Here is a 55,059-nt window from a genome sequence, read left to right on the forward strand (position 1 = left end):
CATGAAAATTAAAAGATTTACTGGACGCCTTATCATCAGCCTGATTGTCGCCTCACCGGTGCTTTACTGGTGTGGGAATATCGTTGATGAAACATCGCGCATCGATGTGTTTTTTATGGCACTGATGGTTGTGCTTTTCGTGGTGGGAGTTCTGCTGGCGTGGCTGTTAAACCCGCTTTTTAAACGATAACCGACCTGCTTCGGGATAAGGAAGGTTCCAGTGAAAAAGAGAATGACAGCGTTAGCGCTGCTGCTTCTTGGCTGCGTTTTTTCCGCCACAGGAAAAGATGCAGGCTGGCAGTGGTACAACGAATCGCACAGAACGCCGGAGGATGACAAATTCTCTTCAGCACAGCCTCAGCAGTCCTCGCCGGACATCATGGAGAAGCTTGCCACGCTCCAGCAGGCCACGAAGCGGGCCATGTACGAGGCCATTCTGTATCCGGGCGTGGAGAACTTTACCCGCTACTTCCGCCTGCAGAACTACTGGACGCAGCAGGCCGGGCTGTTCTCGATGAGCGCCAAAAAAGCCATGCTCGAGCACCCCGAACTGGACTACAACCTGCAGCACAGCCACTACAACGGTACCGTGCGCAACCAGCTGGCGGCGGACTTTGCCGACCAGCGCCGCGCCATTGAAACGCTGGCTCAGCACTATGGCGTGATGTTCTTCTACCGTGGACAGGACCCGATCGACGGCCAGCTGGTTCAGGTCATTAAAAACTTCCGCGAGACGTATCACCTCAGCGTCATTCCGGTCTCCGTGGACGGTATCGTGAATCCACTCCTGCCGGATACCCGAATGGACGGTGGACAGGCCAGCCGGCTGGGTATTCGTTACTTCCCGGCGCTGATGCTGGCCGATCCTAAAAGCGGGACGGTCAAACCCGTCTCGTATGGCTTTATCAGCCAGGATGACCTGGCGAAGCAGTTCCTCAACGTTTCCACAGATTTTGCCCCCAACTTTTAATACAGGGAGAGTTCGCATGCGCAAATTCCGTTTTCGCCTGCCTGAGTTCGACGTGCCCGGATTATGGGTGCTGAGCCTCGGGATATGGTTTCACATTGTTTCCCGCCTGGTCCGGCGCGAGCCGGAGATGGCCATTCTTCTGGCGCAGATAATCGGCGTCTCGATGGCGCTCTGGGGGGGATACCGCATCATCAACCGCTGGATAGATGCCGCCCGTGAGGCCGAAAAGGCCCGTGATGCCGGAGGATGCCGACATGAACCTTAGACATACCGTGTTTACCGTGGCGCTCATGACCCTCAGTCTGGCCACACAGGCTTCCACGATGGACGAGATCAAATCATTATGGCATCTACAGGGGGCGCGAGCGTCGGGATCTCTGCCAACATCCCCGGAAGACCCTGAAGCTAAGCCACTTCCGGCGAAGCAGCCGGTCTGGTACCGCCTCAGCAACGGGCGCCAGGTCAATCTGGCCGACTGGAAGGTCGTGCTGTTTATGCAGGGACACTGCCCGTACTGCCACCAGTTTGATCCGGTCCTGAAGTCGCTGTCGGCACGGGTGGGGTTTGGGGTGATGGCCTACACCATCGACGGCCTGGGGGATGCGTCCTTTCCCGATGCGCTGCCCGCGCCGCCGGAGGTAATGAAAACCTTTTTCCCCAACCTGCCCGTGGCCACGCCAACCACCTTTCTCGTCAACGTAAACACCCTTGAAGCCCTGCCCCTGCTGCAGGGCGCGACTGACGAACAGGGCTTTATGGCCCGCATGGATACGGTCCTTCAGATGCGCGGAGTGGGTAACAATGGCTGATCAGAACAATGCAGAGAAACACGACATGATGACTTCCAGAATGCTTCAGAGAGCTACGACGCCAGAGTTAATCGCGCTCAGGGCACGGAAAGATGACGCACGGTTCGGCGTTTATGCTGAGTGGGCGGGCATATTGCTCATTGCCGGCGTGCTGTCGCGCGTCTTTATGACATACGTTTTCAATGCCTGCGTCGGCGACTGGATCAGGGACGGTCACCTGCAGCTGAAAGATTTGTGGAACGTGTTGATGTACGCCATTCCACTGATATTTATCGCGCTGAGCGGCGGGCTTGCCGTTGCAGGTGGCGTTTATGCAATCCTGAACTCGCTTTATACTAAAGGGCAGATGTTCATACTAAAACGAAACATGGGAAAACTCGCCCTGCAGGCGAGCCGGGAGGGTGCCGATGTTCGTCCGTAAACCTCTCTCCATACTGTGTGGCCTCCTTCTTGCGTGTTCAGCGAGCGTGAGTGCCGACGTGAACAGTGACATGAACACCTTCTTTAATAAGCTGGGCTTTGCGTCCAACACCAGCCAGCCACAGGTCTGGCAGGGGCAGGCCGCGGGCTACGCCACGGGCGGCTCACTCTACGCGCGCACGCAGGTGAAAACCGTCCAGCTTATCTCCATGACGCTGCCCGACATCAACGCCGGCTGCGGCGGCATCGATGCCTATCTGGGCTCCTTCAGCTTTATTAACAGCGATCAGCTGCAGCGTTTCGCCAAGCAGATTATGTCCAATGCGGCCGGATACTTCTTCGATCTGGCGCTGCAGACCACGGTACCGGAAATCAAGACCGCAAAAGACTTCCTGCAGAAGATGGCCAGCGACATTAACAGCATGAACCTCAGCTCCTGCCAGGCGGCGCAGGGGATTGTCGGCGGTCTGTTTCCGCGCACCCAGGTCTCCCAGCAGAAGGTCTGCCAGGACATTGCCGGCGAGAGCAATATGTTTGCAGACTGGGCGGCATCCCGGCAGGGCTGCACCGTGGGCGGCAGCCTCGACAAGGTGCGCGACAAGGCCGGTACCGCCGATAAAGAGCGCATCACTAAAAACATCAATATCATCTGGAATGCGCTCGGCAAGAACGGCATGTTCAGCGGGAATAAAGAACTCAGGGAGTTCATCATGACGCTCACCGGCACCCTGATTTTTGACGAGAAGGGTAACATCACGCCGCTGCCTGCCCGCACCACGGATCGTGACATTATTAAGGCCGTGATGGAGGGCGGCACGGCGAAAATTTACCACTGCAACGACAGCGAGAAGTGCCTGAAGGTGGTGGCCGACGCGACCGTCACCATAACCGAAAAGAACGCGCTGAAGAATCAGATCAAGGACATTCTCTCCAGCATCCAGAACAAGGCTGCAACCGACACAAAGCTGACCGAGAAGGAGAAGGGCTTTATCTCCGGCACCACCATCCCGGTGTTCAAGTACCTGGTGGACCCGATGATGCTGGGCGTCTCGGACAGCCTCGTCTACCAGCTGACGGACTACATCGGCTACGACATTCTGCTCCAGTACATCCAGGAGATGGTGCAGCAGGCGCGCGCCCTGATGGCAACGGGCAACTATGACCAGGCCGTTATCGACAGCATCAATAACAACCTCAACGAGGCCACGCGACAGATAGCCTCATTCCAGGCGCAGGTGCAGGTACAGCAGGATGCGCTGCTGGTTGTTGACCGCCAGATGAGCTACATGCGCCAGCAGGTTTCGGCGCGGATGTTGCAGCGCTATCAGAACAACTATCACTTCGGGGGAGTGCGCTGATGCAGGCGATTTACGTTATCGCGGGCGGCGACTGGCTGAGCCAGACGCTGAACGCCATTGTGGCCTTTATGAACACGGACAACTGGGTCATTATCCGCCGGATCGTGACCGCGCTGTCTGTGCTCGTCGTGGCCATCACCTGGATACGCCGTCACAACGTGATGGATATGCTGGGCTGGATAGGTACCATCGTCCTGATGTCCCTTCTGGTGAGCGTGCGCACGCCGGTACAGATTATTGACAACAGCGATCTGACGAAGGTTTATCAGGTGGACAACGTGCCCGTCGGGCTGGCGTTGCCGGCGTCGCTGACGACCACCATCGGGCACGCGCTGGTGCAGGGCTATGAGATGGTCTTTTCTCAGCCGGACAGCGTGACCTACAGCAAGACCGGGATGCTGTTCGGCGCGAATCTGGTCGCGCGCAGCACCGACTTTTTGTCAAAAAATCCTGAAATCACCACGCTTTTTGCGGACTATGTGCAGAACTGCGTGATGGGTGACATCTTCCTCAACGGGAAGTACACCCTGGACGAACTGATGAACAGCACCGACCCCTACACCATTATCTTCTCTAAACCCAGTCCGCTGCGTCAGGTGCAGAACTATAAGAAGTTTACGACCAGCGGTGATAACGGACAAACGGAGATAAAGGCGTTTTTATCCTGCGAAGAAGCCGCAGTGATCCTCAAACAGAAGCTGGGCCTTGATACCCAGACCGGAGGAAAAAGCTGGAGCTACTACGCACGCTGGCTGTTTGGCGGACGTCCGAATCCCGACCTGCTCCTGAGCCAGATGCTCGGCGAAAGCTATAACTATTTTTATAACTCCGGGCAGAGCGCCTCGCAAATTATCCGCCAGAACGTGACGATGAATGCCCTGCGCGACGGTATCATGGGCTATGCGGCCCGCAACGGCGATACCTCGAGCCTGCTCAACATCGCCACCACGTCCTCAATGGAGAAGCAGCGGCTCGCGCACGCAACGGTCGGGCAGGTGGCCCTGCGCTCGTTGCCCATGTCCCAGACGCTGATAGTCGGTCTGATTATCGGGATATTCCCCCTGATGGTGCTGGGCGGGATGTTTAACGCCGTCACCCTTAACGTGCTGAAGGGGTACGTGCTGGCCATCATGTGGGTGCAGAGCTGGCCGCTGCTTTACGCCATCCTCAACAGCTGCATGACCTTCTATGCCAAAGCCAACGGCTCGCCGGTGGTACTCTCTGAGCTGTCGCAGGTGCAACTTAAATACTCGGATCTGGCTACCACGGCGGGCTATCTGTCGATGCTTATCCCCCCACTGGCATGGGGAATGCTGAAAGGTCTGGGCTCCAGCTTCTCGAATCTCTACAGCCACCTGGCGTCCTCGGCCATCAGTCCGGCTGCAACGGCGGCGGCAGGGTCAATCGACGGGAACTACTCCTACGCCAACATGCAGACCGAGAACGTGAGCGGCAACAGCTGGAATACCAACAGTTCGACCATGTTTGGCCAGATGAGTCAGCAGCTGGGCAACGGAGCGACATCCACACAGATGCGCGATGGCAGTACCGTGACTGACTCCACCCAGGCCGCGAGTAAGCTGCCCGTGAGTATTAATTTTGCCCGTCAACTGGCCTCAGCGCAGCAGGAGATGGCGCGCGAGGCCCAGACGCAGTCCCAGAGTGCGATGCAGAGCTTTAGTAGCAGCATGTCAAGCACGTGGCAGACTCTCAGCCAGTTTGGCACCAACCGGGGGAGCAGCGATTCGATGACGCAGGGCGCCGACAGTACCATGAGCGCGCAGGACTCCATGATGGCCAGCAAGATGCGCAGCGCGGTGGAAAGCTATGCGAAGGCGCATAACATCAGTAATGATCGGGCGACTCAGGAATTGGCGACCAGAAGCACACGTGATTCACTTGGGTTTTACGGTGATGCTCATGTTAAGGGAAGCATGGGGGTTAGTGTTCTGGGTACTGGTGTTCAGGTCGGAGGACAGTCCGGAGTTAAAGCAGGGCGAGATTTCGAAGATAATGATTCTCATAACGCATCAAATGGTTCTCGAGTTAGTCAGGATGCCCGTCATGATGTAGACGCCAAAGCCTCTCAGGACTTTAAAGAAGCCAGTGATTACTTTACCAGCCGCAAAGTCAGTGAGTCCGGCAGCCATACGGATAACAATGCAGCTTCACGCGCGGACCAGTTGTCCGCATCGCTGAGTTCTGCAAAACAAAGCCTTGAACAGTACTCGACCAGCCAGGCACGCAGCAAGGAATTTGCGGAAATGGCGTCCCGTACTGAAAGCATGAGCGGCCAAATTAATGAAGACCTGAACCAGCAGTTTGCTCAGTATGTTCGTAAACAGGCCCCACATGATGCCGACACACTGCTGACAAATACGTCTTCACCTGAAGTGGCTAATAAGCGCAGAGAGCTTGCCTGGTCGTTCGTTCAGGAGCAGGTTCAACCAAGTATTGATGCGGCCTATTCGTCAGGGCGCTCGGAAATTGGGGCTTCGATGGAGGGTATTTCCTCGGGCGGAAAAAAAGAGGCTGTTATGGCTGACCACCAGTCCCATAAAAATATTATCGACCAAAGAACGCAGGACAATAATATCCGTGATGATGTGAAAGATCAGGTTGAAGATACCATCTCGGGGTATCGTTCAGAAATTAATACGACGGGTAGAAATATTCGTGACGAGGAGCAAGACATAAAACAGCAGTATAGTGGGTTACAGAATCATCATAAAGAGGAAGAGTTATCCCAAAATCGTAAGTATCATGAAGAAAAAACTGCCCAAGAGCGACTGCCGGGGGCTGACACCCCGGATGAGCTTCTTAACAAGGCCAGAGAGTATCAGGATAAAAATAGCTGAATTATATATCCTCCAGTAGAACAGCATCACCAGTAGCTATTAGATAACTCGTAACAAAGGCATGTCCGTTTCTCTGATATGAACCAGAAATATACTGTAGATTAATGATTGCATTAGCCCCTAATTTTGTTGCTTCGGTAAAAAGAGCAGAAAGCAGTTCATCATCTTCATTACGGTATTTGGCGGTTATTTCTGATGTGGTGGCTTTTACAAGGCCAAAATTTTTCAAGATTTTAATTTGCGGTGGGACCGAAGTGAAAATCTGAAAATGAGTGGTGGTGCTGACATCTAGTTTTCTATCAAATAATCCCATAAATACCCTGCGCATTTTATTATGGTGAACAAAACTCATTATTTATTATACAACATTTCAAAAGTATATATAAACGACAACAAGGAAATTTTTATGAAAATGAAAAAATTAATGGTGATTGCTCTGGTCAGTTCCACTCTGGCTCTTTCAGGTTGTGGCGCGATGAGCACAGCAATCAAGAAGCGTAACCTTGAGGTTAAAACTCAGATGAGCGAAACCATCTGGCTGGAGCCTTCCACGGAACGCACCGTTTATCTGCAGATCAAAAATACCTCCGACAAGGATATGAGCGGGCTACAGGGTAAAATTGCCGAAGCGGTAAAAGCCAAAGGCTATCAGGTCGTCTCCTCTCCGGATAAAGCCTACTACTGGATTCAGGCCAACGTGCTCAAAGCCGATAAAATGGACCTGCGAGACGCCCAGAGCTGGCTGAGTCGTGGTTACGAAGGGGCAGCAGCAGGGGCTGCGCTCGGCGCGGGCATTACGGCATACAACTCCAGCTCAGCGGGCGCGACACTGGGCGTGGGCCTTGCTGCCGGGCTGGCTGGTATGGCGGCGGACGCGATGGTTGAGGATGTTAACTACACCATGATAACCGACGTGCAGATCGCCGAACGCACCAAAGCAGTTGTCACCACAGATAACGTTGCGGCCCTGCGCCAGGGTACCTCCGGCTCTAAAATCCAGACCAGCTCAGAGCTGGGAGATCAGCATAAGTACCAGACCCGTATCGTATCTAACGCGAACAAGGTTAACCTGAAGTTCCCGGAAGCACAGCCGGTCCTGGAAGATCAGCTGGCCAAATCCGTCGCCAATATTCTCTAACAGGTATCAGCAGGGCGGACCCACCGCCCTGTATTTCTGAGCACAACCTCTCGTTTTTCAACGCTAACGCTTTATGGCTGAGTAAATTCTTTGTGCGGTCATAAAGGGTTGCCGGCAACGCCGGAATAGTTTGCTTTTGCCGTCTGTGACGGCACACTCCATCGGACCTACATTATGAGTTTCAATGCTAAAGATATGACCCAGGGCGGTCAGATCGCGAGCATGCGCATCCGTATGTTCAGTCAGATCGCCAATATCATCGTGTACTGTCTCGTCATTCTCTTCGGCGTCATTGTCGCGATTACGCTGTCAGTTAAACTGACCTGGCAGACGTTCGTGAACGGCATGGTTTATTACTGGTGTCAGACGCTGGCCCCCATGCGCGATATTTTCAAATCCCAGCCTGTCTATACCATCCGTTATTACGGCCATGAGCTGAAGTATAACGCGCAGCAAATAATGCAGGACAAATATATCCAGTGGTGCGCAGACCAGGTCTGGACGGCCTTTATTCTTGCCGCCATCATCGCGGCCGTGGTGTGCGTTATTACCTTCTTTGTCACCACCTGGATTCTGGGCCATCAGGGTAAACAGCAGAGTGAGGACGAGATAACGGGGGGGCGCCAGCTGACTGACGACCCGAAAGCGGTGGCGAAAATGCTCAGGCGCGACGGTCTCGCATCCGAGATAAAAATCGGTGAGCTGCCGCTTATCAAGGACTCGGAGATCCAGAACTTCTGTCTGCACGGCACAGTCGGGGCCGGTAAATCAGAAGTTATCCGCCGCCTGATGAACTATGCCCGCCAGCGTGGCGACATGGTCATCGTGTATGACCGTTCCTGTGAGTTCGTCAAAAGCTACTATGATCCGGCCACGGATAAAATCCTTAACCCGCTGGATGCGCGCTGCGCTGCATGGGACCTGTGGCGGGAGTGCCTGACGCAGCCTGACTTCGACAACGTGTCCAACACGCTTATTCCTATGGGCACGAAGGAAGACCCTTTCTGGCAGGGGTCGGGACGTACCATCTTTGCCGAAGCCGCTTATCTGATGCGCAACGACAAGGACCGCAGCTACAGCAAGCTGGTCGACACGCTGCTTTCCATCAAGATTGAGAAGCTGCGCTCGTACCTGAAAAACTCCCCGGCGGCGAACCTGGTGGAAGAGAAAATCGAGAAAACGGCCATCTCCATCCGCGCCGTGCTGACCAACTACGTCAAGGCCATCCGCTACCTGCAGGGCATCGAAAATAACGGCGAGTCATTCACCATACGCGACTGGATGCGCGGCGTGCGTGAGGACGGTAAAAACGGCTGGCTGTTTATCTCCTCCAATGCTGACACCCACGCTTCCCTCAAGCCGGTTATCTCCATGTGGTTGTCCATCGCCATTCGCGGGCTGCTGGCGATGGGTGAAAACCGTAACCGCCGCGTGTGGATCTTCGCCGACGAGCTGCCGACCCTGCACAAGCTGCCGGACCTGGTTGAGATCCTGCCGGAGGCGCGTAAGTTTGGCGGCTGCTACGTCATTGGCATTCAGTCCTACGCCCAGCTGGAAGATATTTATGGGCAGAAGCCTGCGGAAACGCTGTTCGACGTGCTGAACACCCGTGCCTTCTTCCGCTCGCCGTCGCGCAATATCGCTGAGTTCGCCGCAGGTGAAATCGGTGAAAAAGAAATCCTCAAGGCGTCCGAGCAGTATTCCTACGGCGTGGACCCGGTACGCGACGGTACTTCGGTCGGCAAGGACATGGAGCGCGTCACCCTGGTGAGTTACTCCGACGTCCAGACGTTGCCGGATCTCTCCTGCTACGTCACGCTTCCCGGACCGTATCCTGCCGTGAAGATGGCGCTGAAGTATCAGCAGCGTCCAAAGGTGGCACCGGAATTCATTCCGCGCACCATCGACGGGAAAGCGGAGGAACGCCTGAATGCCGCGCTGGCTGCACGTGAGCATGAATCCCGCAGCATCGCCATGCTCTTTGAGCCGGATGCAGACGTTATCGCGCCAGAGGGCGGTGCGGAGAATGCTGGCCAGCCACAGCAGCCACAGCAGCCACAGCAGCCACAGCAGCCACAGCAGCCACAGCAGCCACAGCAGCTGGCGCCTGCGCCCCGTGCTGCAGACACGGCATCCGCTTCGGCATCTGTGGCGGGTGCCGCCGGCACCGGCGGCGTGGAGCCTGAGCTGAAGACAAAGGCGGAGGAGGCTGAGCAGCTGCCGCCCGGCATCAGTGAAAGCGGTGAGGTGGTGGATATGGCGGCATGGGAAGCGTGGCAGGCGGAGCAGGACGAACTGTCTCCTCAGGAGAGGCAGCGTCGTGAAGAAGTGAACATCAACGTTCACCGGGCGCCTGAAAAGGATCTTGAGCCGGGAGGATACATCTGATGATGAGCATCGGATCGGTAAAATCCGCCGGCAGCGCGGGCAATTATTACACCGACAAGGACAACTACTACGTTATCGGCAGTATGGGCGAGCGCTGGGCCGGAAAAGGGGCTGAAGCGCTGGGGCTCAGCGGCGGGGTGGACCAGAAGGTCTTTACGAAGGTTCTGGAGGGACGCCTGCCGGACGGCAGCGACCTCAGCCGGACTCAGGACGGGGCGAACAAACACCGTCCGGGCTACGACTTCACCTTCTCTGCGCCCAAAAGTGTCTCCGTGATGGCCATGCTCGGTGGCGACAAGCGTCTTATTGAGGCCCACAACCGCGCGGTGGAGACCGCCATTAAGCAGTTAGAGGCGATGGCCTCCACGCGGGTTATGACGGAGGGCAGGAGCGAGACGCAGCTGACCGGCAACCTGGTGATGGCGCTGTTTAACCACGATACCAGCCGCGACCAGGAGCCGCAGCTGCACACCCACGCGGTGGTGGCCAATGCCACTCAGCATGGCGATGAGTGGCGAACGCTCAGCAGCGACAAAGTGGGTAAAACCGGGTTTATTGAGAATATCTACGCCAACCAGATTGCCTTTGGCCGCCTGTATCGTGCCGCGCTGAAGGATGACGTCGCGGCGATGGGCTATGAGACTGAGACGGTCGGCAAACACGGCATGTGGGAGCTGAAGGGCGTACCGACGGAGCCGTATTCCAGCCGCAGCAGGACCATCAGCGAGGCGGTCGGGGATGACGCGTCCCTGAAGTCCCGCGACGTGGCGGCGCTCGACACCCGCCAGTCGAAGCAGAAGGTTGACCCCGAACAGCGCATGGCCGAGTGGATGCAGACCCTGAAAGAGACGGGGTTTGACATTAAAGCCTACCGCGAGGCGGCAGACCTGCGGGTTGTGCAGGGGAATATTCCCGCAACGGCGCCTGAAGCCATTGATATTAACAGCAGCGTCGGACAGTCCATTGCGATGCTGAGCGACCGGCGGGCGCGGTTCACGTATTCCGAACTGCTGGCCACCACCCTCGGGCAGCTGCCCGCGCGGTCGGGCATGGTGGAGATGGCGCGTGACGGCATCGATGCGGCGATAAAAAATGAGCAGCTCATCCCGCTGGATAAAGAGAAGGGGCTGTTTACCTCGAACATCCACGTGCTGGACGAGCTGTCGGTGTCGGCGATGACCCGCGATTTACAGCGGACGGGGCAGGCCGACATTTTTCCGGATAAAAGCGTGCCCCGCAGCCGGTCATACAGCGATGCCGTAAGCGTTCTGGCCCAGGACCGTCCGCCGGTGGCCATCATTTCGGGTCAGGGCGGGGCGGCCGGTCAGCGGGAGCGCGTGGCGGAGCTGACGATGATGGCGCGCGAACAGGGGCGTGACGTGCAGATTATCGCCGCCGACAGGCGCTCACGCAGCGCCCTTATGCAGGATGAGCGCCTCAGCGGCGAGCATATCACCGACAGGCGGGGGCTGACGGAGGGCATGACCTTTACGCCCGGCAGCACGCTGATTGTGGACCAGGGGGAGAAGCTGACCCTGAAAGAAACGCTCACGCTGCTCGACGGCGCGCTGCGCCATAACGTCCAGCTGCTGATAGCCGACAGCGGCCAGCGCACCGGGACCGGCAGCGCCCTCACCGTCATGAAGGAGGCGGGAGTGAGCACGCTCGCGTGGCAGGGCGGTGAGAAGACGCAGGTCTCGGTTATCAGCGAGCCTGACCGGCGGCAGCGGTATGACCGCCTGGCCGCTGACTTTGCCCGAAGCGTCCGCGCAGGTGAACACAGCGTGGCGCAGGTCTCCGGCCCGCGCGAGCAGGCGGTGCTGGCAGGCGTTGTCCGCGAGGCGCTTAAGGCGGAAAAGGTGCTGGGCGAGCGGGAGGTCAGTATCACTACGCTGGAGCCGGTCTGGCTCGACAGCCGCCATCAGCAGGTGCGCGACCACTACCGGGAGGGGATGGTCATGGAGCGCTGGAATGCCGAAGCACGCAGCCGGGAGCGCTTTGTCATTGACCGCGTGACGGGCCGCAACAACAGCCTGACGCTGCGCAACGCCCAGGGTGAGACGCGGGTGACCCGCCTGTCTGAACTCAACAGCAGCTGGTCGCTGTACCGCACCGGCACGCTGCAGGTGGCCGAAGGCGACCGCCTGGCGGTGCTGGGTCAGGCACAGGGGACGCGGCTCAAGGGAGGCGATACGGTGACCGTTAAGGCGCTCGGGGAGGCGGGGCTCGTCGTCAGCCGGCCGGGGCGTAAGGCGGACGTGGTCCTGCCCGCCGGCGACAGCCCGTTTACCGCCGCGAAGGTGGGTCAGGGCTGGGTGGAGTCGCCGGGCCACTCGGTGAGCGACAGCGCCACGGTCTTTGCCTCGCTGTCGCAGCGCGAGCTGGATAACACCACGCTGAACAAACTGGCGCTCAGCGGCAGGGCGGTGCAGCTCTATTCCGCACAGACGGCGCAGAAAACGACGGAGAAGCTGTCGCGTCAGTCTGCCTGGAGCGTCGTGTCTGAACAGATTAAGGATGCGGCGGGGCACGACAGGCTCGATGATGCCCTGGCGCACCAGAAAGCCGGGCTGCACACGCCGGAGCAGCAGGCTATCCATCTGGCCATTCCGGTGCTGGAGGGGAACGGCCTGGCGTTCACGAAGCCGCAGCTGATGGCCGCCGCGAAAGAATTTGAGCAGGACAGCCTCAGCCTGCAGTCCATCGAAAAGGAGGCGGACCGGCAGATACGCAGCGGCGCCCTGCTGTCGGTGCCGGTATCGCCGGGAAACGGCCTGCAGCTGCTGGTCTCACGTCAGTCGTACAATGCGGAGAAAAGTGTCCTCCGCCACGTTCTGGAGGGAAAGGAGGCCGTCACCCCGCTGATGGATAAGGTTCCGGACGCGCAGCTGGCGGGGCTGACGGACGGGCAGCGGAACGCCACGCGCATGATACTGGAGTCCCCCGACCGCTTTACCCTGGTGCAGGGCTACGCCGGGGTGGGTAAAACCACCCAGTTCCGGGCAGTCATGTCGGCCATCGGCACGCTGCCGGAGCGGGAGCAGCCGCGCGTTATCGGCGTGGCCCCCACCCACCGGGCAGTGAGCGAGATGCGCGACGCGGGCGTGCCCGAAACGCAGACGCTGGCGGCCTTTATTCACGACACGCAGCAGCAGCTGCGCGGCGGCGAACGACCGGACTTCAGCAACGTGCTGTTTCTCGTGGATGAAAGCTCAATGGTCGGTAACGCCGACATGGCGAAGGCGTACAGCCTGATTGCCGGGGGCGGGGGACGCGCGGTCTCCAGCGGTGATACCGACCAGCTGCAGTCCATTGCCCCGGGCCAGCCCTTCCGCCTGCTGCAGAAGCGCAGCGCCATTGACGTGGCTGTGATGCAGGAGATTGTCCGCCAGACGCCGGAACTAAAACCTGCCGTCTACAGCCTGATTAACCGCGATATCGGCAGCGCCCTGACGACCATTGAGAGTGTGGCGCCGGCACAGGTGCCGCGCAGGGCGGATGCCTGGCAGCCGGACAGCTCGGTCATGGAGTTCAGCCGCGAACGGGAGGAGGCCATTGCGAAAGCCGTGGCGGCCGGCGACCTGATGCCCGGCGGGCAGCCCGCGACGCTGCTGGAGGCCATCGTGAAGGACTACACGGGGCGCACGCCAGAGGCGCAGGCGCAGACCATCGTTATCACCGCCCTGAACGCCGACCGCCGCCAGGTGAATGCCATGATTCATGACGCCCGTCAGGGTGCCGGCGAGGTGGGCGAAAAAGAGGTCACGCTGCCGGTTCTCACGCCTGCCAATATCCGCGACGGGGAGCTGCGGCGCATGGCAACGTGGGAGGCATCCCGCGACAGCCTGGTTCTGCTGGACAGCACCTATTACAGCATTGAGGCGCTGGACGGGGAGGCGCACCTGGTGATGCTGAAGGATGCGCAGGGCAACACCCGCAGCCTGTCGCCCGCGCAGGCGGCGACAGAGGGCGTCACGCTCTACCGTCAGGACACCATCACCGTGTCGGAAGGCGACCGGATGCGCTTTTCGAAAAGCGACAACGAGCGGGGCTTCGTGGCCAACAGCGTCTGGTCGGTCAGTGAGATAAAAGGTGACAGCGTCACGCTGTCGGATGGAAAACAGATACGAACGCTCACGCCGTCAGCGGAGCAGGCAGAGCAGCACATCGACCTGGCCTATGCCGTTACCGTTGAAGGCTCACAGGGTGCGAGCGAACCCTTCTCCATCTCCCTGCAGGGCACGGACGGTGGACGTAAGCGGATGGTGAGCTTCGAGTCAGCCTACGTGGCGCTGAGCCGCATGAAGCAGCACGCGCAGGTCTATACCGACAACCGGGATAAATGGGTGGCCGCGATGGAAAAATCGCAGGCGAAAAGTACGGCGCATGACATTCTGGAGCCGCGCGGCGACCGCGCCGTCGCGAATGCCGCCCGCCTGACGGCGACGGCAAAAGCGCTGGGTGAGGTGCCTGCCGGTCGCGCCGCGCTGCGCCAGGCCGGGCTGCAGCCTGAGGGCTCAATGGCGAAATTTATCTCGCCGGGGCGGAAATACCCGCAGCCGCACGTGGCGCTCCCGGCCTTCGACCGCAACGGCAGGCAGGCGGGCGTCTGGCTGAGTGCCCTGACGTCCGGAGACGGGCAGCTTAAGGGGCTCGGCGGTGAAGGCCGGGTGATGGGCAGCGGGGACGCGGCGTTTGCGGGCCTGCAGGCCAGCCGTAACGGCGAGTCGCTGCTGGCGCGGGATATGGAAGAGGGCGTGCGGCTCGCGCGGGAGAATCCGCAGAGCGGCGTGGTGGTGCGGCTCGAAGGCGAGGCGCGACCGTGGAACCCCGGCGCCATTACCGGCGGTCGGGTCTGGGCCGACAGCCTGCCCGACAGCACCGGTACGCAGCCCGCAGAAACGGTGCCGCCGGAGGTGCTGGCACAGCAGGCCCGGGAGGCTGAGGTGCAGCGGGAGCTGGATAAGCGTGCTGAAGAGGCGGTCCGCGAGATGGCCCGCAGCGGCGACAGGCCGGCCGGAGGGGCTGACGTCGCCGTCCGGGATGTGGTGCGGGATATGGCGCGGATAAAAGAAACGCCGGTATCTCCCCTCACGCTGCCGGATGCGCCGGAAGAACGCCGCCGGGATGAGGCGGTGTCTCAGGTGGTGCGCGAGAACGTGCAGCGGGACCGCCTGCAGCAGATGGAGCGCGAAACGGTGCGCGACCTTGAGCGTGAAAAGACCCTGGGAGGGGACTGATATGCGCGCTGAAAACCATCCGCTGTTCCCTCTTGTGGTGGTGGCCGACTGCTGGCTGCAGCGGCTGCTTGTGTGGACGCCGGGCCAGACTGACCTTATCAAAACCGTGGCGCTGCTCCTGATGGTGGCCGACCACATCATCATGCTGTGCGGACTGGATAATGACTGGCTGCGTCTTGCCGGTCGGGGAGCGTTTCCGCTCTTTGGCCTGGTCTGGGCCATGAACCTCGCCCGCCATCCGCAGATTCAGCAGCGCGCCCTGAACCGGCTCTGGATATGGGCCGGGGTGGCGCAGGGCGGCTGGATACTGGCCGGGCTGCGCCCGGACCTGGGCAATATCCTGTTTGCCTTTGCGGTCAGCGGACAGGCGCTGGCGCTGATGCAGCGGCACGGGCCGCGCGCGTGGCCGCTCTCCCTGATGCTGGTTCTGGCCTGGCTGCCGTTTTCAGAGGGAAGCTATGGGCTGGCGGGGGTAGTGATGCTGATGCTGGCCTGCGGCGTCTGTATGACGGGCCGGCGCACCACGCGCACGGGACTGGCGCTGTGTCTGGCACTGGCGATACTCGCGCTGAATGCCGCGGACAGCGCCGCCTTTGCCATCGCGGGTCTGGTAATACCCGGCATAACCCTGACGGTACTGAGCCGGACCTGTTGCAGTGTGCCGAGGTTCTGGCCGCGCGAATTTTTCCCGCTGTTCTACGCGGTGCACCTGGCCGTCATCGGACTGATGGTGATGTGATATCTGCCGTGTCAGAATAGGGTCAGTCAGGGGAATACACGTGAAACAGATTTATCCGGAGGCAGGATGAAAGAGCAGGGGCGCCCCACGCTGACGCTGCGCCGTAAGACAGAGCCAGAAGGTCAGCGTGCCGTAAACAACAGTGAACCGGACGGTGCGGGACCGGGCCGGGTCACGCGTAAAAAGACCGTGGTGGTGAACACTACGCCTGCCTGGAAGGTCAGGAAGCAGGCGGTGGATGAGAGCGCGAAAAAGGCGCAGGCAGATGAGAAGGCCGCCCGAAAAGCAGAGAAAGCCCGGCTGTGGGCAGAGCGACAGGCGCAGGAGCGGGAGGCCATGCGGGCGGCCAGGCGCAAGCCTGCCCCGGAGCCGGTGTACCGGAAGGTCATGCCGCTTGCGGACGCGCTCGCGCTCCTGAAGCGTTGCTGGCCGGCCCTGGTGACGGACGGTCAGCCGCAGCTCCTGGCGGTCAACATCCGGGAGGCGATGGTTAATGACATTCGTCAGCGCGGGCTGGAGATTTCAGTGAAGACGCTGAAACGCTGCCTTGCCGCAGTGACCCGCTCGGATGCGTATCTGGGTGCCATGACGGCGGGCGCGTGGCGTAAAAACCTTGCCGGACAACCGGTCGCAGCGGTGAGTCCAGAGGAGGCGGCGTATGCCGTGGAGCGCAGGGCCCAGGAGCATGCTAAACGACAGCGCAGGGCGGCCAGGGAAGCACCCGCGCCCGCACACGATACGAACTGATAACAACAGAGAAGAGAAAAACACAGGATGAACATGAATAAAACCCTTTCAGTCATGCTTGCCGCTGGCCTTCTGGTCTCCGGCGTGGCGGGGGCAGCAGAGAAACCTGCCGCTGCCTTTACCCCGGAGAAGGAAGCCCGCATTGGTGAAATCGCGAAAGACTACCTGCTGGCTCATCCGGAAGTGCTGGTTGAGGTCAGCCAGAAGCTGCAGGCTCAACAGCAGGAGAAACAGCAGCAGGCGATGACGGCCGCCGTGGTTCAGAATCAGGCAGCGCTGCTGAACGATAAAGGCACACCATCATATGGTCCTGCTGATGCGAAAGTGACGGTCGTTGAATTCTTTGATTACCAGTGCATCTACTGTGCCCGCCTGGCGCCGGAACTGGAGAAGGTAATAAAAGCTAACCCGGACGTGCGCTTTGTGTTCAAGGAATTCCCGATATTTGGCCAGCGCTGGCCGGCGTCGCTCACTGCGGCGAAAACCGGGCTTCAGATCTGGAAGCAGAAGGGGGCCGATGCTTACCTTAACTATCACAACGCGATTTACGCCACCGGCCACAACGAGGGTAAGCTGACCGATGCTGATATCAGCGCGGCCGCAAAAGCCGTGAAGTTCGATGCGAAAACAGCCCCTGAACGTCAGGGGACCCTGGATGGCATAAACACACTTGCGCAGCAGCTGGGCTTCAGCGGTACCCCGGCCCTGGTGGTTCTCCCGTCAGCCGGCGCCAGCGCTGATAACGTGACGGTTATTCCGGGATACACCAGCGCGGAGGCCCTGCAGCAGGCCATCAGTCATGCTGCCGGTGATACCAAAAAATAATCAGGCGTCCGCCACCTGATACCGCTAAAAGAGACTGACGCCTTCGCCGTGCTCAGTTGTCCAACCCCGGAGAAGAGTAAAAGCAAGTTTTCCCCGTCTCCGGCGTTTCTGGTTAACACATCCGAACAGTATTTCTGAGGTTATTTAATGCGTAAGTTCACCTTTCGCCAGCTGGCCGTGTCCGGTCTGGTATGTCTTTCGCTGAGCTGTATTCAGCCCGCAGCAGCGGCATCCTCCGTTCAGGTCGGCTTTTCACCTGAAGGCAGCGCGTTGCAGCTGGTCCTTAAGACGATTGAGTCAGCACAGCAGGAAATTCGGCTGATGGGTTACTCATTTACGTCTCCGGAGGTGGTTAGTGCGCTTGTCAGGGCAAAACGTCGTGGTGTGGATGTGAAGATAGTGCTTGATGAAAAGGGCAACCGGAGCAAAGCCAGCCAGGCGGCGATGAACGTCGTGGTGAACGCGGGAATTCCGCTGCGCACCAACGGTCGCTACGCCATCATGCATGACAAAGTCATTATTGTTGATAATCATACAGTTGAGGCTGGTAGCTTTAACTACACTCGCTCTGCTGCATCGAGGAATAGCGAGAATGTGCTGGTTATTAATGAGGTGCCGGAAGTGGCACAAACCTACCTTCAGCACTGGCAGTCGCGCTGGGACGGAGGAACGGACTGGCATTCTTCATACTAAGTCGCATCGTCATTTGATCCGCAATCTACATCCATCCAGGTGAGTCATGCGCCAACATGGCTCACACTTACGCGTAAAGTTAAGTCGCTGATTTCAGATATCTGTAGTATCCTCTGCGAAACGATCCTTGCTTGATCCTTGAGGAGGCAAATATGTCGCAGGTCGGAAATGCAGTAACTTCCTCATCGAAACGCGCTTACAGAAAGGGTAATCCCCTTAGTGAAGCTGAGCGACAGAAAATTGCTTCGGCTAAAAAAAGGGCTACGCATAAAGAACTGAAAGTATTTATTAAGCCCGAAATCAAAGAGTATCTTTCTAACCTTTGTGAAGAAGATGGTGTTACTCAAGCTGAAGTGTTAGAAAAGTTGATTGAAAGGGAAGCTTTTAGTCGAAAAGCATCGTGATGGACTCACTTTCTTGATACTTAAGATTTTGAGTGCTAGATTACTGATCGTTTGAAGAATTTTGGCTGGCCACGCCGTAAGGTGGCAGGGAACTGGTTCTGATGAGGTGTCTACCCGGGACCAGAAAAGACAAAACCCCGATAATCTTCACAAGGTTTGGCGACTCAGAGAAGACTAACGGGGCTTACCTAAACTGTATAGAAGCTGTTGCTCTATGCAGGGAGTATAGTTTTATGCTCAGAAAAGTTCAATACCTGTTTCTGTGCCATTTGCTCCTTCCGTGCAACATAAGTGCGGGAAGGTGTGACTGACGCTCAGACCCTGTTCTCCCATTATCGTCAGGTCAAAAACCCGAATCCGATATTCACGCCGCGAGAAGGGAAAAAGACCCTGCCGTTCTGTCGTAAGCTGATGGCGAAAGCTGAGGGCTTCACGTCCCGTTTTGACTTTTCCGTCTATGTGGCGTTTGTACGCTCGCTGGGTAAACGTCACCGGATGCCGCCTCTGCTGCGTCGTCGTGCCATTGATGCACTGCTCCAGGGGTTGTGCTTCCACTATGACCCGCTGGCCAATCGTGTACAGCGCTCCATCACCAATCTGGCCATCGAGTGCGGTCTGGCCACCGAGTCAAAAAGTGGCAATCTGTCCATCACCCGTGCCACGCGGGCGCTGAAGTTCATAGCGGAGCTGGGGCTGATTACCTACCAGACCGAGTATGACCCGCAGATTGGCTGCAACATCCCGACCGATATCACCTTCACGCCGGCACTGTTCTCCGCGCTTGACGTCTCTGACGTTGCTGTTGTGGCCGCGAGGCGCAGCCGCGTTGAATGGGAAAATCAGCAGCGTAAGAAGCAGAACCTGAAGCCGCTGGAGATGGACGAGCTGATAGCTAAAGCTTGGCGGTTTGTGCGCGAACGGTTCCGCAGCTATCAGTCCGAACGTAAACAGCATGGCCTGAAACGCGCCCGTGCACGTCGTGACTCGGACAGAACCCGTAAGGACATTGTGACCCTGGTGAAGCAACAGCTGACGCGGGAATACGCCAGCGGGCGATTCACCGGCGGTCTTGATGCCATGAAGCGGGAGCTGGAGCGCCGCGTGAAAGAGCGCATGCTGATGTCGCGCGGCAACAACTACACGCGGCTGGCCACAGTCCCCATATAACCCTTCCTGTGTGAAAAATCCGGCTGGCGCCGGAGGGTTTCGCACGTCAGCTACTCCCGGCTGACGGTTTTCTGCACGAAAGGACGGCCGTCCTTCCTGACATTCACTCTATTCCGCCATCAGAATGGCCAGAAATTGCCTCGCCAGCATCATGTCCGGTCGCTAAATTCAGTTACCCACAAATAACTGCAAGGGAACTTTCCATAAAGTTACAACCGTTATGCTTGCAGAGCGCCAAGCGGCCTGATTTCAAAGTGCGTGGTTTCCTTTAAAAACCAGCTCTGTACTTCTTTTAAATAAATAATCTTTCTCTCTTATAAATAAATAACCTATTCGTCGCCTAACCTGTGGACAGGCTCCCGAGAATGCCCGCCCTTGCAGCGGACTCTCGTCCGCGCCGGTTCGGCAACTACCTGAAGTAGCTCCCATCGCTACGCGACGGGCCCCAGGTACATTTATAGTTACAACATACGAAATAATTCTCCAAAAGCAGGAGCAGTGCCTACCTGAACCCTCACAGCCCCTCCCCACCACTGAAAAGCGAGGCCGCCCGGGCCAAAGGCCCGGAACACCGTCGCTTTTAATGATGGATGTTGTAACTAGAATTCTGAGTGGCTGTAAGTAGTGTCGCTGGAAGTTTTGAGTACACGCCCGTAAGCGGCCCTCACGGCCCGCTAACGCGGAGATACGCCCCGACTACGGCTTCGCCTTGTCGTGACCACTCCGACGTCGCAGAGATACTTCTGCACCGCGTTTAGCAGGTTATGGCTTTGCAGAGAAGGGGGGTTGATAGCGATCCTCTATAGATCAGCCGGCTGCGCCGGGCTACGGCGCCACTAACCATCAAAGCCACATTCAGCTCTAGCTGGCGCCTTTATGCCGCGATGCGGCATCAGTAAGTTCTGCTGGACAGCGTACCCATTTTTTGTTGTCAAAAATCGTTTCGGGAATATGCTTTCAGAAAAAGATAAACGAGGCGATAAAATGGACACGTTGCTTTTACCCGGCCAGAATCCCCGAGCCTGGGCGGAAACCATGATCAACCTGGAGGCCAGGAAACTGGTTGATACGGCCAACACGGTAGCGGCTATGCATCTTCAGGATGGTTTTACCCGAATTCAGTTTGTGGATGAGATCAGGGCATTCATCATGGCCCAGTTTGAGGCCGCGCGTCGGGCAAAAACGGATGATGACTGTTTGGCCTGCCTGCAGGCATTACGCGCAGAGAACACCAGTCTGCTCGAACAGTCCCGTTCGCTCAAAACCGGCTATGCAAAACTTTATGCCGAGGTGAAGGTTGTCCGGGACGAGAACAAAATTGTGGGTTACATCATTTCAGCGGTCGACGTCGTGGTGGCCGGAGCGGCCATCTTTGGTGGGATCGTCATGATGTCCTCGATGACGCCGGTGGGTGTTGTGGCCGGCGCGGTGATTGTCGTAAATGGCTTCAACACGATTTCACGGGAAGCCGCGCGCAATCTCCTTGGTGATAAACAAACGGAGGGGATATTTGCTGACGGATCGATGGAGTTCGCTGAATTTATGGGCTTCAGCCGGCAGCAGGGTCTGGGGACCTTCAAGGCTGTCACTCTCTTCAGCGAAGTCTACGGCGCTTATGGCCTGAGGCTTAAACCAGAAGCACAACGGCTGTGGTACTGGACCAGGCCCGATTTCTTCAGGAAAGTATCCGGCACACCTCGTCCCGCGATGGCGCTGAAAATTGCGGGATGGGGGGTTAAAGCCAAAGTGGCGCTTGATTTACTGACTATCGAGCCTTCCGGGACATAGTCTTCTGCAGGCGGAATGCTTTCCAGCCAAGCGCAGGTGGAAAGGTCACCCAGGCAATGATCAGGACTACAAGGGAACTCATGCCCCCGGAAAGAATGTGTGTCCGGCTGCCGGCAATGAGGGTGACCAGCATAACCAGAACCAGCGCGACAGTGATCCATATCGACACCCGGAAGCGCCGTGAAAGCGCATCAATGAGGTCTTGTATGGTGCCTCCGCCTGCTGAAAGTCGACCCTGTAAATTGTCCACTTCACTCTTGCTGAAACCTGCCTCAAGCAGGTCTTTCTCACTGATAACCATACGTCCTCCCTAATCAGGCGAAAGTATACTGCATCAGAACACTAATCCCCATGCGGGCAGCATAAGCATAATAAAAGAAATTATGCTGCATAAAACACATGCGGTCTGGTTCACTTCGCTTCATAAGGCTGAAGCCGTAATGCTTTTTTCGTTATCGCTTCGCTGCGGGGTTCTCCGGCGCTTAGCGCCTCCCATAAGCCTGTGGCGCATTTCCACGAGACTGGCCAATGCACCAAACGTTTATGTACTTCCCTGGAAAACCAGGTTATGAATAATAATCACTCAAATTTGATAAGGATATTGATATAAAATGAACAACCCATCAATAATCGACTCGATGGTTGACAGCATGCTGAGCATAGAGCGCAAAGACATGCTGATAGATACATGTCGTAAACTTTTCATTGAAAAGGATTTTTCATGCATGCAAACATCCGTTCAGAAGGAATTAAAAGCCATCTTCGATGAAGATAATATCCCTGTTTCTGAATCACCTCGATTAGCATTAGGAATGAGTGCTCTGCTTCTGGCAAAAGAATCAAACAATGACGCACTGGAACTATTAGCAACTCAAATTATGAATATATCCGATAAAGCAACGTTGCAGAAAGCATTCGAAATGGTCAGACAACAACTGCAAGATCCTCGCTAAGGGAGAGGTCTCCGGCGTACTGCGCATCTGTGTACAGTACGCATATCAGAAAATATCTGTGACCATCAAATGGTCGTAGTATTAAAGGATGGAAATCACATGGGTAAAGAATACGTCGAATTTTTTAAAATGCTGTCTCCGTTTATTATACTTGCTATATCAGTGATATTGATTCCCTGGATTAAAAGGATCTACTCTTCTTATATGTCTTTCTTCTCTTTACCTACAAGTAGAAAAATAGAAACATTGGAATATGTTAATGGGTACAAAAAAAGCAGCAACACCTTAAAAAAATAAAGCATAAAATAATAATGAGCGATTACAAATTACATGAAGATACAGAGCTTTCAAAATGTATTATTAGTTTTTACTATGAAGATTTAAGTGATAATGGATACTTCTCTAAGAGCTTGCTACGCATCAAAGGCATGTACCTCTTTGAAAAAAATAGAATTTATGTGAACGTGAAAAATGTTCTTTTTGCTCTGGCTTTTTGGCTGTTTACATTTTTAACTTACTACCTTTCTTATGATTTCTCGACGGACTGGAATAGTGGACTGCCTAATGCTGTTTTTTCCATTTCACTTATTGCAGCAGCAGTATTTTATACATGTATTATGATGATTGTTTCCACAAGATTTATATCTATCCTTAAGAATGAAAAACGTTTTAATAGATATCTTAGTAGTAAATTATAAATAAGTTAGTTATGCTTGTTTAAAGTTCTAATGTTATTTAATTTAAGGGGGGGGAATTGAATAGAAAACAGTTTATACAGAGTCAGGGAGCAACCTGTAAGAACTGGAACTGGAGCTGGTCTTTTATCAGCCACGACCGCCAGATAGTTATCTTTGGTGCCTGGGATACTGAGCGCGAACAGGATCGCGCTGTTATCCTGCGCGAAGAATGGGAGTTCAGTGCTAAAAATAAGAGGCTGCCGGGTTATACGCAGGCTATTGAACATCTCGGCTACCTGAACGAAGGATATGAGCTCTACACCTTCAACATGTTGCACTCTCCGAAGCCTGATAATCCTGACGTGGCGGCGATCAAAGGTTTCGAGCATCACATTGAAAAACGTTATCTCCGGAAGGAAGGTAGCGTCTGGTATGCCGATACTATCGGTCATGCTTATCCTGAAGAAATCAGCATGCCAGAGCAGTACACTGAAGGTGCCCGAAAGGTCATAACCGTCAATGCCTACGAAAGAAGTGCTGAAGCCAGAAAAGCCTGTATCAGGCATCATGGCACCGTCTGTAAGGGCTGCGGATTCGATTTCGAAAAAACCTACGGAGAACTGGGCAAGGACTTCATCCACGTCCACCACATCATCCCCCTTAAAACTATTGGCGAGAGCTATAAAATAAACCCGGTCAGGGATATGGTTCCGCTGTGCCCGAACTGCCACGCAATGGTGCACAGATCGAATGAATCCAGACCATTGTCCGTTGATGAGTTGCACAGCATAATCGATGAAGCCAAAAAACAGGCCAGTGCTATCGGCTAGTTATCGTTACACATTTGTCAGGGATGCTTAAGAATTGATAAACAGGGATAAGACCAGTCATCTGGCATGGTGCGCACTTGTCGCGCTGCAGCTGGCCCGCCAGGACGGGCTAATTAGCTCAGAGTCGCAGGAAAATCTTTTCATTACGCGCTGGTTTGCTCTGGCTAAAAAGCAGCGTCGTTTCTCGCGTGACCTGGCCACTGATATTGACTGGATACTGAATCAGGGACGGTCACTGGGTATACGCGCCCGCCTCAAGCATAAGCTTGATTACATCTGGCGCAGCTGCACCGGCGAACTGCTGGAGCAGAATGATATGTTCCGGCTGACCTATGCCATGGAACTGGCAACTCAGTATGACTGGATCTACCACGTACTTAGCGACAGAGACTGGAGTGGTCGGAACCGAATTCAGCTCTCAGCATCAGTAAACAGCATCTGCCTTCTGAAAAGCGCCCTGGACATCGCTTTCAGTGAAGACGGGAAACAAATATTACCGGTGCCAGCCAGAATTAGCGGGCAGGTTGAAGCGCTCAATGGATTGCTTAAAAGCTGTGGCTGGATAGCCCTTTCTGACGGAGATGTCTCCCTGCCCAACCAGTATTTGCTAATGGCCGGACAGGAAGTGCCAGGCAAGGGGGATTAGTGTCGGATCTGCGCCAGGTCGTCTTCAGTCAGAGCTGTCATTTTCATGACAGTATTGCGGTCAATGCCGTTCTGCAGCATTGTACGGGCTATTTTCAGAGTGGCCTGACGCTCACCTTCTGAACGGCCTTTTTCAATACCGCGCTGTTCACCGAGCTGTAGGCCTTCAGCCCTGCCCTTCTCGATACCTTTCTGTTCAAGCTGTTGTGCGATGGTCATAAGTGCGTCTCCGTGTTGCGGCACACGCTGTGCCAGTTCGCGTACAAAGGCTTCGGCGTCGGACGTTTCGCCTGCCTGCACTATATAGTGTACCAGCGATATTACCTGTGATGAAGACAGATATCCGGCCAGCAAGATGGGTGCCAGCCGGTCAACGAGTTCTGCAAGGTCCCGCTGATGAATATGTTTCTGTAGTAAGGTCAGGGCAGCCATGCTCCGATGACCTGCGATTTCATCATCCGGAATGACCGTAACGTCTACCAGCGGGAGAGCGCAGCTGTAGAGTTTGCCTGCCAGCGCCGGATCGTCAAATTCATCCAGCCAGCGGGTAGAGTACGGATACGGGCTGCGCTTACCCGTATAGAACAGCACCGGTATTACCAGTGGCAATTTTTTATGCCCTGCCTCCAGGTGGCGCTGCATGGCGGCCACCGCATAGCGTATCAGGCGGAAAGCCATATGTTTGTCCGGCGTTGACTGGTGTTCCACGAGGACATGAATATATCCGTCGCCGGTTGTGGTTTTCAGGCTGTAAAGGACGTCGCTGAAATACTGGCGGAGATCATCCTCGACGAACGAGCCGGATTCCAGCTTCAGCGTGCTGAGATCGCAGACTGCCCGCAACTCTGCGGGCAGGTGGATTTCCATAAAATCCCGCGCAACATCTGGTTGCGTCAGGAACTGCCTGAACGTGGCATCGTGGGGTGTGGGTGTGCTGCTTTTCTTCTTCATCAGCCCTGGCTCTGAAAACTAATCCTAAGATGCTATCACAGCCCGGAAAAAGCTAACATTGGCGTTGAACGGAATTTCCATTCCTTCGGGAGACTTTGCCGGGGTGGTTCGGTCCCCTTCTTATTGTTTATTTTTAAACTATTACGTGGCAAAGAGTTTGGTTTGAAGTGTTCACCTAACAATTCTACCCGAGGATTTACTCAATATGCAGCAGCTAAAGGGCGGAAGGGGAATCCATCGCGAAGAGTGGAAGAAGCGAAAGGCCCGCTTTGAGCGAGGAGCGGACGTTCGCGGTAGCGCAACAAAGATGAATATTTGAATCAGATAGTTCATATTAAACGGAAATAGGTTACTTCCTCTAAACGTATCAGAGTAACAAAGGCTGAAAATGGCAAAGCTTGAAGAATTAAAAAACATTTATCCCGGTGCACTGGCATGGAAATTTGGCGACAGCCCAGAACTTGCTAACGAACTCGTACAACTGGTTTTGAGTGGGAGTAAAACAGCGACATGCTCTTCGATAGCATCTTTTCACCATGAACATGAACGAGGCGAAGCTCCCTGCGTTGGAAGTTATAATATCATTCTTAACGGAGCCGGGCAGCCAATGTGCGTGATCAGAACTCTCAGGATGCAAGTTATCCGCTTCAATGAAATGACGAGTGAACTTGCCAGTAAGGAAGGTGAAGGTGATTTAAGTCTGGAGTATTGGAATGAAGGTCATAAGCGTTATTTTGAGCGTGAAGGCACTTATTCTGAAGAAATGGAACTTATATTTGAGGAATTTGAACTTACAGAGATTTTGTAACTGTCAGCTACTGGCACTAAGCGGACTTTTCAACATCAGGACATTTCTAACGAGCCAGTGATTAGACATTTTCACTGAGCTTTGACATGTACTGTAACTCCAATATTCTGATGTCACTTTTAACCCATTTAGTGATGTCACTTTTTCTGGCATAAAGGATCAAGCCTTTGTGTCATGGAGACATCTGGATTTTTGATGGGGGTTCCAGGTGTTGGGGTTTGAAGACCAAGGAACAAAAAGTACGTTAAGGAGATAATTAATTGTTTATATTAAGGTTTAATGCTCAGTTTCCCCTTAAGAATATCCTCCAGAATGCGCTTACGTTCAGCCTCTGCTAGGGCTACAAGGATCTGGATAATCCAGGCCTTCTGTACTGAACCCGTGACCAGGGAACCGGATACCGGTGCATCTCAAAGCTACGGGATTCACGATTTTTATAAGCTAGATTCCAGCTCCCTGCCCGTCATCTGGAAACCTCTGATTGATTTCATGTGATTGCGATCAAATTCTGAAAGTCTCCGATTGACAATATTTCCACTGAAAAATAACGTAGCAGCATTCTGATATCGATTTCATACATTATGACTGCAACCATTAAAGATGTGGCAGAGCACGCCGGACTGTCGGTAACCACTGTCTCGCGATTCCTGAACAATCATCCTTACATCTCCGAAGATAAGAAAGTGCGTATCCTCGCGGCGATGAAGGCGCTGGACTATGAGCCAAGCACCGCCGCCCAGCAGATGCGCGGGGTGAAGTCGCACCGCATCGGTATTCTGGTATCGCGGATCACCAACCCCTTCTTCGCCAATCTGGTGGATGCGCTGGAAGTCACGGCGCGTAAAAACGGCTATTCGGTGCTGATCGTGCAGAACCACGACAGCGTTGGGGAAGAAGCCAACTGCCTCGATCTGCTCAAGAAAAAGATTATTGATGGCCTGATCCTCTGCTCGGTGGAGAGCGATAAAGCGGTGCTGGAAAAATATCAGCAGCACGGCCCTATTCTGCTGTGCAACACCCGCGTCGACGGCGCGGATCTGCCGGTGGTACGGGTGGATGATGAAGAGGCAACGTTTAACGCGATGGGCTATCTGCTGGAACAGGGTTACCAGAAAATCGCCTACTGCACCGGCGGAGACTTCCTGCAAAAAGGCCATGGCGAGCGCCGTAACCGGGGTTTCCTGAGGGCGATGACAGCCGCTGGCAGAACCGTTGATAACGAGCTGATTTTCCGCAGACTGCACACCTACAAAGACGGCATCCGCCTGGCGGAACAGCTGGCGGAGCTGCCCTCTTCCGCACGGCCTGACGTGGTGTTTACCGGCAGTGACGATGTGGCCTGCGGCCTGGTCACTTGGCTGACCAACCATGACATTCGGGTGCCGCAGGATATCGCGGTCGTCGGCTTCGATAACCTGCCGGTTTCCGAAATGGTCAGCGTGCCGATTACCACGGTGAACCAGCCGGTGGACAAGCTGGGTCAGTTCTCAGTGGAATATTTGATTGCCCTTATCACCGGTAAACCCTACCGCTACAACAGTGACGATCTGAAAGCGGAACTGGTGCTCAGAAAGTCGGCGTAAATTTTTTTATCACAATGTGGTATCGATACCACACCCCGGAGGTGGACATGTTAAAGCAGCAAGCAGGCCAGGATAACGCCTGGTGGAAAGAATCCGTGATTTACCAAATCTATCCAAGGAGCTTTAAAGACAGTAATAACGACGGGATTGGCGATCTGCCGGGGATTATCGAAAAACTGCCCTACCTGCAGTCGCTGGGCGTGACTATGTTGTGGATTTCGCCGTTTTATCTGTCGCCGATGGCCGATAACGGCTATGACATCGCCGATTACTACGCGGTAAACCCGGAGTTCGGCGAGATGCGCGATGTGGATACGCTGATCGATAAAGCCGCAGCGCTGGGGATTAAAATAATGATCGATCTGGTGGTGAATCACACCAGCGATGAGCATCAGTGGTTCCAGCAGGCGCTGGCCGATGCGGATTCCCCCTATCGCGATTATTATCTGTTCCGCCCGGCGGTCAACGGCCTGCCGCCGAATAACTGGCGCTCGATTTTTGGCGGCAGCGCGTGGGAAAAAGTGCCGGGGGAAGATACGTATTACCTGCACGTATTCCATAAAAAGCAGCCTGACCTGAACTGGGAAAATCCGCAGATGCGCGAGGCGATTTACCGGATGATTAACTGGTGGCTGGAGAAAGGCGTGGCCGGATTCCGCGTGGATGCGATTACCTTTATCAAGAAAGATGCCGACTACGCCTCCGTGCCGGTCGACGGCGTTGACGGGCTGGGGTCGATCAAAAGCAAGGCGCGCAACCGCCCCGGCATTGACGTGTTTCTGAACGAGCTGAAGGAAAACACCTTTGATAAATATGCCTGCGTCACCGTCGGTGAAGCGCCGGGCGTTCCCTATACAGAGTACGGCCAGTTTATCGGGGAGAACGGCTACTTCGATATGATTTTTGACTTCCACGCGGCGGATATTGATGTGGAAAACGGCTCGGAGTGGTTCCGCCGCCGTGATTGGACGGTGGCCGAGTTCCGCGAGGCGCTGTTCGACAGCCAGAACGCCTTTGCACAGTGCGGCTGGGGTACCAGCTTTATTGAGAATCACGACCAGCCGCGAGCGCTGTCGAAACTGGTTCACCCGGATTACCAGAATGCGACTGGTGCCAAGTGCCTGGCGGCAATGTACTTTTTCCTGCGCGGCACGCCGTACATCTATCAGGGACAGGAACTGGGCATGACGAACTTCTGCCGCAGCAATATCAGCGAATTCGACGATATTTCCAGCATTGATAACTACCATCGCGCGCTGGCGGAAGGCTTCTCCGAGCGGCAGTCGCTGGCGTTCGTCAATCACCGCTCGCGTGACAACTCGCGCACGCCGTTCCCGTGGGACAACACGGTGAACAGCGGATTTAATCAGGGGGCGAAACCCTGGCTGGCGCTGTCGGCAGAGGACGCGTTGATTAACGCCGCCGCACAGCAGCAGGATGCGGATTCAGTGTTTGCCTTCTACCAGCAGCTGATTCGCCTACGCAAAAAATATTCCGATGCGCTGATCTGGGGCGATTTTATCCCGCTGGAAACCGCCTCGCCGGAAATCATCAGCTATCAGCGCCGCACGGCGAGTGAATGCTTTACGTCTGTCACTAACCTCAGTCACCACGCAGTTGATTATAAAATACCGGAGGGCGATATTATCGTTAATAACTATCCGCAGCTCAGTTCATCATTAAAGCCTTATCAAAGCATTCTTATCAAGGGAACAACCCAACATGAATAAATATAAAAACATTGCCGTTGAGCTGGTGAATATCATTGGCCGGGAAAATATTATTTCCGCCACCCACTGTGCCACCCGCCTGCGATTACAGGTAAAAGATCGCGGCCTCATAGACGATGAGAAAATAAGAAACGTCGATGAAGTGAAAGGCGTATTTTTTAACTCAGGACAGTATCAGGTGATTCTCGGCACCGGGATTGTGAATAAGGTTTACTCCGAGTTTATGCAGGCGTTTAATATCAGCGAAGTCAGCAAGGATGAAATGAGCCGCCAGGGCAGCAGCTCGCTGCAGGCGGGAATCCGCCATCTCTCGGATGTGTTTGTGCCGATCGTGCCAGTGCTGGGTGCAACGGGCCTGTTCCTTGGGCTGAAGGGCGTGCTGTTTAACGATACGGTGCTAGCGTGGTTTGGCGCCAGCACCCTCGCCCTGCCGGCGTCGGTGACTACCCTGATGACTGTGCTTTGCGATACGGCCTTTGCTTTTCTGGCGGCGTTTATCTGCTGGTCGGCGTTTAAGAAGTTTGGCGGCACGCCGATTATCGGTTTTCTGATCGGGTTGATGCTGGTTTCCCCCGCCCTGCCTAACGCCTATTCGGTGGCTTACGGCAATGCGCAGCCGATCTATCTCTTCGGTTTTATTCCACTGGTCGGCTATCAGGGATCGATACTGACCGCGCTTATCACCGGCATTATCGGTGCGAAGCTGGAGAAGGTTTTCCGTCGGATTATGCCTAACTCGATGGATCTGATCTTCACCCCGTTCCTGGTGATCCTCTGCGCCGTGGCAATTGCGCTGCTGGTGCTCGGCCCGCTGGTTCACGGCTTTGAGCACTATGCGGTGATGGCTATCCAGCAGTTCCTCGCGCTGCCTGCCGGTATCGGCGGCCTGCTGATCGGCTTTATCTATCCAATTGCGGTGATGACCGGGATGCATCATATGTTCATTATGATTGAGACCTCGCTGATCGCCGGTACCGGCTTCAACCCTCTGATTACCGTCTGCGCGATGTACGGTTTCGCCAATGCTGCCGTGTGCCTGGCGATCTCCCTGAAGTCGAAAAACGTGGCGTTTAAGACCGCCGGGATCTCGGCAACCATTACCCAGCTGCTGGGCGTTTCGGAACCTGCACTGTTCGGTATCGTCATGCAGTCCGGTATGCGGGCAATTGCCGTGATGCTGTGCAGCTCGGCGCTGGGAGGCATGGTGCTAGCCCTGCTGTCGATTAAGGCCAACTCCTACGGGCTGGCGGTGCTGCTGTCACCGCTGATGTATCTGTACGATCGCTATCAGTTTATTGCCTATATCACCGTCGGCGTGGCCGTGGCCGTCATCGCCTTTATCTGCACCCTTCTGTTGGTCAGGGTGGATAATAATAAACGATAAATATATCACAGACTGATGTTGTAAAAGCATTCTTCACCTTATTAATAGCAGCCCGTATGCCCTGAATATGTCTGTTCAGAGCAGGGGCACTCTCAGGTATTAATGATGAAAATAGCATTTCTAACTTTCTGTATCCTGGTCTGTACTTTACCTGCGCATGCAGCGGAATTAACACTGGAAGAAATTAACGCCAGGCTGGAAAAGGTGGAGGCGGAACTTAAGATTTCACAAAATAAATTAAAATTGGCCGAAAATAAAATTGCCGTAGCGGAGAAAAGAGCCAGCGATGCAGAATTAAAAAATAAAAACAGCAAGAGCGATATTATTAATGACGATACCGAAATTAAATTTGGCGGCTACGCCCGCACCGGCATCCTGAGCGGAAAAAAGGGCACCACCACCACCGTGGGTCCATCACTGACGCCGGCGGGCAGCACTGGCGGGAGCGTTGGTCGCCTGGGCAACGAGGCCGACACCTACGTCACCGCCGACTTCGACTATAAACACCATTACGCCAACGACTCGAGCTTCCGCTACTACATGAAAATTGCCGAGTGGGACAAAACCTATAACACCGACAGCGCGTTTAACGGCCAGATGAATCTGCGCCAGGCGTTTGTGGAAATGAGCGATCTGCCCACCTTCACCGGGGCGTTCAGCGGGTCAACGCTGTGGGCGGGCAAGCGTGAGGACCGGGATAACTTCGATATCCACTGGCTGGACTCGGATATGATGAACCTGGTAGGTACCGGTGCGGGGATTTACGATGTGAATTTCTTCGGCGATGTCAAAACCAACCTGGCTGTATATGGGCGTAATTTCAACGATATAGATGCAATGGAGAATGTTGAATACAACAACATAACCGGCGCGGAGAATACTTTTATCCAGAGCTACACCTTCTCGCTGAACAACCGCGTCGGTAACTTGCAGTGGATGCTGAACGGCCTCTACTCCAGAGAAAATGATAAGCGGATCAACGACGGTCTGGCACAGGATAACGCCGCCTCGCACGGATTCAATACCATGCTGGCGTGGCACGGCGACAGTTTCTACGGCCTCAATGAAGGTACGACCAAAACCGTGCTGCTGTACGGTAAAGCGCTTGGGGCAGAAGTGCGGGGGCCGGGATCGGATGGCTATCTGATCGACAATGCCTGGACAGTGAAGTTCGCCAGCTACGGCATGACCCGGTTGAGAGACAGGCTGAGTATTGCCCCTCTACTGGTAGCGCAAAGCAGCAACAGCCGCTACATCGAATCCGACCACTATGACTGGGTGACACTCAACTCACGGCTGATCCAGGAGATTAATCAGAACTTTGCCCTACAGTACGAGGCCAGCTATCAGTATATGGACATCGATCCGAAGGGCTTTAACGGCAATAAGCCGGTATCCGGCAGCTTCTACAAGCTGACCTTTGCGCCGACCTTTAAAATGCAGAACGTCACCGACTTCTTCGAACGCCCGGAGATCCGCTTCTTCGTCACTTGGATGAGCTGGGACAAAAATCTGGATAACTATTCATCGACCGATACCTTCGGCAGTACAGGCTATCACAGCAGCGGTTCGCTGATGTTCGGTACACAACTGGAAACCTGGTTCTGAGTTTAACAGGCTAGGCGATCAACAGGGCTGATGAACTGATATCAGCCCTGTTGATCGTGGCAATAATGTCCGCTTCTGGCACAAAGCGGACATTAGAACGGCCTCAATGTTAAATGGCTGAACGGGTAGCTAATGGGTGCCGCTTCGTCGTTAACACGCCGTAAAGATGTCTTGTTCATTAAGGGCAATAATCAACGCTTTCTGCTTACTAAAAGACAATTATCCATTCAGCGCAACAATCCTCAAATTTTTTTGTTAATAGGACAACAATCTCTCCCTTACTCTCTTGAGATCCGAAAAGGTTGTTCCGGTTCTGCCCTCTGGCCTGACCGGAAGAATGCAAGATTGAGATTTTTAAAGAAATACTCTGCTCACAGGACGTATGATGAAGAGGTTGACCACTCACCTATCAGGAAAGCTATGTCGGGAAAATTCCTCACACTCCTTTCAGCGAAAGTACGAGCCGAACTCAAACAAAACCTGAAGAACAATGCGGTTTATAAACGACATCGCTGGAGCCTGCCTGAGAGGGTACAGGTCTACTGCTCAACGCATTATATGAGGGCAATGTTGTTTCTCTGGACTGCGGCCGCTGGCGCAGTCATTGCTGCAGAATATTTTCGTCCCGTATTTCATTCTTTTGCCGTTACCTATCTGAAAGGCGTCACGGTACTACCGGCATGGATGTCAAACCTGCTGGGCGCGCAGTTGACGATTATCGGGATCGTTTTTCCACTGGTTGTGGGTCTTATCAGCGTACTCTTTCAGAAAAAATCGTCCCGGATACATATTCAGTCAGTTTATCAGCTGCATTCAGGTTACATGTTTGCGGGGCTCAGCGGACTGTCACTGGCCGCATTTATCGTGATTGGCGGATTGTTTTCATCAGCAGGCGATAAATACCGGACGACCGCCTTTGCCATTACGGCCCTCGTCTGGATGCTGTTCAATCTCGGGCTGTCTATATGGTTTTTTATATCAAGCCTGAACATTCTGGACGATAAAAAGCGCGATCGCCTTATGCTGAAGTACTTTCAGTCAGAGATTGTGGAAAATTTTATTTTACGTTCGCTGATTAATGCATGGCTCCGGCATCCGGGCAACTATCTTGATAGAAATCACATTAAAGGCATTGAGATCCTGCGCTGGTATGTTTCAGGTGAAGAAAAGATGCAGTTACTGCCTTACTATGTCGGTGAAGGAAAGGACATAACGGATGTCCGGCTGCGACCACTGAGTTTTCTTTTGCGATTTCTCCGGCCTGTTAAAAACAGTAATGGTGAACTTATTTTACTTCCTTCGCTTGGCCGTAAGCAGGATACCATAACGCTGATTGCATCTTCTGATGTCATTTTCCCCCGGGGCTGGCCATTCCTTTTGAGAAGGTGCTTTATCAGAGGCCGAAATAAAAACTGGAAAGAATACCGGTATATTACCCGCGATTTTTACGGTGAGGCCTACGATGCCCTTGAAGACGCAAATATCAGTTCTTTCATCAGCGCCGCAGACAGGCTGGTTGATACTTATACAACGCTGAAAAAAAGTTTCCGGTATGCAGACGGTAATTATCTTGATGAATGCGGTGACACGGGATTTATGCCGACATTCAGCCAGTCTTTCCACCGGGATTTTTATGCTTTCAGCCACACTACGGTAAAGTCGCTGGAAACCACGGGTGAATATTTTCGTCATGTAATGACCATCCCGTTCTCAGTATACCGGGACTCTGACAGCCGGCAGTTGAGTGATTTTGAGCAATATATTTCGTCTCTTTTCCACGTGTGGCATGCGCTGACAGACTGGAAAACAGGTTATGGTGATAATCTGACTGTCGCTCAGGAGCTGCGTCACCGCGAGCTTGTTAAGGTCTTCATCGGGGAATGGGAAAGCTGGTACATGTGGCGGCGTCTTCAGAACCGGGCCGGAGAACAATCTGACAGCGATCGTAACTGCCTTCTGGCTCATCTTTTTCATACCGCTCAGACTGTCATAACAGCAGTCATGAAAGATGATCGTTTTGCCTCTGAGCACAGCTCAGATATGCTGTTGCTCTGGTACGGACGGAACAACTTTGAAGAGCATTTTGAGTATTACCGGTGGCACAGTTTTTTATTCACGCCAGCTTTATTATCGCTGAAGCCTGACGGTTCTGACTGGCAGGGTGTATTACGGGGTCATGAATATTCAGCCAGCAAAACGCTGGCGACGGTATTTTATAACGCTCACGCTGACGTGCGTCTGCTGACCGCCGGTTATATTCTTTCGCATATCAGCCAGAAAAAGAATGTACCCCTGAAAGACATTGTCAGGCGACTTCTGAATTCAGACCTTGTCTATCCCACTGGCGCACACGATCGCCTGACGTTTTCGTTCAAGTCAGCCACGGATATTATTGACAGCATCATCAGGCTGGAACACCGTAATAACGGGCGTGAAGACGGCTGGTACGGAATGCTGACCGGACTCATAAGAAAATTTTCATCATTCAGTGATACCGAAACCATTTCCGGTCGTATTTATATGGGAACCTATGAAGATGTCAGGAATATTTACGGCAGTTACGCAGATATTGCTTTTTATCTTTCCGCTGGGCCTCTGACCGTCAGCAGGCGTGTACAGGATGCGCTGGATGATAATATCTTCACGTATTATACAAAGCAGCAAATTATCAATCAGCTCAATGGAATGAAGCGTCGTGAAGATGCCCCCTCTGACGGCTATTTAATGCCTGAGAAAGATTTCAAGGCGAAGATAACGGCTTTCAATACAACGCTTGATGCCTATATTCAGGCGTTCAGTCAGAGCATGCATGATGAACTTATTCATGCTGAAGTCGATACAGAACGCCTCAGAAAGACCGATCTGACTCTCACTCACGGGTTGCCCGATATGCTTGCTCAGGATGCCCTGCTTTCCCGTTTTTCCTTCATCACCATAGAGACCGTGGAAAAGGCATGGGAGGCCAGGTCAGTTTGCGGAACCATGCCCAAAAATATCATTGCCCGGGGAATTAACAGCAATGTTTACGGCGAACTGACACCTCTCTCAGAAGTGAAAAATTATCTGCTTCATGACGTTTACCGCATCCTGAGCTATCTGCCGCCGCAGCGGACCGAAACCGTCCGCAACGTGGACGAACTGCTGCAGCATGTCAGGGAGATGACCGCCGACAAGGACGGCTTTACGCTTATTTTCTTCGGAACCCGCCTGGGGAGCGAGCTGCGTAAACTGACCCACCACGCTGACAGGCATGCAGAGCTGGGGATCACAGTGGACCTGACGTCACCCCGCGACGGCCTGATGCCGGTCAGAATCAACGGCTGTGTTGTCTACCAGGTGTGGGGCTATGAAGGATGCTATTCCCTGCTCGTCAGGAACAGTATCTTCGGTAACCTCCATCTGCGAAGAGATCCTGAAGGTCTGCTGTTCAGTTCATCGTGGCAGACGGAAGGTAAAGATCCCCTGACCGGTTCGGTAACCACCACCTGGCATCAGATGCTGGAAATCAACGGTGCTGTGGTGGCCCGGTTCGAACATCTCTGATAAATCTGTCTGGGCGGGACACGTAATTCCCGCTCAGACAATATTATTGCTAATTTATTACACTTAACTCTCTATAATTGATTTAATGGCAATAATCCGATCATCGCAATAATCCTCAACTTTTTGTGTTATTAAGGCAATAATCCTTCTTCTCCGCCCCTGAGATCCGATTTCTGTTGAAACCGGATCTGGTGGTGCCTCCCTTTCGAAACATCTGTTTTAGATGACAGACTTATCGCCTGAATTAAGGTAATGTACCTGAGATTAGTCCGACTATTAAGATACGAAGGAACCGGTCAGAATGGCTGCCAGGCAAAACATTCCAGCACAATTACGCTTGAAGCAAATACAGATTCAGAGCTTGAAAGGGATATCGAACTGTACCATAAACTTTCCTGCTGATAAGAAAGTTACGGCTATCATGGGGATGAATGGTTCCGGGAAGTCGACAATCATCCATGCCCTTGCCTGCTGCTATAAACCCCTTACTGCTACTTCGAAAGAAAATAACCGATTCTCCGATTTTTTTACTCCGCATGATGATAACAACTGGCGCGACAGTGGTTTTACTGCCCATTTTTATGCAGGCTCCCTGAATAACCAGGGAAACAGAATCATATTTGTGCCCACGCCGGCACCGGATGACACCTTTACCCAGCTCTATTCTAAAGTCGCCCGCTGGCAGCCAGTATATGCACGTCGCCCGGTCAAGGAATCCATATACCTCGGACTTCAGACTCTCGGGACTTTATCTGATGATCTTGCTGCATCCCGTCATGCAAAGTATGTCAGCCATGTTTTCGGGCCTGCACACCTCAAACAAAAAATACTTGATTCAATGTGTAGGGTTCTTGAGGCTCATTACTCCGATTTGATGGTCTGTACTACCCAGAAGGGCTACACCTTCTATAAGTTTACCAAAAATGGTATCTCCTATACTGAGCACACCATGGGAGCTGGTGAGAAACGTGTATTTGAAGTGCTTAAAGCTGCACATGACCCCTCCATTATGCCAAATGGATTGCTCCTTATTGACGAACTTGATGTTCTCCTCCATGAGAAAGCCTTCAAAAAGCTGGTTACTGAGCTGATCGAAATAGCAGATGAATCTCTGCTGGAAATTGTTTTTTCAACCCACAGAGAATCTATCGTTCAGTTCAAGCGAGCAATCAATATCGTCAGTATATTTAACATGGGTACAGGGATCCGCGCATTTCCAGGTGTATCAGCTGATGCGCTACGCCAGTTGACTGATGTTCAGCCAGAAATGGTCAGTGTTTTCGTTGAAGATGAGCTGGCGCGTACGGCTATCAATGTACTTCTGGAGCGAGAGGCTCTGACCGATAAGGTGAATGTTGAGTTGTTCGGTGCGGCAGAAAACTCGGCGGTCGTTCTGGCAGGGTTGATGCTTGCCGGCAAGGATATTAAAAAGGTTATGTGTGTTCTTGACGGCGACGTTCATCGAACAGTCCCGGAGAGGCATAAAATAGTAAACAAGTGCCTGACTGGGACAGATAAAAGAGAACAACGTCGTGCGGTTATGACCCGGATTTTTGAGTTTAGTCTTGCTGCTTTCCCTCAAAAAGGTGCTCCGGAATATAATCATAAACGCTGGTTTGAAGCGATAGATCCTGCCACTATTTCGGCAGAAGAGTCTGCTGAATATATCAAGCTTAGAGGTTTTTCTATGTCAATTAACGGACTGGCAGACTGGCATGAATATTATGAAAGACTGAATCTTTTTGCCAGAAAATCCAATATAGAACATACCGTCCTGAGCTATATCAGCAAATACTCTCCGGAGTGGGATAATTATATTTCAGCGGTCCGTCAGGAAATTATCGTAAGAGCTGCTGAACTGGAATAAAAATCATCAGGGCAGCATTTTTGCTGCCCTACTTATCTGCCAATCAGTTTACTCTTCCTCTGGATCGCAGTTACTGCAATGTTCTTCCATCCTGAATCCACCGCATTCGCACGGCTCCATTGGAACAAATCCTCCCTCCTTGCTGTAATAACAAGTATGGCAAAGACATACTCCTGCCCTGTGTTCGGGTACGTATATTACTGAATACCAGCCACACTCCGGACACTCCTGAAAATCCCACACTTTCAGGTCGGTCAGGCTGAAATTACAGCAGATACAGTGAGAGCTTACGGGATAACTCTCACCGCCATAGACAATAAAATGCGACCAGCTCCTGCAGACCGGGCATAGCGCCAGCACATATTCTTCGGGTGTGGTTATCTCCATAAACCGGGATTCCAGCTCAATAAATTGTCTGCGCGCGGCTGAGTCCCAGGAATTATGCTCTTCATCGGCCTGTAGCAGGATGAACGCCGGCCGAAAAATCAATCTGTACAATTCAGACAGCTGCATCGCCAGACTTTGCGGACTGACGTCCAGCGCAAAATGCTGAAGGTTATTTCTCATCTGTGCTACAGAGCTCATCAGCTGTAACCCATGATCCGAAAATTCAGTCCGGTGATGTGTTTTTATCAGTTCACACAATTCGCTAATCTTCACAGACTGGCACCGGTGTAGCTCATCTTCTGTGGGGCATGCAGGATCCCTGCAATGCTTTACCAGGGATTTTTGCGTGAAAATCTTACCGGCATCCTCACGTGAAACGACAGCCTTCAGCAACAATTCTGCTGCCTGGAAGAGATTCAGCAGGCATTGTTTGTAATCACGTCGGCTCTGGCTTTCCCGGGATTTTCTGAAATATTCCAGTCCGATCTCAACAGAGTCCAGTGCATTTTCCAGTAAAGTAAAACGCACCATATCAGACATCTCCGTACAGGCAGCGCAGCCCGGTCAGGGCCTCCGCCAGCGGGCCTTCCGCGCATCGCGTGGTGAGCTCCCGGACCAGTGTCTCAAAGGCCTCTGCCGGGAGAAATATCCGCAGCCCGTCGATACCGTAGAATCCCTCTTTCGAGACGTGCCCGGGCGGGGAGAACATCACGCGCTCCCCCTGGTGACCGTGCGCCAGGGCTTCCGGATGACGGGCATACAGTGTGAACAGGCCCAGCAGTTCGGAGAAGGTTTCCCAGCCGTACGGCACCACGAAGTCCTGACCGGTGATCAGCAGGTGCAGACGGGGCGTGGTGTACCAGGCCCCCGGGCGTTCTCCGGGGTGCTGGCCGTCAATCCGGATCTCCAGGCGCAGCGTGCCGGCCTCGATGGTTTCCGTTACGGCCGGGATCACCGGGCGCAGCTCCTGAGCCAGATCTCTGGCCCTCTCCCCGCTCCAGTCCAGCCCGCGCAGCATCAGCGGGAAAACGGCTTTCAGACGCGACAGGGTAAAAATCCCGGCGAGCGCACTGTCGGGAATATCGGCGAGGTTAAAGCAGTCGCTCTCCAGCGGACGCAAAAGGTGTTCGGCATACACCTGATCCACGACCGGGCGCAGCTCTGCCCGGAAGGCGTCAAACTCCTGCGTCCAGTTTTCCCCGGCCAGGCGGAAGATCCCCTTCAGGTAGTGGCTATCCACCGGACGGTCATGCGCCACCTGCCAGGCCAGCAGGTTGCGGGTGATATCGAGCAGCGTGTCCAGGGCCGGGAGCGTGGCCAGCCTGCTCTGACCGCAAAGAAAGGCCTCCCGGGCATAGGCCAGGATGAAGCGCAGCTCATCCCGGGAAACCGGGGTTGTGCCGAAGGTCTGGCCGAGAATGATATGCCGGTAAAGCTGCCGGACCGTGCCATCCGGATCCGCGACCAGCTGAAAATACCCGTCGCCGGGCGCGACCGTTTTCAGTCCGTCATCGAGGAAGCGTTCGGCCAGGGCGTTGACCGAAGTATTTTCCCGACCGGCACGCACTTTCAGCGCCTCGATCAGCTTTTTATGAAAACGCAGGTTAAGCTGGCTGAGCATCATCATTCCTTTCATATTTGTTTTGTTCATTATGCTAACCTAGCATTTTATTATTAGCTATTAATCAGTTTACTTTGATGAAGAAAGTTGTGATGCATTATTAATTAGTGAAAGTGATGATTGTAGTGCTACAGCAACGCCTGCACTCTCTCATTTCTCTTCAGATCCGAAAACCCTGAGTTCCGGATCTTCTTTCAGTACACCTGCATGCAGCGGCGAAGAAACACAACATGTGCTACTCCTTAAGCTGAGTCTTAGTACATATGTTGTGTTTATCCCCTGCCCCGTGACCGCCCGCCCAACATCTTAAATGGGCGCTTTTCTTATTTTCCCTCCGTGGTATACTTCCGGAAAGTTGTAAATAAGCAAAAACTCGGATCACCATGAAACGGGCTTCCGATAATTTAGTGGCGTGGTTATATGTCTGCTACTTATCAGATCGGTGAAATTCACGACAAATAATATAAGCAAAAGAATATTAAGCTGAGTAACTAATTCGGCATTGTACGCAGTTTGTTGTGCTGCACGTCATAATTATCCAGAGTTACTATTTTTCAAGAAGGAATAACGCATGGGCTATGCGGAACTAGTGGATACCCTCATTGCTGATGCCCACAAAACAATATCGCTCGTTTCAAATAAGTGCAGTGCCTTACCGGTGATGAAGGAGTCATCATTGAGGAATTTCTCGTTCTTGATGCAGGCGGAGATATCGTTGCCAGAAAGATACGTATACTGGAAGGTTACGGCTGCGCAATGGTCGACTGGCCTGGGTATCGGCCGGCGATGAAGCTCAAGTTGTGTTCGGAGGGAAGAACTGAATGACGCAGATACGGCAAAAGGGTATTTCTTTCTGATGGACTATGGCTGACTGGTTTTACGATGATCGCTACGGGCTGACTCTTGATTCACCCCAAGAAGAATAAAGGAGGTAATATTGACGGGATTAACTTTGTATAGTGGCTTATCTGCACAGCCACAACTGCCTGTATCCATTGATTATCCTTCCGCTTTGGCCCTGCGTCAGATGGCTCTCGTTCAGGACGAATTGCCGAAATACCTGCTGGCGCCAGAAGTCAGCGCCCTGCTCCATTACATCCCCGATCTTCAACGCAAGATGCTTCTTGCCACACTCTGGAACACAGGCGCACGCATTAACGAAGCCCTGGCCCTGACCAGGAGTGATTTTTCCCTGGTGCCACCCTACCCGTTCGTACAGCTGGCCACACTTAAACAGCGAACGGAGAGAGCGGCCAGGACGTCCGGTCGTGTGCCTGTCGGCAGCCAGACACATCGCCTTGTTCCACTTTCAGATCCGAACTATGTTAACCAGCTGGAGATGATGGTGGCTACCCTGAAAATCCCCCTGGAGCGACGTAGTAAACGCACAGGCAGAACAGAGAAGGCACGAATCTGGGAGATTACCGACCGTACTGTCCGGAGCTGGCTGAACGAAGCTGTGGATGCTGCGGCCGCCGACGGGGTGAGGTTCTCCGTGTCGGTGACACCACACACTTTCCGCCATTCCTACGCTATGCACATGCTGTACGCCGGCATTCCGCTGAAGGTGCTTCAGAGCCTGATGGGGCACAAGTCCGTCAGTTCGACTGAGATTTACACGAAAGTGTTTGCACTCGATGTAGCTGCACGGCACAGGGTTCAGTTCACCATGCCTGAAGCTGAAGCTGCAGCGCTCCTGAGGAAACTTTCACGGGGTTAACTGAATCGCCACGGATAATCTAGACACTTCCGAGCCGTTGATAATACTGGTTTTCATATTCTGTCGGTGACATCTGATCGCTAGAACCATGCCGACGCTTACTGTTATAAAACATTTCGATGTAATCAAAAATATCGCTGCGGGCTTCCTCCCGCGTTCCGTAGATCTTTTTCTTTATCCGTTCTCGTTTCAACAACTGGAAAAAGCTTTCTGCAACCGCATTATCGTGGCAGTTACCGCGACGGCTCATGCTGCCCTCTAGGCCGTGTGATTTCAGGAACGACTGCCACTCATGGCTTGTGTACTGACTGCCCTGATCCGAATGAACCAGCACCTTTTTTTGGGGATTACGCCGCCATACAGCCATCAGCAGTGCGTTCAGGAGAATGTCTTTTGTCATCCGGGATTGCATGGGCCAGCCGACTATGTTAAGGGCGAAAAGATCAATGCCCACCGCCAGATACGGCCAGCCCTGCCAGGTGCGGATATAGGTATTGTTGGTCCCAAACCTGATTGGCCTGGACAATGGTAAACTGCCACTGTACACGATTTGGACAACAACGTAAGCCCTGCCGGCGATACGGCGTGGCGCTTAATAGCAGCGCACCGCTTTGAGTCGGTTCAGTTGAACAATACGGCACACCCGATTTTACTGCAGGTTAACCTGATTTCATTTAGATCGCCATGGGCCCGACGATAGTCATATATACCTCCGATCAGTGAATAGGAGCCACGGATGAGCGTCGGCAGACGCTGGTTATCTTTATCCTGGGCCGAGACCGAGTTATACAGCCACACAAAGAAGCTGGCACGGGCGACGCACTATACCCGTTACATCGTCATGACACCCCATACAACGGTTGCTCATTGACAAAGCGGTACCTCAGTTGGGCTGAGCTTAACGACCGGCCAATAGATTACGGGCATACTGTTCACTGTTATCGGGTTTAATATCCCGTAAACACTTACAGAGACTGTGTCATGAAACGCCCAGTCGGTTAGAAACTTCGGCGACGTAATAACCGCGTTACGTTATCTGACCGACTGTTTTTCCTTAAATTCAGGTGTAAATCGTAGTGTGCCCATACGCTTCTTTTATGCTCAAACTATAAGGCAGGAGCGTCTGTCTTGGCGGGGTCAGTCTACCCCATCATATTCGGGTCTACTGTGGGGGCAACACATTGTCACCAAGCATGAGCCAGCCTAGAAACTCACGAGGAGAGGATACTTCTACTGTGATCGTAGTGGGGCGTATATTAATTATTTAAAACCAGTAATTAACTAAATTACCACATGCAAATTAATAATGAAATTAATGGTTATTGTGATTTTTCTGGGTTCGGTTTTATATTGTTCTTAGTTGATTTTATTGTAAAAAACTAGAGTTTAAGAGTTTGAGTTTTTTGTATCTATCTGTCATAATGGGCTCGAACCATTAAGATAATTTTTCCAACACTTAGGAGCAATAACCAAAGAAAATAAAAAGTGAAACTTTAAGGTTGATCTCATAAAAGCTCACGGGAATCTTTGTCTTTTTTAAACGGAAAAAAGAAGGTGGGTTGATTACTATAAATACAGTCATCAGGAACTTAATTTTCCTAACTCACACCAAGAAAAGATTAATACTTACTTACTTACTTACTTACTTATTTGACTGGCGTAAATATGTAGTAGGAAAAATACACATGATTAAATAACTTGATGGATTCACTCAAATTGTCACTTCGAGAGGGAATTTCTAATGATTTATGATGAGAAAGCTGAGGAGCTTGAAAAAAAAGGTTATTACAGACGTGCCGCAGCACGATGGTCGGAAGTTATGCATCTTTGCAGGAGTGATTTTGAACGTTCAGAGGCAAGATACAAGCGGGATATGTGTATAAAAAAGGTGAAAAAACCTGAAGTTAAACGCGAGAACTTTGGTGGTATACATAGAGCGGCAACAGAAACTCAGCATAGAATGGGAATAATAGAACCAAAAGGTATCTTTTTTAAATTGCGTAAAAAATGAATTTATTTTAAAGAGAAAGTGTCCAATAACTTATGTCAAGTTCTTGTCACCACCCTGGAATAATTTTCTATTACAGCGCTGATAAAGCATCTGGATAATCTTTTCCTGATGCAGTCAATGAGAAATGGGGGGGGCATGCAAAGGACCTCTCGGAGGTCATCATAAAATCAGCAGCAGAGATACGTTAAACAATTAATAATGAGTTTACTTAACCGGAAGTTATTGTAATATAACATATTTTAACTTGCCCTGATCTTCGGGATGCTATTTAGTTGCGTACTAACATCAAAAACTTGAATCTTCATGCGAGAATTAATTCAGACTAAGGAACCTAAGTTAAATATTTAATTTGATGAGATGCAGTAAATATTAGCATAAACCCAACATCCTCGATAATAAAACCATTGTAAATATTTTATATGTAAAAAATTTAATATTTTACACAAAAGTCGATGTGATTTATTTACTATAATAACAAGAGAAACTAGCGTTTGTGAGTTTGTAACTTTATTGCTCCCGCGTGAGCTGTTTATATGAATATATTGAAAAATCCAAATGCAAGTTAAAGTGATAGCGTCATTGATGTTCACTAATTAACCTACCTCTCTTTACATATTTACATTTCCCGCCAAAAGTTGGATGGTGACCTTAATGTTATTTTTTTAAAAGCTTTGTAAAACCCCACGGTTGATTTATATCCTATTTTAAAAGCTACGTCATCGGCATTATAACCCCGCCTTAGAAGATTGACTGCTATATTTATTCTTAGTGTTGTGATTAATGAATTTGAGCTCAATCCGCAAACATAATCTAGTTTTCTTATAAAGGTAGATCTGCTCATGTTCATTTTGTCTGCCATTATCTCAAGCGACCATTCCTGAGCAGGATTATGCATTATTTCGATAAGCAAGCGAGCAAAGCCTTTATGTTGTGATAATTTTAAAAGATTGACGTCGACGAGATACTCATCAATTAACTGCTCGACTACATATATAAGGAGCAAATCTGTTATGCGTGTTAATGCAAGTTCACAAGCGGTGTTAGTTTCCAGTTTTAACATTGAAATCACCTGAGTTATTTTCTCGCTTGCTTGTATCTCTTTATTAATGATAATGTATTCCGGCAATAAGGTGAAAAGAATTTCAGCTTCAATACCTTTTGGATGAAGAAATCCGCATAGTAAAGCTGTATCCCCTTCTTTTTTTTCTTTAATAGAATACATTTTTTTCTTTGGGGTAATATTTACATTTGTTGATGCCTCTGATGTTAGGTAAAATGGTAAGTTAAAAAAAAAGAAAACAATATCCCCTTCCTCTAATCTGATTCTTTTATTACTATCAGAAAAATTAAGCCAACAAAAACCATCCAATACAACATGAAAGCTGGGAAGGCCAGTTTCAAATGTAGATGCTTTCCATGTATCACAATAGCGACCAGAATGGAAAATCGAAGTGGCCATATTTGTTTGCTGAGATAACCATGCTTTAACATTCATGAGCCCTGTCCTTATAAAGCGACCATTATGGAATATACTTATATTACTTTATGTAACCATTTAATACACATACGCTACCAATCTAACACACTATCGTGTAACTATAATACTAAACTACCCATGCGAATACGATTAGCAAGGGTGAGGGACAATGGAACGAAAACACAGGGTAATCATGTAAGATATTGTTTATATTGATGTTTATCGCCGACAGTTATCCCTGCAGGATATCTTCCGATATGTGTACGTATAATGCCCCAGCAGATTGATGTGATCTTGACCCGCCATCTCCGAACAGCTTTTGTTTCTTAAGTTAACGATGCCCGCTGCCGCCGGTATTCCCTCGGAGAGTGATATCCCAGCGCACTGTGCGGGTGGTTTTCATTGTAATGCGTGAACGCTGCTGCCAGGTTTCGCAGGACTGTTCTCACATCCGGTTTTGGCATGAACGCGATATAGTCTTCTTTCATCGTCTTAACGAACCGTTCGGCCATGCCATTACTTTGCGGGCTGCTCACCGCTGTTGTACACGGCTCCAGATTCAGCTCTCTGGCGAACCTCCGCGTTTCATGCGCGGTATACGCTGAACCGTTATCCGTCAGCCACTGCAGCGGTGTGTCCGGCAGCCTGTCGCCGAAGCGCTTTTCTACCGACCTCAGCATCACATCCTGCACCGTCGAACTGTCGTAGCCTCCTGTGCTCGCCGCCCAGTCTATGGCTTCTCTGTCGCAGCAGTCCAGCGCGAACGTGACACGCAGCTTTTCACCATTGTCACAGCCGAACTCGAAGCCGCCTGAACACCACCGCATATCGCTTTCTGCTACTGCGATTTTGCCTTTATGCTCACGCTTCGGTCGCTCCGGTTTGTCATGCAGTAACAGCAGATTATGCTCGCTCATGAGCCGATAAAGCCGTTTGGCATTGACCGGCGGCAACCCCTCCGTCCGACGCTGCTTACGCAGGATGCCCCACACACGACGATAGCCGTAGCTGGGCATGTCGCTGATGATGTCGAGGATGTCCGACAGTATTTCAGTATCTGCACCGTCATTACGCCGGTTACAGCGCCCGTCCAGCCAGTCGGCAGAATGGTTAATCCGCAGTGACAACTGCGCACGCGACACGCCCATGGTGCGGCTGACCAGGGCTATTCCTCGTCCTTTGGCAACAAGGGCACGTGCGCTATCCATTTTCGCGACTGACCATACTCCGCGGCTTCTTTCAGGATCTCAACTTCCATCGTCTTCTTGCCCAGCAGGCGCTGAAGCTCCCGGACCTGCTTCAGAGCAGCAGTAAGCTCAGAAGCAGGAACGACTTCCTCTCCGGCAGCAACGGCGGTAAGGCTGCCTTCCTGATATTGCTTCTTCCACTTAAACAGCAGGCTGGGCTGAATACCGTGCAGACGGGCGACATGGGAGACATTCATGCCCGGCTCCATCGTCTGCTGGATAATGGCGATCTTCTCCTGAGGAGTTTTACGTTTACGGACTTCTTGCCCTAACAGGATCCCGGTCATCTCAAAATTGGCGTTAGTGTTAGACATATATTCAAGCCTATCTCTTATCTGGAGATACAGCTACTGTCTGGTGTTTCAGGGGCTACATCATGTTGATCCTAGGAACAACGTTGGCTGTGTTTGTTATTTGAGGGCCGCTTCGGAACGGCGCATTCTCAATGCTTACACGGTTGGGAAGAAAAGGGCCAAGTTTGTTCTCATCGTTCTGATAGTCAAACCGTTTAACCCGGTGCGGTAGTTGCTGACACAGCCCACCACCGCCCTGGCGCTCCTGCTGGATATAGCGGTAGAGCGAGTGACTGACCAAGTTCCAGGGCGTAATTCCTTTTCAGTCGCACTGACCCTCCTGTTTAGGACGGTCGTATTACATTGTCTGAAAGTTAACTTTTTTGTGATATTTCAATAAGTGAAAAATAACTTTGGTTTCATTTTTTGTTGTAGTTTGAGTTTTTGGTTTGTTTTCGGTGCATAATTTAAACGAAAATAGGGCGGGGTTTGTTAAGTTTTTTTTATGGCATCATTTTTGACTTGCTGTTTTTATAAAATTAGCAATAATTAACAAATGGCAGGTGGAATTGTCCTTTATAAAATGCAAATCTCGATTTGGATATATTTATGAGAGATCGTAGGTTCTTTGTCTTCTTCGGATTTAAAATAAGAATAGTATTTTATTGTTGCTTCTGGCTTTTCGGTTTTGCTTTCACTAAATAATACGCGACTGTCAATTATGGGTAGCATAACAATGAGTACATCATATCCATCTCCACTACATCCATTATGGTTACGTTGCTGCCACTGGGTTAATGCAGTAGCCATAGCTGGCATGATGTTTAGCGGCTGGCGCATCTATAATGCCGCGCCATTATTCCCCTTTGACTTTCCTGCGCAATTAACCCTTGGTGGCTGGTTGGGGGGGGCACTCCAGTGGCACTTTGCCATGATGTGGGTACTGATATTAAACGGCTCAATTTATTTCTTACTTGGCATGGCGAGCGGCCGTTTTCGGGAAAAGCTATTTCCGTTGTCGTGGTGTCAACTGAAAGATGATCTTTTGCAGGCGCTGCGGGGCAAACTCCAGCACTCAGACCTGAGTAAGTACAATATGGTGCAAAAAATAGCTTATTTGTTCATTCTTTTGGATGGCATAGTATTGGTGTTATCCGGTCTTGTGCTGTGGAAATCGGTACAATTCTCTTTTTTGCGAACCTTGTTTGGTGGATATGATTTTGCACGGAATATCCACTTCTTTTCCATGAGCGCACTTGCGTTATTTATTGTCATTCATCTGCTGATGGTGTTGCTGGTACCACGCACTTTGCTGGCAATGTTACGGGGACGCTAAGGAAATACATCATGAAAAAATCCCGATTTCTCTCCGATACTGACTCGCATTATTTGGTTAAAGAGGGGGAAAAATTACTCAGCCAGGACCGCCGTCGTTTACTGCGGCAGGGGTTGACGCTCGGCGGTATGATGATGCTTACCGGTTGTGATATCAGCGACAACGCTGATGTAGAAAATATTTTGTCACGCATGTCACGCTTTAACGACCGGGTGCAGGGATTTTTATTCAGCGATCGCGCGCTTGCCCCCGAATATATGCCTGCAGATATCACGCGTCCTTTTCCGTTTAATGCCTTTTATGGCCCGGAAGATATTCCGCAGATAGATGGCAGGAATTATCGCCTTGAAATTCGTGGGCTGGTACGAGACAACCGTAACTGGACGTTGGCGGAGCTGCATAACATGCAGCAGGTAAGTCAAATAACCCGTCACATCTGTGTTGAAGGATGGAGTGCGATTGGAAAATGGGGTGGCGTGCCGTTTCGCCACTTTTTGACGCTCATTGGTGCTGATATGCGCGCCAAGTATGTCAGTTTTCGCTGCGCCGATGATTACTACACCAGTATAGACATGGCCACGGCGTTACATCCGCAGACGCTGATGGCATTGACATGGGATAACCAGCTCCTCCCTGCAGAATATGGTTATCCCATGAAGTTACGCATTCCAACTAAGCTGGGATACAAGAACCCTAAGCATATCCAGGTCATTGAAATCACAAATCGTTTCCCGGGCGGTTACTGGGAAGATCAGGGTTACAACTGGTTTGGTGGCAGTTAATACTACAACATAAAGAGGAACTAGCATGAAAAAGATGATCATCGCGGCAACTGTACTTTCCGCTCTGTTTATGGCAAACGTACAGGCCGCTGATTCGATGAGTAAAGACAATATGGCCAAAGACAATATGGCTAAGACACATGACAATATGTGTAAAGATAATATGTGCAAAGACCATATGGAGAAAGACTCAATGAAGAAAGATCACATGGCAAAAGAAAATATGGATCACATGAAAAAGGACAACATGAGTAAACACGATTCAATGAGCCATTAAATATATTTTATATTCTCCGAAATGCCCTTTCTCATAAGAACAGGGCATTTCAATTCAACCCTATCTTTTATATGGCAAAGACTCTTTTCTCCCTTGAATCGCCACGGCATTAAATATCACACACCCTTCAATACACAGTGAAAAAAGTCCATTTTTCCAAATGTCATTGGGTGTACTCAATTCATCAGCCACATCAAATTGTAGAGATAAACAAACAGGATCGCCGTAAATCATTTTATTCTTACTCCCAACTGTTTCTGAACAGCATTCGGTATTTGATCGCTTGTTAACGTATTCTTATCCCCGGTACTCCCATTCCGGTGATACTGCCCATTCGTACCTTCAAATCGATGAATATTGCCTTGACTATCGACGGAAAAACGAACCTCTTTATTAGGGTATTGTTTCGGGCTGGGGATTGAATGCTCAAATAGGCTAAGGGAATCTTTAGGCTCGATACCTGCATTTGACCTGTTACCCTGCTGACCTAATGTATGCCTAGGGTTAGATTTATATACTAACCCATTACTAACCTTAATAGGTTCTGACACCGGAATTGCGCTGCTTTTTCCTGTGCTATTCCCTTTACCGCCTGCGCCCACAGACAGATGCGCACAGGATGACACTTCAGAGCCTTCACTGCCCGTATATCCCGCTTCGGGAGTGGCCGTTATCAGCCCGTCATTATTCCCCTTGGTGCTACTGGCAATGTTCTGCTTGAACTCGTCATAAGCTGCTTTAGCGTTGATGCCGCTGCGCTGCTGATTCCTGCTTTGCCGCCCTCGTTGCCTTTCAGCCCATAAAATATTCCAGCAATATCAGCTGCCTGATTGGTATTTATTGCCAGCGCAAAACGGTCTTTCGCTTCCTGGTAGCTGATGTTCTGTGATTTCGCGTAACCCTCTATTGCGTAATCCCATTTATCAGCTGAGGTATTCGTTGAGCGTAATCTTCGCGATTCAGCTCTTTATACGTCAGCATGCCCAGATAATCTTTGTAGCTGTCCTGTAGACCCTGTGCCAGAGCATTCGCATCCTGACAGGCGGGCGATGCCCGCCCCTGGAAACACGCATCCTGCACATACTGATCAACTTCGGCGTCAAGTTTGGTTAGCTGGTAGTGTCGCTCTTCCCTGCTTCAGCGTTTTTGCTTTCACCGCTGTTGATGCCCGCGATGACCGCTTTCTGGAGAGATTCTAGTTTCATCTGTTGCTCCCGCTCTTCCAGTGCCCGCAGTCCGGCACGGATAACTTCACTGGTATTGTTATAACGCCCGCTTTCTATCTGTTCACGGATGAACGCTTCGAAGTAAGGGCTGAGGGCGACGCTGGTTGGCATAACCATTCCTCCGGATAAATTACTATCAGTTAATAACTGTTAGTATTACAGGCACACGCTTTCCCATCAACCCTTGTCATTGCCGGACAGACCCGCCCGCTATTTCAGGGGGGGCATTTCATCATCGCTGATGTAGTCACCTTCACCCGCATCATATCGCCTGAACTCCTCGTTCATCTGTTCCTCAGTGTCACTCTCTGCCTGGTGTGTCGTGGCATGTACCGCCTGCAACGCCCGCACCGACATCAGCGTCTATATCTGCGTCGCCATCGCATGACGGAACAGGTGGCAGCTTCCGTGCGCAACCAGCCCACAGGCACAACCCTGTCCTGTTTGCCTTTACCCTGCACGATCAGTGCAGGACTGGGGAGCTTTTTTTTATTTTTACTACAGCATTAAAAAAGTAATACCCTAAAAACTAAGCATATCAGCATGATAGCCTCACTTTTTATTACCTTTTTAATAACGCCACGCTTCCCACCTTACGATATTTCATTATTTATCATTGTGTTAGGTCGATTTATCGTACTGCGTTAGGTGTATAGTGGATAATTGAGCAAAAAACAGACGATGAAGCAGACGTCTTTACACAGGTTAAGGGCGGCCTAAAATAAAATTGCGTCGATAATTACAGACATCATGCTTGCATGATGTAATACATCACTTTTACATCAAAAATACACCACTATTGCGTCACTATTACACCACATGAACGCCATTGCGTAATAATTACATCACTCTGGTTAATACGAACGGTGAGCGCTGACAGATTTTAATCTGGCAGTGTGAAGCGTTGGACAACGAGCATCGCGAGGCGTCAGGGGATATAAAGGGGCAACCCTTTAGCGCGCGACTGTATACAGTGGGTAACGTGCCTCTAGGATTAACCGGGGGAATAAAAGAGTTGCACTACATTGCATTAGATTGCACTGGCTTGTATTAAATTGCAATAATCTTGCCGGATTTCGCGGTTACGCCCTGAAAGGTATCATTGGACTGACCCCACGCCCGTAGACAAATTCTGTCCTCACGATGAGGCCTGTTCGAAGGCCTCCTGACTGACGCCGCCGAGGTGACTGTGGCACCGGGCCCGGTTGTAGAACGCTTCAATGTAATCGAAGATATCCGCCCGGGCCAGATCCCGGGTTTTGTATATTCTCTTCCTGCTGCGTTCTTTTTTCAGTGAACTGAAGAACGATTCGGCCACCGCATTATCCCAGCAGTTGCCACGCCGGCTCATGCTCGGTGCCAGGTGATTGGCCCGGCAGAAGCGCTGCCAGTCGTCACTGCCGTACTGACTACCTTGATCGCTATGTACGATGACCTCGCCGTCTGGTTTCGGCACCAAACCGTCATCATCAGCGCGTCGAGCGCCAGTTCGCGTGAGAGAGTGGGTTTCATCGACCAGCCCCGACCACATTACGGGCGAAGAGATCGATAACCACCGCCAGATACAGCCAGCCCTGCCAGGTGCGGAGTAGAGTAAGAGGTAGGGCGTAGTCGGACTATTTCCCTGCCTCTCCTCTCCGAACCGGACGTGCACCTTTCAGCGCATCCGGCTCTCCATTTAAACGCTGGCGAACGCCATTGCCACGTCAGTGTAGCGCGATGTATACGTGTTTCTGGTTTCCGTCCTCAGATAGGGATTACCTTCGGGTAGACGCCAGCGGAACAGCTTCTTGCCTTGCCCCACCAACCGGTACAGGATTTCGCCACTGAGCTTGCCGTGGTTGGTTTTACCAAATAAAACCCACGTTTTGCTCTGACCCGGTTTTGGTGATTTACACCACCACCTCATCAGGGATGCGATTCCTGTACGGTATTTGTGGGCCAGCCAGTGAGCCAGCTTCCAGAATACGACACGGTCGATATAACTGAAGACTTTGGCCTTAAAATCAACGAACTGATAGAACATGGCCCAGCCTTTCAGTTTTCGGTTGAGTTGTTCAGCCATATCGACTTTGCTTTCACTGTAGTTGCCTGATAACAGTGCTGTCAGCGATGCGGCAAAGTTTCTGGCTTTATCCTTAGGGATCGTTGAGACCACCCGCATATCGCCATAACGACTGTGTTTGCGGATGATCCGGTGACCCAGAAAGACAAAACCGTCATTAACATGGGTGATTCTGGTTTTATCCATGTTCAGCCTGAGCTTCAGACTGTCTTCGAGCACGCCACGGCATTCCTCCCTGATGGCTTCTGCCTGTGCTTTGGTGCCTTTGACGATAAGCACGAAGTCATCGGCATACCGGCAGTACGCTACAGCAGGTTTCCATTGCCAGTTTTCTCTGACTGCGGTGCTTCGGCCCCGCTGGATACTGTTATTCCAGTACCAGCGATCCTTTCGGGCTTTCCCGCTCAGGTAGCATGTATGCAGATACTGATCGAACTCATTGAGCATGATATTTGACAGCAGCGGCGATATTACGCCACCCTGCGGTACGCCTTCACTGGCCGCCCGAAAAAGACCGACATCAATGTGCCCGGCCTTGATGGTTTTCCACAACAGGCTCATAAAGCGAGCGTCACTGATCCTGCGGCGTACGGCCTTCATCAGCAGGCGATGATGCACGGTGTCGAAGTAGCTGGACAGGTCACCTTCAATCACCCATCGACCTCGTGTTTCCCCACAATCGGTGAGTTGTATTTTCACTGTGCGGATCGCATGATGGACGCTGCGTTCAGGTCGAAAACCATATGAAAGCGAATGAAAATCGCTCTCCCATATAGGCTCCATCGCCATCAGCATGGCCCGCTGAACAATACGATCCCGAAGCGAGGGGATCCCCAGAGGTCGCTGTTTGCCGTTGCTTTTGGGGATATAAACCCGTCTGGCTGGCAGAGGTTGGTAACGACCGGAGAGAAGTTCATCCCTGAGTATTTGCAGCTCAGCAGCCAGTCTGGCCTGTAGCGTTGTTTTGTTCACACCATCAACGCCGGGGGTATGCGCCCCCTTTGATGAAAGCGTGATCCGCGCCGCCTCAGTCAGCCATTCTGGTTGTGTTATCAGACGCAGCAGCCGTTCAATCCGTCGGGACGGATCGGTGGCTGCCCATGTGGCAAGCTTGCGTTGCATTTCGCTGATTATCAAAGGTCTTCACCTCGTTAGGTCAGTTAATTCACGTCGCAAACACATATAAACTGCTTCCCTTCGCCATGTAATGGGCTTTCCCCATCGCGGACTACTACGGAAGCTCCGCCAGCCAGCGCGTCATCGGAGCCATGCCCCCTTAACATCCGTCGCTGACCTTCCCCGGTTCACCTGTCTGGACTCAGACATACTGAGGAGGCTGCCCGTCGCACTCTTTATCCTTGCTTGCCGCAAGTTGGCAGAAGTCAGCAACGCGAGTGTGATAGACGCTGCTGCACCGGTGTTTTGCATACATGTCAAAACACCTTCGACGGGCAGTGCTTACGTATCACTGTCCGTTACTTCTGCACGGCCTGCCAGATCACGTAGGCCGTGGTGACATTTTCAACCCACAGAGGCGGATTAACGGGTTCATGTTCTTCAGCCTTTCAGCACTCAACCTTGAGGATCATCTTGGCTTAGTGATCTCGCCTCAATCCCCGTTGTCAGCGGGTTACATCACCCTGCGGGCATGCCACAGGTCACTGCCGCTCAGGTTCTCCACCGTCACACCCGGTGGGATTGTTCGGTTTCTCATCGTGAGTTACCGGTTCAATATTCCAGACAGACTCGTGGTTCATTTGAGCATCCATGCTCGCCCTGAACTCCGGGCACACTGTAAGTGATGTCTGTAACCCAGACCTGATTGGCCCGGACAACAGTAAACTGCCGCTGCACGCGATTAGGGGCAACCACTGAAGGCCGGCCGGCGATACGACGCGGCGCTTTATAGCCGCGCACGGCTTTGATCCGGTTCAGTTGCATAATACGACCCACCCGGTTTTTACCGCAGGTTTCCCCGATTTCGTTCAGATCGCCATGAACACGCCGATAACCGTATACGTCTCCGCTCAGGGAATATGAGTCGCGGATAAGCGTCAGCAGGCGCTGGTTATCGTTATCACGCGCCGAGACAGGGTTATGCAGCCACGCATAGAACCCGCCCCGGGCGACATTCAGTACCCGACACATCGTCATCACACCCCATACAGTGCGGTGCTCATTGATAAAGCGGTGCTTCAGTCGGGCTCCCTTGCAAAGTATCGCGCGGCCTTTTTCAGGATATCCCGTTCTTCTTCGGTGCGTTTTAGCTGCGTCCAGAGTTTCAGGATCTCGCTTTCCCGGGCATGCTGCTCGCTGTTATCAGGTTTGATAGCCCGTTGCCACTTGTAGAGGCTGTGTGTAGAAACGCCCAGACGGTCAGATACTTCAGCGACGGAATAACCGCGTTCCGTTATCTTACGGACGGCTTCTTCCTTAAATTCAGGTGTAAATCGTGGTGTGCCCATACGCTCCTCCTATGCTCAAACTATAGGGC

The 55,059-nt window shown here is 52.2% G+C and carries 45 protein-coding genes and 3 pseudogenes; 34 read left to right on the plus strand and 14 right to left on the minus strand.

Going from position 1 to position 55,059, the window contains the following annotated elements; genetic code table 11:
* Nucleotide 1: 1 nt before the first annotated feature.
* Genes AC27FC_RS19850 through traG form a run of 7 tightly spaced genes read left to right on the plus strand, consistent with a single transcriptional unit; the run spans nt 2 to nt 6,415 of the window.
* On the plus strand, nt 2–190 hold the full coding sequence (locus AC27FC_RS19850) for a hypothetical protein (RefSeq protein WP_077138957.1): 189 nt from the start codon (nt 2–4) through the stop codon (nt 188–190).
* A gap of 42 nt (nt 191–232) precedes the next feature.
* Nucleotides 233–970, plus strand: coding sequence for a type-F conjugative transfer system pilin assembly protein TraF (gene traF, locus AC27FC_RS19855; RefSeq protein ID WP_487160302.1), 738 nt, complete (start codon nt 233–235; stop codon nt 968–970).
* 16 nt (nt 971–986) lie between these two features.
* The gene (traQ, locus tag AC27FC_RS19860) at nt 987–1,235 is read left to right on the plus strand and encodes a type-F conjugative transfer system pilin chaperone TraQ (protein WP_008324126.1); all 249 of its coding nucleotides are present in this window, start codon (nt 987–989) and stop codon (nt 1,233–1,235) included.
* Complete coding sequence (trbB, locus tag AC27FC_RS19865) at nt 1,225–1,779, plus strand: type-F conjugative transfer system pilin assembly thiol-disulfide isomerase TrbB (protein ID WP_487160303.1); 555 nt, start codon at nt 1,225–1,227, stop codon at nt 1,777–1,779. The genes traQ and trbB overlap by 11 nt, the downstream gene beginning before the upstream one ends.
* Nucleotides 1,772–2,200: a conjugal transfer protein TrbF gene (locus AC27FC_RS19870; RefSeq protein ID WP_487160304.1), complete on the plus strand. Its 429-nt coding sequence runs from the start codon at nt 1,772–1,774 to the stop codon at nt 2,198–2,200. The genes trbB and AC27FC_RS19870 overlap by 8 nt, the downstream gene beginning before the upstream one ends.
* On the plus strand, nt 2,187–3,557 hold the full coding sequence (traH, locus tag AC27FC_RS19875) for a conjugal transfer pilus assembly protein TraH (protein WP_487160305.1): 1,371 nt from the start codon (nt 2,187–2,189) through the stop codon (nt 3,555–3,557). Before AC27FC_RS19870 ends, traH begins: the two co-directional genes overlap by 14 nt.
* Nucleotides 3,557–6,415: a conjugal transfer mating-pair stabilization protein TraG gene (traG, locus tag AC27FC_RS19880; protein ID WP_487160306.1), complete on the plus strand. Its 2,859-nt coding sequence runs from the start codon at nt 3,557–3,559 to the stop codon at nt 6,413–6,415. Before traH ends, traG begins: the two co-directional genes overlap by 1 nt.
* Before the next feature lies 1 nt (nt 6,416).
* On the opposite strand, the gene AC27FC_RS19885 is transcribed toward traG, so the two are convergent.
* A complete protein-coding gene (locus tag AC27FC_RS19885) occupies nt 6,417–6,728 on the minus strand; it encodes a heavy metal-binding domain-containing protein (protein ID WP_063925861.1) in 312 nt (103 codons plus the stop codon).
* Nucleotides 6,729–6,821: 93 nt separating this feature from the next.
* Between AC27FC_RS19885 and traT the strand changes: the two genes are divergently transcribed.
* From traT to AC27FC_RS19940, 11 genes are all read left to right on the plus strand, one after another.
* Entirely contained in the window at nt 6,822–7,553 is a 732-nt protein-coding gene (traT, locus tag AC27FC_RS19890) for a conjugal transfer complement resistance protein TraT (protein ID WP_487160307.1), read from the plus strand.
* Between the two features lie 174 nt (nt 7,554–7,727).
* Complete coding sequence (gene traD, locus AC27FC_RS19895) at nt 7,728–9,941, plus strand: type IV conjugative transfer system coupling protein TraD (RefSeq protein WP_487160308.1); 2,214 nt, start codon at nt 7,728–7,730, stop codon at nt 9,939–9,941.
* Entirely contained in the window at nt 9,941–15,181 is a 5,241-nt protein-coding gene (traI, locus tag AC27FC_RS19900) for a conjugative transfer relaxase/helicase TraI (RefSeq protein ID WP_487160309.1), read from the plus strand. The genes traD and traI overlap by 1 nt, the downstream gene beginning before the upstream one ends.
* A gap of 1 nt (nt 15,182) precedes the next feature.
* Nucleotides 15,183–15,920: a type-F conjugative transfer system pilin acetylase TraX gene (traX, locus tag AC27FC_RS19905; RefSeq protein ID WP_487160310.1), complete on the plus strand. Its 738-nt coding sequence runs from the start codon at nt 15,183–15,185 to the stop codon at nt 15,918–15,920.
* A 66-nt stretch (nt 15,921–15,986) separates the two neighbouring features.
* A complete protein-coding gene (locus AC27FC_RS19910; protein ID WP_487160311.1) occupies nt 15,987–16,667 on the plus strand; it encodes a fertility inhibition protein FinO in 681 nt (226 codons plus the stop codon).
* A 33-nt stretch (nt 16,668–16,700) separates the two neighbouring features.
* Nucleotides 16,701–17,492, plus strand: coding sequence for a DsbA family protein (locus AC27FC_RS19915; protein ID WP_487160312.1), 792 nt, complete (start codon nt 16,701–16,703; stop codon nt 17,490–17,492).
* A gap of 147 nt (nt 17,493–17,639) precedes the next feature.
* Nucleotides 17,640–18,185, plus strand: coding sequence for a phospholipase D family nuclease (locus AC27FC_RS19920; RefSeq protein WP_016589852.1), 546 nt, complete (start codon nt 17,640–17,642; stop codon nt 18,183–18,185).
* A 152-nt stretch (nt 18,186–18,337) separates the two neighbouring features.
* Nucleotides 18,338–18,589: a replication regulatory protein RepA gene (locus AC27FC_RS19925; RefSeq protein ID WP_032635028.1), complete on the plus strand. Its 252-nt coding sequence runs from the start codon at nt 18,338–18,340 to the stop codon at nt 18,587–18,589.
* Nucleotides 18,590–18,822: 233 nt separating this feature from the next.
* The gene (gene tap / locus AC27FC_RS19930) at nt 18,823–18,900 is read left to right on the plus strand and encodes a RepA leader peptide Tap (RefSeq protein WP_020323529.1); all 78 of its coding nucleotides are present in this window, start codon (nt 18,823–18,825) and stop codon (nt 18,898–18,900) included.
* Nucleotides 18,881–19,756: an incFII family plasmid replication initiator RepA gene (gene repA, locus AC27FC_RS19935; RefSeq protein WP_487160313.1), complete on the plus strand. Its 876-nt coding sequence runs from the start codon at nt 18,881–18,883 to the stop codon at nt 19,754–19,756. The genes tap and repA overlap by 20 nt, the downstream gene beginning before the upstream one ends.
* Before the next feature lie 984 nt (nt 19,757–20,740).
* Nucleotides 20,741–21,544, plus strand: coding sequence for a DUF4225 domain-containing protein (locus AC27FC_RS19940; protein WP_487160314.1), 804 nt, complete (start codon nt 20,741–20,743; stop codon nt 21,542–21,544).
* On the opposite strand, the gene AC27FC_RS19945 is transcribed toward AC27FC_RS19940, so the two are convergent.
* Nucleotides 21,522–21,845: a VHS/ENTH/ANTH domain-containing protein gene (locus AC27FC_RS19945; protein WP_125915646.1), complete on the minus strand. Its 324-nt coding sequence runs from the start codon at nt 21,843–21,845 to the stop codon at nt 21,522–21,524. The genes AC27FC_RS19940 and AC27FC_RS19945 overlap by 23 nt on opposite strands.
* A gap of 310 nt (nt 21,846–22,155) precedes the next feature.
* Here AC27FC_RS19945 and AC27FC_RS19950 point away from each other — a divergent pair, with 310 nt between their 5' ends.
* From AC27FC_RS19950 to AC27FC_RS19965, 4 genes are all read left to right on the plus strand, one after another.
* A complete protein-coding gene (locus AC27FC_RS19950) occupies nt 22,156–22,497 on the plus strand; it encodes a hypothetical protein (protein WP_487160315.1) in 342 nt (113 codons plus the stop codon).
* Between the two features lie 311 nt (nt 22,498–22,808).
* A complete protein-coding gene (locus AC27FC_RS19955) occupies nt 22,809–23,195 on the plus strand; it encodes a hypothetical protein (protein WP_487160316.1) in 387 nt (128 codons plus the stop codon).
* 56 nt (nt 23,196–23,251) lie between these two features.
* Entirely contained in the window at nt 23,252–24,004 is a 753-nt protein-coding gene (locus tag AC27FC_RS19960; protein ID WP_487160317.1) for an HNH endonuclease, read from the plus strand.
* Nucleotides 24,005–24,038: 34 nt separating this feature from the next.
* Complete coding sequence (locus tag AC27FC_RS19965) at nt 24,039–24,650, plus strand: DUF2913 family protein (RefSeq protein WP_487160318.1); 612 nt, start codon at nt 24,039–24,041, stop codon at nt 24,648–24,650.
* Here AC27FC_RS19965 and AC27FC_RS19970 read toward each other — a convergent pair.
* A complete protein-coding gene (locus AC27FC_RS19970) occupies nt 24,647–25,600 on the minus strand; it encodes an Rpn family recombination-promoting nuclease/putative transposase (RefSeq protein WP_487160319.1) in 954 nt (317 codons plus the stop codon). The genes AC27FC_RS19965 and AC27FC_RS19970 overlap by 4 nt on opposite strands.
* A gap of 388 nt (nt 25,601–25,988) precedes the next feature.
* On the opposite strand from AC27FC_RS19970, the gene AC27FC_RS19975 reads away from it, so the two are divergent.
* From AC27FC_RS19975 to AC27FC_RS20005, 7 genes are all read left to right on the plus strand, one after another.
* Nucleotides 25,989–26,408 (plus strand): ASCH domain-containing protein, encoded by a 420-nt coding sequence (locus AC27FC_RS19975; protein WP_487160320.1) that lies wholly within the window; start codon nt 25,989–25,991, stop codon nt 26,406–26,408.
* Nucleotides 26,409–26,989: 581 nt separating this feature from the next.
* A complete protein-coding gene (locus AC27FC_RS19980; protein ID WP_040107896.1) occupies nt 26,990–27,991 on the plus strand; it encodes a LacI family DNA-binding transcriptional regulator in 1,002 nt (333 codons plus the stop codon).
* A 47-nt stretch (nt 27,992–28,038) separates the two neighbouring features.
* Complete coding sequence (locus tag AC27FC_RS19985; RefSeq protein WP_040107895.1) at nt 28,039–29,721, plus strand: alpha-glucosidase; 1,683 nt, start codon at nt 28,039–28,041, stop codon at nt 29,719–29,721.
* The gene (locus AC27FC_RS19990) at nt 29,714–31,105 is read left to right on the plus strand and encodes a PTS transporter subunit EIIC (RefSeq protein ID WP_063106368.1); all 1,392 of its coding nucleotides are present in this window, start codon (nt 29,714–29,716) and stop codon (nt 31,103–31,105) included. The genes AC27FC_RS19985 and AC27FC_RS19990 overlap by 8 nt, the downstream gene beginning before the upstream one ends.
* A 243-nt stretch (nt 31,106–31,348) precedes the next feature.
* Nucleotides 31,349–32,713, plus strand: a complete 1,365-nt coding sequence (locus AC27FC_RS19995; protein ID WP_226648963.1) for a carbohydrate porin — start codon at nt 31,349–31,351, stop codon at nt 32,711–32,713.
* A 132-nt stretch (nt 32,714–32,845) separates the two neighbouring features.
* On the plus strand, nt 32,846–36,256 hold the full coding sequence (locus AC27FC_RS20000; RefSeq protein WP_487160321.1) for a hypothetical protein: 3,411 nt from the start codon (nt 32,846–32,848) through the stop codon (nt 36,254–36,256).
* Nucleotides 36,257–36,557: 301 nt separating this feature from the next.
* The gene (locus AC27FC_RS20005) at nt 36,558–38,123 is read left to right on the plus strand and encodes an AAA family ATPase (RefSeq protein WP_063929522.1); all 1,566 of its coding nucleotides are present in this window, start codon (nt 36,558–36,560) and stop codon (nt 38,121–38,123) included.
* Nucleotides 38,124–38,171: 48 nt separating this feature from the next.
* On the opposite strand, the gene AC27FC_RS20010 is transcribed toward AC27FC_RS20005, so the two are convergent.
* Together AC27FC_RS20010 and pifC are read right to left on the minus strand one after the other, a co-directional pair.
* On the minus strand, nt 38,172–39,041 hold the full coding sequence (locus AC27FC_RS20010) for a hypothetical protein (protein WP_487160322.1): 870 nt from the start codon (nt 39,039–39,041) through the stop codon (nt 38,172–38,174).
* A 1-nt stretch (nt 39,042) separates the two neighbouring features.
* The gene (pifC, locus tag AC27FC_RS20015; RefSeq protein ID WP_487160334.1) at nt 39,043–40,131 is read right to left on the minus strand and encodes a transcriptional repressor PifC; all 1,089 of its coding nucleotides are present in this window, start codon (nt 40,129–40,131) and stop codon (nt 39,043–39,045) included.
* A gap of 937 nt (nt 40,132–41,068) precedes the next feature.
* Between pifC and AC27FC_RS20020 the strand changes: the two genes are divergently transcribed.
* A complete protein-coding gene (locus AC27FC_RS20020; protein ID WP_487160323.1) occupies nt 41,069–41,851 on the plus strand; it encodes a site-specific integrase in 783 nt (260 codons plus the stop codon).
* 19 nt (nt 41,852–41,870) lie between these two features.
* On the opposite strand, the pseudogene AC27FC_RS20025 reads toward AC27FC_RS20020, so the two are convergent.
* Nucleotides 41,871–42,937: pseudogene (locus AC27FC_RS20025) on the minus strand (IS3 family transposase).
* A gap of 655 nt (nt 42,938–43,592) precedes the next feature.
* Between AC27FC_RS20025 and AC27FC_RS20030 the strand changes: the two are divergent.
* Nucleotides 43,593–43,862 (plus strand): PerC family transcriptional regulator, encoded by a 270-nt coding sequence (locus AC27FC_RS20030; RefSeq protein WP_487160324.1) that lies wholly within the window; start codon nt 43,593–43,595, stop codon nt 43,860–43,862.
* Between the two features lie 616 nt (nt 43,863–44,478).
* On the opposite strand, the gene AC27FC_RS20035 is transcribed toward AC27FC_RS20030, so the two are convergent.
* Both AC27FC_RS20035 and AC27FC_RS20040 read right to left on the minus strand, forming a co-directional pair.
* Nucleotides 44,479–45,357 carry an AraC family transcriptional regulator gene (locus tag AC27FC_RS20035; RefSeq protein WP_487160325.1) on the minus strand — a complete coding sequence of 293 codons (879 nt, stop codon included), beginning with the start codon at nt 45,355–45,357 and terminating at the stop codon, nt 44,479–44,481.
* Between the two features lie 308 nt (nt 45,358–45,665).
* A protein-coding gene (locus tag AC27FC_RS20040) for an IS3 family transposase (protein WP_487160335.1) occupies nt 45,666–46,873 on the minus strand; the annotation gives its coding sequence in 2 pieces (ribosomal slippage) (nt 45,666–46,552 and nt 46,552–46,873; 1,209 coding nt in all).
* A gap of 742 nt (nt 46,874–47,615) precedes the next feature.
* Here AC27FC_RS20040 and AC27FC_RS20045 point away from each other — a divergent pair.
* The 3 genes from AC27FC_RS20045 to AC27FC_RS20055 are packed head-to-tail and all read left to right on the plus strand — an operon-like array spanning nt 47,616 to nt 49,274.
* Entirely contained in the window at nt 47,616–48,215 is a 600-nt protein-coding gene (locus AC27FC_RS20045; protein WP_487160326.1) for a cytochrome b/b6 domain-containing protein, read from the plus strand.
* 11 nt (nt 48,216–48,226) lie between these two features.
* Nucleotides 48,227–48,997, plus strand: a complete 771-nt coding sequence (locus AC27FC_RS20050; RefSeq protein WP_487160327.1) for a molybdopterin-dependent oxidoreductase — start codon at nt 48,227–48,229, stop codon at nt 48,995–48,997.
* Between the two features lie 25 nt (nt 48,998–49,022).
* Nucleotides 49,023–49,274 (plus strand): pentapeptide MXKDX repeat protein, encoded by a 252-nt coding sequence (locus AC27FC_RS20055; protein ID WP_487160328.1) that lies wholly within the window; start codon nt 49,023–49,025, stop codon nt 49,272–49,274.
* A gap of 60 nt (nt 49,275–49,334) precedes the next feature.
* On the opposite strand, the gene AC27FC_RS20060 is transcribed toward AC27FC_RS20055, so the two are convergent.
* The 6 genes and pseudogenes from AC27FC_RS20060 to AC27FC_RS20085 form a co-directional block, all read right to left on the minus strand.
* Nucleotides 49,335–49,508, minus strand: a complete 174-nt coding sequence (locus AC27FC_RS20060; protein WP_487160329.1) for an Imm42 family immunity protein — start codon at nt 49,506–49,508, stop codon at nt 49,335–49,337.
* Between the two features lie 669 nt (nt 49,509–50,177).
* The gene (locus tag AC27FC_RS20065; RefSeq protein ID WP_487160330.1) at nt 50,178–50,354 is read right to left on the minus strand and encodes a hypothetical protein; all 177 of its coding nucleotides are present in this window, start codon (nt 50,352–50,354) and stop codon (nt 50,178–50,180) included.
* 29 nt (nt 50,355–50,383) lie between these two features.
* Nucleotides 50,384–50,611 (minus strand): type II toxin-antitoxin system ParD family antitoxin, encoded by a 228-nt coding sequence (locus AC27FC_RS20070; RefSeq protein WP_487160331.1) that lies wholly within the window; start codon nt 50,609–50,611, stop codon nt 50,384–50,386.
* 1,027 nt (nt 50,612–51,638) lie between these two features.
* Nucleotides 51,639–52,098: pseudogene (locus AC27FC_RS20075) on the minus strand (IS3 family transposase); the annotation flags it as partial.
* A gap of 80 nt (nt 52,099–52,178) precedes the next feature.
* The gene (gene ltrA / locus AC27FC_RS20080) at nt 52,179–53,687 is read right to left on the minus strand and encodes a group II intron reverse transcriptase/maturase (RefSeq protein WP_172620547.1); all 1,509 of its coding nucleotides are present in this window, start codon (nt 53,685–53,687) and stop codon (nt 52,179–52,181) included.
* Nucleotides 53,688–54,359: 672 nt separating this feature from the next.
* A pseudogene (locus AC27FC_RS20085) lies at nt 54,360–55,030 on the minus strand (IS3 family transposase); the annotation flags it as partial.
* Nucleotides 55,031–55,059: the final 29 nt, after the last annotated feature.

Source organism: Enterobacter sp. C3_dUdeg (assembly GCF_057536195.1).

What these genes read in the sequence shown, in the direction of transcription:
- AC27FC_RS20060 (WP_487160329.1), bottom strand. Translation starts at nt 49,508, where the DNA reads ATGATTTACGGCGATCCTGTTTGTTTATCTCTACAATTTGATGTGGCT.
- AC27FC_RS19925 (WP_032635028.1), top strand. Translation starts at nt 18,338, where the DNA reads ATGTCGCAGGTCGGAAATGCAGTAACTTCCTCATCGAAACGCGCTTAC.
- AC27FC_RS20035 (WP_487160325.1), bottom strand. Translation starts at nt 45,357, where the DNA reads ATGAATGTTAAAGCATGGTTATCTCAGCAAACAAATATGGCCACTTCG.
- traG (WP_487160306.1), top strand. Translation starts at nt 3,557, where the DNA reads ATGCAGGCGATTTACGTTATCGCGGGCGGCGACTGGCTGAGCCAGACG.
- AC27FC_RS19990 (WP_063106368.1), top strand. Translation starts at nt 29,714, where the DNA reads ATGAATAAATATAAAAACATTGCCGTTGAGCTGGTGAATATCATTGGC.
- AC27FC_RS19915 (WP_487160312.1), top strand. Translation starts at nt 16,701, where the DNA reads ATGAATAAAACCCTTTCAGTCATGCTTGCCGCTGGCCTTCTGGTCTCC.
- AC27FC_RS19940 (WP_487160314.1), top strand. Translation starts at nt 20,741, where the DNA reads ATGGACACGTTGCTTTTACCCGGCCAGAATCCCCGAGCCTGGGCGGAA.
- traQ (WP_008324126.1), top strand. Translation starts at nt 987, where the DNA reads ATGCGCAAATTCCGTTTTCGCCTGCCTGAGTTCGACGTGCCCGGATTA.
- AC27FC_RS19980 (WP_040107896.1), top strand. Translation starts at nt 26,990, where the DNA reads ATGACTGCAACCATTAAAGATGTGGCAGAGCACGCCGGACTGTCGGTA.
- traT (WP_487160307.1), top strand. Translation starts at nt 6,822, where the DNA reads ATGAAAATGAAAAAATTAATGGTGATTGCTCTGGTCAGTTCCACTCTG.
- pifC (WP_487160334.1), bottom strand. Translation starts at nt 40,131, where the DNA reads ATGCTCAGCCAGCTTAACCTGCGTTTTCATAAAAAGCTGATCGAGGCG.
- AC27FC_RS20055 (WP_487160328.1), top strand. Translation starts at nt 49,023, where the DNA reads ATGAAAAAGATGATCATCGCGGCAACTGTACTTTCCGCTCTGTTTATG.
- AC27FC_RS19945 (WP_125915646.1), bottom strand. Translation starts at nt 21,845, where the DNA reads ATGGTTATCAGTGAGAAAGACCTGCTTGAGGCAGGTTTCAGCAAGAGT.
- traI (WP_487160309.1), top strand. Translation starts at nt 9,941, where the DNA reads ATGATGAGCATCGGATCGGTAAAATCCGCCGGCAGCGCGGGCAATTAT.
- traH (WP_487160305.1), top strand. Translation starts at nt 2,187, where the DNA reads ATGTTCGTCCGTAAACCTCTCTCCATACTGTGTGGCCTCCTTCTTGCG.
- AC27FC_RS19870 (WP_487160304.1), top strand. Translation starts at nt 1,772, where the DNA reads ATGGCTGATCAGAACAATGCAGAGAAACACGACATGATGACTTCCAGA.
- AC27FC_RS19975 (WP_487160320.1), top strand. Translation starts at nt 25,989, where the DNA reads ATGGCAAAGCTTGAAGAATTAAAAAACATTTATCCCGGTGCACTGGCA.
- AC27FC_RS20070 (WP_487160331.1), bottom strand. Translation starts at nt 50,611, where the DNA reads ATGCCAACCAGCGTCGCCCTCAGCCCTTACTTCGAAGCGTTCATCCGT.
- AC27FC_RS19920 (WP_016589852.1), top strand. Translation starts at nt 17,640, where the DNA reads ATGCGTAAGTTCACCTTTCGCCAGCTGGCCGTGTCCGGTCTGGTATGT.
- AC27FC_RS19850 (WP_077138957.1), top strand. Translation starts at nt 2, where the DNA reads ATGAAAATTAAAAGATTTACTGGACGCCTTATCATCAGCCTGATTGTC.
- AC27FC_RS20010 (WP_487160322.1), bottom strand. Translation starts at nt 39,041, where the DNA reads ATGGTGCGTTTTACTTTACTGGAAAATGCACTGGACTCTGTTGAGATC.
- traD (WP_487160308.1), top strand. Translation starts at nt 7,728, where the DNA reads ATGAGTTTCAATGCTAAAGATATGACCCAGGGCGGTCAGATCGCGAGC.
- AC27FC_RS19970 (WP_487160319.1), bottom strand. Translation starts at nt 25,600, where the DNA reads ATGAAGAAGAAAAGCAGCACACCCACACCCCACGATGCCACGTTCAGG.
- traF (WP_487160302.1), top strand. Translation starts at nt 233, where the DNA reads ATGACAGCGTTAGCGCTGCTGCTTCTTGGCTGCGTTTTTTCCGCCACA.
- AC27FC_RS19910 (WP_487160311.1), top strand. Translation starts at nt 15,987, where the DNA reads ATGAAAGAGCAGGGGCGCCCCACGCTGACGCTGCGCCGTAAGACAGAG.
- tap (WP_020323529.1), top strand. Translation starts at nt 18,823, where the DNA reads ATGCTCAGAAAAGTTCAATACCTGTTTCTGTGCCATTTGCTCCTTCCG.
- AC27FC_RS19885 (WP_063925861.1), bottom strand. Translation starts at nt 6,728, where the DNA reads ATGGGATTATTTGATAGAAAACTAGATGTCAGCACCACCACTCATTTT.
- trbB (WP_487160303.1), top strand. Translation starts at nt 1,225, where the DNA reads ATGAACCTTAGACATACCGTGTTTACCGTGGCGCTCATGACCCTCAGT.
- AC27FC_RS19985 (WP_040107895.1), top strand. Translation starts at nt 28,039, where the DNA reads ATGTTAAAGCAGCAAGCAGGCCAGGATAACGCCTGGTGGAAAGAATCC.
- AC27FC_RS20050 (WP_487160327.1), top strand. Translation starts at nt 48,227, where the DNA reads ATGAAAAAATCCCGATTTCTCTCCGATACTGACTCGCATTATTTGGTT.
- ltrA (WP_172620547.1), bottom strand. Translation starts at nt 53,687, where the DNA reads ATGCAACGCAAGCTTGCCACATGGGCAGCCACCGATCCGTCCCGACGG.
- AC27FC_RS20005 (WP_063929522.1), top strand. Translation starts at nt 36,558, where the DNA reads ATGGCTGCCAGGCAAAACATTCCAGCACAATTACGCTTGAAGCAAATA.
- AC27FC_RS20045 (WP_487160326.1), top strand. Translation starts at nt 47,616, where the DNA reads ATGAGTACATCATATCCATCTCCACTACATCCATTATGGTTACGTTGC.
- AC27FC_RS20000 (WP_487160321.1), top strand. Translation starts at nt 32,846, where the DNA reads ATGGGTGCCGCTTCGTCGTTAACACGCCGTAAAGATGTCTTGTTCATT.
- traX (WP_487160310.1), top strand. Translation starts at nt 15,183, where the DNA reads ATGCGCGCTGAAAACCATCCGCTGTTCCCTCTTGTGGTGGTGGCCGAC.
- AC27FC_RS19955 (WP_487160316.1), top strand. Translation starts at nt 22,809, where the DNA reads ATGAGCGATTACAAATTACATGAAGATACAGAGCTTTCAAAATGTATT.
- AC27FC_RS20030 (WP_487160324.1), top strand. Translation starts at nt 43,593, where the DNA reads ATGATTTATGATGAGAAAGCTGAGGAGCTTGAAAAAAAAGGTTATTAC.
- AC27FC_RS19950 (WP_487160315.1), top strand. Translation starts at nt 22,156, where the DNA reads ATGAACAACCCATCAATAATCGACTCGATGGTTGACAGCATGCTGAGC.